Here is a 55,506-nt window from a genome sequence, read left to right on the forward strand (position 1 = left end):
CACCCGCCCCGATCTGATCTTGCAACCCGGACCAGCCGCTCAGATCGGGGCTGATCGCCTGCCGGATGCAGACCAAAGTGACATTTCTACTTTGCAAACATCCGGACATTTCAACTTCACCGCCACATTGCACTTTAAAATTGCATATATGACTTATGTTAGGTTGTGGCGCCTACCCTGCGCCGCGCTTCATGGCGATAGAGACCGCAGGCGCGCGCCGCGTCCGTGGTTTCCTATCGCACCTCGAATTCCGGATCGGGCGGAACCTGCATGGCGAGAGCCAGATGATTTGTCTGCGCGGCAAGCCCGATGACCGTCAGGAGTTCGCCATGCTGGGCATCGGTCATGCCGCGGGCGCGAGCGGCCGCGGTATGGGATTGAATGCAGTACTGGCAGGCATTGGCCGTCGACACGGCGATGTAGATCATCTCCCGCGTCAGCGGATCGATGGCGCCTTCGACCGTCATGACCGATTTGAGCGTCTCCCATACCCGCTTGAGATTGGCCGGATCGTTTGCAAGAGCACGCCAGAAATTGTTGATGAAATCGGTCTTGCGTGTCGCCCTGATGTCATCGAACACGGCTTGCACGGCTGGAGTGGCCGCGGCCTCTTGATCCGACAGAAGTTTGACAGTTGCCATCGAAGTTCCTTTCCGGGCGCCGATCCACGGCCTCAAATATGATTTGCTCGGCGGTCCCACGCCGCCGTCGGACGATACGAAGAAACGGCAATGGCCGCCAGCCTCCCCGTCGGCGAGGAAATCGAAGCGGCTGTTTTACGAAAACAGGCAAAATTAGAAATTATTGTCTACATTTTTTATAGATTATACGGTTCCATAGCCCTGTCGACTTCAGCGCTGAGAATTCGAACGCCCAATGGATGCGATCCTTGGGCGCATGCGACCTGCCGACTTCTTCCAAATCAACAGGAGATTTCCATGAGCAATCCGGTTCTCGTCCATCAGATCATTCCCGAGTCCGATGTCGTCCCGCTGACCGGCCGTGTCGGAGCCGAAATCAAAGGTATCCGCCTTGGCGGAGAGCTTTCGGATGCAACGGTAGCAGCCATCAACCAGCTTCTGCTGAAGCATAAGGTCATCTTCTTCCGCGATCAGGGACATCTCGACGATTCCGAACAGGAAGCTTTCGCGCGCCGCCTCGGCGATCTCGTGCCGCACCCGACCCAGGGACCGGTCTCCGGCACGGCTTCCATTCTCAATCTCGATTCCAGCCGCGGCGGCGGCAGGGCCGACCAATGGCACACCGACGTCACCTTCGTCGATGCCTATCCCAAATTCTCGGTGCTTCGCGGCGTCGTCATTCCGGCAGCCGGCGGCGACACGATCTGGTCCAACACCCATGCCGCCTATGAAAGTCTGCCGGCGCCGCTGAAACTGCTGGCGGACAATCTATGGGCTGTTCACAGCAATGCCTATGACTATGCCGCCGTGCGCCCCCGCGCCACCGCCGAAGAGAAGAAGCATTTCGAGGAGGTTTTCACCTCGACCATCTACGAGACCGAGCATCCGGTCGTGCGTGTCCATCCGGAAACCGGCGAAAGATCGCTGCTGCTCGGCAATTTCGTTCAGCGCCTTGTCGGCTTGTCGAAGAACGATTCTGCGAAACTCTACGAAGTGTTCCAGTCCTACGTCACCGCCCCGGAAAATACCGTGCGCTGGCGCTGGCGGGCCGGAGATGTCGCGATCTGGGATAATCGTGCGACACAGCATTATGCCGTTAACGATTATGGCGACCAGCACCGCGTCGTGCGCCGCGCCACCGTTGACGGCGATGTTCCCGTCAGCATCGACGGCCGCCGCAGCATAACCCATGTCAAGGCTGCCAAGCCGCAAGCCAAGGCGGCGTGACCGCCCACATATGAGTGTCGCCCGGAAACAAAATGCGCCGCATGCCTTACGAGAAGGACAGCTTCTCGCTCGGCCGGGTTAGCGTTTCCGGGCGCAGCACCGCATCGAGATGCTCCTTTTGCATCAGGCCCCGCTCGAGAAGGATTTCGTAGACCCCCCGTCCGGAATGATGCGCTTCCAGCGCAACCTCGGTGGCGTTGCGATAGCCGATATAGGGGTTGAGCGCTGTCACGATGCCGATCGATTGCTCGACCGTCTGGCGCAACCTCTCGCTATTGGCGGTGATGCCTTGAATGCAATTCGCCTCGAGCGTCAGGCAGGCATTGGTCAGGTGGCTGAGACTCCGATAGAGGCTGTAGAAGATCACCGGCTCGAAGGCATTCAACTGCAGCTGGCCGGCCTCGGCGGCCATGGTGATCGTCACGTCATTGCCGATCACTTCGAAAGCGACCTGGTTGACCACCTCGGGGATAACAGGGTTGACCTTGCCGGGCATGATCGAGGAGCCGGCCTGGCGCGCCGGCAGGTTGATCTCGTTCAAGCCGGCGCGCGGCCCCGAGGACAGCAGCCGCAGGTCGTTGCAGGTCTTGGAAAGCTTGACCGCCACGCGCTTGAGAACACCCGAAAGCTGCACGAAGGAGCCGCAATCCTGCGTCGCCTCCACCAGGTCAGGTGACGTCACCAGATCGACGCCGACGATTTCGGACAGGCGCTCGCGCACCAGCGCCGCATAACGGGGATGGGCGGTGATGCCGGTGCCGATCGCCGTTGCGCCGAGATTGATCTCGCGGATCAGCGAGACGGCTTCGGAAAGCCGTGCCTCGTCCTCCGCCAGCATCAGCGCATAGGTTCCAAACTCCTGGCCGAGCGTCATCGGCACGGCGTCCTGCAATTGCGTGCGGCCCATCTTCAGAACGTCGGCAAACTCGACCGCCTTGGCCTCGAATGCCCGGCGCAGGATCGCCATGGCGTCGACCAGGCGATGAACGCCGATCCACGCGGCGAGCTTCAACGCCGTCGGGTAGACGTCGTTGGTGGATTGCGAGAGATTGACGTGCTCGTTCGGATGCAGGTGCTGGTACTCGCCGCGGCGATGGCCCAGGATTTCAAGCGCCCGGTTGGCAATCACCTCATTGGCGTTCATGTTGGTCGAGGTTCCCGCACCGCCCTGGATCAGATCGACGACGAACTGGTCGTGCAATGCGCCGTCGCGGATTTCGACGCAGGCCGCGATGATCGCATCGGCCCGCTGCTGATCCAGAAGGCCGAGGCTAACATTGGCCTGAGCCGCCGCCTGCTTGATCGCCGCGAGCGACGCGATCAGATCCGCCGATTCCTTCAGCGTCTGACCGGTAATCGGAAAATTCTCGACCGCGCGCAGCGTGTGCACGCCGTAATAGGCCGAGGCCGGCACGTCGCGATCGCCGATCAGGTCGTGCTCAACGCGGATAGCAGTGATATCGGATGTCGTCATGGCAGGAACTTTCGAGTGGGGCGCTGCGGGCACGCATTGCGGCGGCAGGCTGAAGACGAGAATGGCTGGTGACGCGGCGGGATAGCCGCGTCCGCAGACGTCATCGGGCCAGGGCGGCAAGACGAGGATCCTCCCCGTCCACCTTCGATCCACGCAGCTTGAACGGAAAAGAGACGCCGCCTGTCGTGACACCCATCGTGTTCACGCGCTGGGGATGATGGAACGGTGCGAGCTGGCTGCGGATCTCAGGCGAACCGATGCCGACCCGCTCGAGAAGCTCCGTCACGACGGCGTAAAGGATTTCAAGATTGCCGTCCTCGATCTTGACCGAGATGCCGAGCGCACCGTCCGTCCCCAATCGCCGGGTTTCATCCGAGGCCCGCACGCCGATCGCGTAGCTGGCATCGGCGCCGAGCTTGCCGATGAGGGCGCCGTTATATGCGCGCATCAGCGCCGTGCAGTAGCGCCCCTCGCCCGCGACCATGTCAGGGTGGTGTGCCATTGCATGGAAGATGCGGGCCAGTGCCGCACCCCGCGCCGACAGCCTCTCGCCCGCCCCGCCGCCATCCGCTGCCGCGGCAAGCTTGGCATAGATACGGGCAAGGCGGTCCAGGGGAAAGGCCGGGGTCGGGAGATTGCATCCGTCGATCCCCCATTCGACATCCCGAACATCCAGATCGCAGAGTTCGGCGACGGTGCGTTTGACCCTCCCCTGCATCGGATGATCCGCCAGGTGGTAGCCTTCCATGTCTGCTCCGATCGCCCGGGCGCCGGCAAGCATGCCGACGTGCTTGCCCGAGCAATTGCTGCAGACGGCTGTCGGGACAAAGTCCTGCCTGATCCAGGCGCGGTTGACCGATTCGGACAGCGAAGGATGACCGCCGCAGCGAAGGTCAGCCTCCTCGGCCTTGATCTTCGACAGCATGGTTCGCGTGCGCGCGATATGCCGCTCTTCGCTGCTGTGGGACGCACACATCAGCGCAATATCCGCATCGTCGAAGCCGAAGCGCTCGACGCCCTCCGCCTCCAGGATGGCAAGCGCCTGGGCCGGCTTGGCGGCGGAGCGGGCAAGCGTCATACGCTCGGGATTTCCCAGCGCGTAAAGCAGCCCGCCCTTTGCATCGACGACAGCCGCGTGGACGCGATGACTGTTCTCGACGATGCCGCCACGATCGGTGACGACGAAATCCTCACTCGGGGTCATGTCTCTCTCCATTCATGCCGCACCCCGGCGGCAACATGCGCCGCCGGAGCAAGCTCGGGTTATCGGGCGCTATCAGGCCAGATCGAAACCGCCGCGGTCCTCGCCCTGTTCGGCGGCGAGCATGTAGATGCGCTCACGCATCAGCAACCAGCCGACCACCAGCGCCGGAATGATCAGCGCCAGAGAAGCGACCGTGTAGGTTCCGACCGGATAGTCGAGTGCCATCAGGATCACGACGACGGCGAGGAAGCCCAGCGTCAGCAGGCCGGTGTAAGGCGCGCCGAACATCCGGAATTCAGGCCGCGCCAGCTTGCCCTGCCGCGACAGCTGCCACAGCTTGAGCTGGCACAGCACGATCACGCCCCATGCGGCGATGATGCCGAGGGCGGCGACATTCAGGCCGATTTCGAAGGCCTCCGCCGGAACGACGGCGTTCAGCACGACGCCGAAGGCGGTCACGACAGCCGTCACCGCGATGCCGACATAGGGCACGCCGGATCGGTTCATCTTCGCCAGCGCCGCCGGCGCCGAGCCTGATATCGCCATGGAATGCAGGATGCGGCCTGTGGAATAGAGGCCGGCATTGAGCGACGACAGGACCGCGGTCAGCACGACCAGGTTCATGACGACGTCGGCGCCCTGGATGCCGATCTTGCCGAAGAAGGTCACGAACGGGCTCTCGCCGCCCTTATAGGCGGTATAGGGCAGCAGCAGCGACAGCAGCAGGACCGAGCCGACATAGAAGACCACCAGGCGCAGCACGACCGTCCGGATCGCCCGCGGCATGACCTTGCGGGCATTTTCGGTTTCACCGGCGGCGGTGCCGATCAGCTCGATCGAGGCATAGGCGAAGACCACGCCCTGTATCACGACCAGGGCCGGCAGGACGCTGTTCGGGAACATGCCGCCGAAATCGGTGATCGTATTCAGGCCCGGAACATGGCCGTCGATCGGCGTGCCGGTGACGACGAAGTAGACGCCGACGATCAGGAAGACGACGAGGGCGAGGACCTTGACGAGGCTGAACCAGAATTCCAGTTCGCCGAAGACTTTCACCGACAGAAGGTTCATCGAAAGGACGAGGACCAGCGCCGCGAGCGCAAAGACCCACTGATCGATCATCGCGATCCACGGGACATAGGCCTTGAAGAAATTCATGTAGAGGGCGACCGCGGTGACGTCGGCGACCGCCGTCATCGCCCAGGTCAGCCAATACATCCAGCCGACCGCGAAGGCGAGCTTTTCGCCGTAAAATTCCCGGGCATAGGAGACGAACGAGCCCGAGGTCGGGCGATGGACGATCAGTTCGCCGAGCGCCCTCAGAACGAGAAAGGCGAAAAAGCCGCACAGGGCATAGACCAGCACAAGTGCCGGACCGGCAGCGGCAAGCCGGCCGCCGGCGCCGAGAAACAGCCCCGTGCCGATGGCGCCGCCGATGGCGATCATCTGGATCTGCCGCGGCTTCAACGCCTTGTGGTAGCCGAGATCCTCCTCGGCAAAAACCTGGCCATCGGCCTCGCTTCTGTTGGATTGCATGACTGTCATTTCTCCTCCCTATCCCTGGGTTCGGCAACCTCCCGGCCGCCCCTCCGCGCAGATGCCATAAAGATGTTAATCTGCTATGCGGTCTGACAGGTTTGGCGAATAAAGGAAAAACCACCCTGCAGTCAAGGATTTTCCGCCTGCTATTTGTGGATGCGTCACCGGCGGCTTGGAGAAAGGCAGTCTTTGGCGGCTGAACAACGTCGCTTCCCTACGCTGCGCGACGGACTTTAGCGCGGCTCGGCGCCGATGATGCGGCTGACAGCCGCCGCGACCTTCCTGAGATGGATTTCCATCGCCGCCTGGGCCTCGGCCTCCGCCCCTATGCGGATGGCTTCGACGATGGCGCGATGCTCTTCATTCGATTCCTGACGCCTTGGCCCCAAGGCGGTCAGCAGCCCGGATTGCTGCGCCATCGCCTCGCGCACGTCATCGACGATGTCGCGAAAGACGGCATTCTTCGATGCCTCGGCGATCAGCCCGTGAAAATCCGAATCCAGCCGCACCCAGGCTTCGGTATTTTCTTCCTGCTCCATCTGGTCGCAAAGTCGAAGCAGCCGGGACAGCTCGTCATCGCTCCGGCGCAGCGCTGCCCAGCCGGCAGCGGATACTTCGACGAAGGGCCGCGCCTCCATCAGATCACGCGCCGAATAATCGCCGTAACGGATATCTCCGCCGCCGCCAGCCGCGAGCACATAGGTTCCGCTTCCCGTTCGCGTCTCCGTCAGCCCCAAAATCTGCAGCGAGCGCAGCGCTTCCCGCACGATCGGCCGGCTGACGCCATATTTTCCGGCGAGCTTGGCTTCCGACGGCAGCTTGGAACCGGCGGAAAACCGGCCGGAGACAATGAGATTGCGCAGCTCCTCGAACACCAGTTCCGAGGCACTTTTTCGACTGAGGATCGCAGAGTCGGATAGCCAGTTTTCTAAATCGTTCATCGCTTTGCATTCGATCGGCAGCGACCCGGATATCCGGGCGCGACATTGGAAATCATATCGCCAGCGGCGCTCTCTCTTCACCGGCAATGCCGATGATGGACCGCTTGACCTCCAGCAGGTGCTCCGCCATGGCGGCGCGCGCATCCGCCTCGCTGCCTGCGGCGATTGCCTCCAGAATGCTGCGGTGCTCGGCATTGGAGGCTTTGCGCCGTCCGCGAACATGCTCCACCAGTTCCGATTGCGTCGAAAGCGCGCCGCGGACATCGGCGACGACTTTCCTGAAGATCGTATTGCCGGAGGCTCTAGCGATCTCTCCATGAAACTCAGCGTCCATCCGCACCCATGTCTGGACGTCCTCCTCCTCGTCCATCCGGTCGCACAAGGATGAGAGCGAAGCCAGCTGCTCGTTCGAGCGCCGTAATGCCGCCCAGCCCGCAGCCGGTATCTCGATGCAGGGGCGCGCCTCCATCAGATCGCGGGCGGAATAGGCGCCGCCGCCGAGCTGCCGCGCCGGGCTTTCAGAAACGACGAAAGTGCCTCGGCCGGTCCTGGTTTGCGTGAACCCCAGCGTCTGCAGCGAGCGGAGCGCTTCACGCACGATCGCCCGGCTGATGCCGTAACGTTCGGCGAGTTGCACCTCCGCGGGAAGACGGGTTCCGAGCGCCAGTTTCCGACTGACAATCGCCGTCCGGATATCTTCGAAGACCGCTTCGGCAGCGTTTCTCCGGCCTATCTCTTTCTTCTCCGACAGCCATGAATCCATATCCTGCATCGAGGGACGATGCGGGCATTCGAAAGAGCTGTCAAGCAACTGGACAGGTGCGCGCAGACGCGCCGGCGGAATGCCGGCGCGGGGCCTACCAGAGCTTCATATGGCGGTTGACGTCCTTGTAGAGCAGGTAGCGGAACCGGCCGGGACCGCCGGCATAGCAGGCCTGTGGGCAGAAGGCGCGCAGCCACATGAAATCGCCGGCCTCGACCTCGACCCAATCCTGGTTGAGGCGATAGACCGCCTTACCCTCAAGCACATAGAGCCCGTGCTCCATCACATGGGTCTCCATGAAGGGGATCACCGCACCCGGCTCCAGGGTGACGATGTTGACGTGCATGTCGTAGCGCACGTCGGCGGGATCGATGAAGCGAGTCGTTCCCCAGCGTCCGTCGGTATCGGGCATGGCGCGGATCGGATGGTCGTCCTCATGCGTGACGATCGCCGGCGGCGGCTCCAACCCCTCGACCTCCTGAAACGCCTTTCGGACCCAATGGAAGTTCGCCGCGGCCGAACCGTCGTTTTTGAGGCGCCAGCTCGAACCGGCGGGAATATAGACGAAGGAGCCGGCGCGCAGGGCGTGGCTGACGCCTTCGAGTTCCACCGTCATGCCGCCTTCGACGACGAAGAGCACCGCTTCCGCCCGCTTGTCGGGCTCCGGCCGGTCGCTGCCGCCGCCCGGCTGAACCTCCATGACATATTGCGAGAAGGTCTCGGAGAAACCGGAAAGCGGCCGGGAAAGAACCCATGCCCGCGTTCCCGTCCAATGCGGCAGCAGGCTCGTGACGATATCGCTCATGACGCCGCGGGGGATGACCGCGTAAGCCGTGGTGAAAACGGCTCTGCCGGAAAGCAGCTGGGTCTGCGGCGGCAAACCGCCGAGCTTCGAAAAATACTCTGTCTTGTCCATTAATGCGGCTTTCCAGGCAGGTGTCTCTGCATCTGCTTTATGCGCCGCCGGCCCGTTAGGCAACTGCCAACGGCTTTCGCTACCGGTCGGCCATCACCAGATGGCCCGGCCCGACTTCACGATAGAAGGTGGCCGGAGGCTGGTAGTCGACTGATCGCATCGGGCTCTTGATCTCATCATTCGCCACCATCCGCTTCTCGTGGCGACGGTCCGGATCGGGCACCGGCACGGCGGCGATGAGCTTCTTCGTATAGGGGTGCTGCGGATTTTCGAAGACGGCAGCGCGCGGGCCGATCTCGACGATCTCGCCGAGATACATCACCGCCACCCGATGGCTGACACGCTCGACCACCGCCATATCGTGCGAGATGAACAGGAAGGCGAGGTTGAGGCTCTGCTGCAGGTCGAGCATCAGGTTGATCACCTGCGCCTTGATCGAGACGTCGAGCGCCGACACGCTTTCGTCGGCAACGATCACCTTCGGCTGCAGGGCGAGCGCCCGGGCGATGCAGATGCGCTGGCGCTGGCCGCCGGAAAATTCATGCGGGTAGCGCGAAGCCATATCGGGGGAGAGGCCGACCTTGACAAGCAAGTCCGCCACGACATCCCTCGCCTGTTTCGCATTGCCCATCCGGTGCTCGAGATAGGGCTCGGCGATCGCAGCGCCAACCGTCATGCGCGGATTGAGGCTTGCGAAGGGATCCTGGAAGATCATCTGCACGGATTTGCGCATCTCGCGCAGATCCTTCCTGTCGAGGCCGAGCACCTCCCTGCCCTCGACCAGAACGGAGCCGGCCTGCGGCTCGATGAGACGCATGATGGCGCGCCCGGTCGTCGACTTGCCGCAGCCGGATTCACCGACGAGCGACAGCGTCTCGCCGGCGTGCAGATCGAAGGAGACGTTTTCGACAGCATGCACGCGGCTGGTCAGCCGGCCGAACAGGCCGGAATGAATGTCGAAACGCTTGGTGAGGTTCCTCACCTGCAAGACCGGCGTTGCGGCGACGGTATCGGCAGCCTCGGCCGGTATGTTCGATTCGCCCGTCGCGGTATTGACCACCGGAAAACGCAGCGGCCGCCGCCGGCCCTGCATCGAGCCGAGTACCGGCACGGCCGAGAGCAGCGCCCTGGTATAGGGATGTTTGCCGCGATGGAAGATATCGGCGGTGGGCCCGCTCTCGACCTGTTCGCCGCGATACATCACCACCGTCCTGTCGGCGATCTCGGCGACGACGCCCATATCATGGGTGATGAAGAGCACCGAGGTCCCCTCCTCTTCCTGCAGCATCTTGATGAGATCGAGGATCTGGCCCTGGATCGTCACGTCGAGCGCCGTTGTCGGCTCGTCGGCGATCAGCAGTTTCGGCCGGCTGGCGAGCGCCATGGCGATCATCACCCGCTGGCGCATGCCGCCGGAGAAACGATGCGGATATTCGTCGAAGCGCGAGGCGGCAGAGGGAATGCGGACCTTTTCCAGGAGCCTGATCGTCTCGGCCCTGGCATCGGCCTTGCTCATCGCGGAGTGGCAGAGCAGCGCTTCGGAAATCTGGTCGCCGATGGTGAAGAGCGGATTGAGCGATGTCATCGGCTCCTGGAAGATCATCGCCACCTCATTGCCGCGCACCTGCCGCATGGCCTGTTCCGGCAAGGCCAGGAGATCGCGGCCGCCGAGGATCACATGGCCTTCGATGCGGCTCGTATCCACCTGCAACAGCCGCATGATCGACAGCGAAGTGACGCTCTTGCCTGAGCCGGATTCGCCGACGATCGCCACGGTTTCGCCGGGCGCGACGGTGAAGGAAACGTCGCGCACGACAGGCTTCCAGGCGCCGTCGGCCAGAAAGGACGTCGTCAGCCCCTCGACGGAAAGAACGGGGATGGCGGTCTCGATCGATTGTGCTTGGACGCTGCCCATGTCGGCTCCTCTTGCGGCGGATGAGAACGGCGGATCAGTCCGGCCAGCGCAGCAAGCCGTCGAAGCGGTGCCTGCTGCGGTTTTCGATCGGGGTTGCGATGATCTCGTTGGAGGCGCGCGCCTTATCGAGTTCCTCGGCGAGGCGGTTTGCGACGATGACCTCCTGGCCCGGATGCAGGTTGCACGGGTCGAGATAGAAGTAGCGATGCTCCACCTCATGGTCGCGCACGATGATCGGCGGGTTGCCCCTCGCCAGCGCATCGGCGAGATCCCAGGCGCTGATATGCGCCTGTTCGGCATCGACGATCAGGCGCAACCGGTCGAGCGGATTGTTGGTCGGGTCGGGTTCGATCAGCGCAGTGATGCCGGGGCGACCGTCGAGGGTGCGTTTCCACAGATTGAGATAGCCGGTCTCGCGCTCACGGATGCCGGCATGGTCGCGGCGTTCCCAGGCTTCGAGTGCGGCCATGACGCCGAAGATGCTTTCCTTGCCGACCTTCATGCCGCGGCCGATACCCATATTCTGCAGGAAGGCGTTGCGCACCAAGTCCTTCCGGCCGGCGACGATGCCCGAGGTCGGGCCGCCGAGGAACTTGTGGCCGGAGTACAGCGCAATATCGGCCCCCTGCTCCAGGAAAATCCTGAGATCATATTCCGAGGCCGCATCGACGATAACGGGCACGCCCCTGGCATGGGCGATCTCGACGAATTCCTTGAGGTTCAACAGACCGTAATCGACGACATGGTGGGAGACGACATAGACGGCAGCGGCCGTCTTGTCGGTGATCGCCTTCTCCATGTGGAAGCGATGCGTCGAGGTCGCCTGCCCCACGAGCACGACCTTGCCGCCGGTCAGCCGGATCGCCTGATCGACCGGCGCGCCGTAGCTTACCACATGGCCCATCTGCACCAGCACTTCGTTCTTCTCGGGCACGGCATCCGGCAGCTTCTCGATCGCCAGCAGATTGTCACCGGTAATGGCGCCGGCGACGGCGAGCGAAATGCCGGCCGAGCAGGAGGCGGTGACGAAGCCGGCCTCGCCGCCGGTCAGCCTGGCGATCACGCTGCTGGCCTTGCGCTGCAGGTCGTTGATCTCGACGAAGTGTGGCAGGATCGACGTCATCGCTTCGATCGCCTCCGGAACGACGATCGAGGCGCCGAGGCTGGTCATCGTGCCGGATACGTTGATGACGGGGCGAAGGCCGAGCGAGGGTCTGATATCATCGGGCATGAAGATCTCCGGAAGTCTGGGGCGAAAGGCAGAACATGGCGCGGTCATCCGGCAGTGTCGAGCAGCCGGAGCAAAAGCCTGGGTTAAAATAGAAAGAGCTCATCCGAAGACCACTCCAAACATGAAAGCGCGTCAGCCATGCAAGGCGACGATGGCCTCGATCTCGACGGTGATGTTGCCGGGCAGCGAGCCGAAGCCGACGGCCGAGCGGGCGTGTTCGCCGGCGGCGCCGAAGACCGCGATCAACAGATCCGAGCAGCCGTTGATGACACTCGGATGATCTTCGAACTCAGGCACGGCATTGACCATGCCGAGCAGCTTGACCACCCGCTTGACGCGGGAGAGATCGCCGAGCGCCTCCTGCATGACGGCAAGCAGGTTGATGCCCGTCAGCCGCGCATGCCGGTAGGCCTCCTCGACACCGACGCCGCCGCCGACCTTGCCCGCATGCAGGAAGCCGTCGGCCTCGCGCGGCCCCTGGCCGGAGAGGTAGAGCATATTGCCCTCCACCACATGCGTCACGAAATTGGCGATCGGCGGCGGCGGCGGCGGCAGCTTGATGCCGAGGGCGGCTAACCGTTGGTAAGGCGAGTTCTCGACCTTGCCGGCGGCGTTGGGAAATTGATTCACGCAAACTCCTGTCATGCGAATTTTCGATTGGCGAATTTGGTTTTGGATTGGCCGATTTAGGTCGGCGGATTAAAGGTCCTTGCGAAGTCTCGGGTCGAGCATGTCTCTCAGGCCGTCGCCGACCATCTGCAGCGACAGCACCGACAGCACGATCGCCACTCCGGGAAACAGCGTCATCCAGTCGGCCTGGCCGATATATTGCCGGCCGGCCGCAATCATCGTTCCCCAGGTCGGGATTTCGGGGCTGACGCCGAGGCCGAGGAAGGAGAGGCCGGCTTCGGCCAGCATGGCGCTGGCGAAAAGGAACGTGGCCTGCACCAGGATCGGCGACAGCAGGTTGCGCAGCACGTGCCGCGTCATGATGTGAAAGGTGGAAATGCCGAGCGCCCTTGCCGCCTCGACATAGGGCAGCTCGCGAATGACCAGCGTCGAGGCGCGGACGATGCGGGCAAGCCGCGGCGCATAGACGATCGACAGCGCGATGATGACAGTTGTTAAGGACGGGCCGAGGGCAGCGACGAGGGCGATGGCGAGCAGAATATCCGGGAATGCCATCATCGCGTCGATCAGCCGGGCGATCGGCGTGTCGAGCTTCTGGAAGAAGCCGGCCAGCAGGCCGAGCGTGACGCCGATCACCGCCGACAGGCTGACGACCGCAGCACCAACGAGCAGCGACAGGCGGCCGGCGAAGATCGTACGCGAGAAGACGTCGCGGCCGAACTCGTCGGTGCCGAAGAAGAAGGTACCGCCCGGCGGCTTCAACCGGTTGACGATCGAAAGCTTGGAGGGCGAATAGGGCGCGACCATAGGCGCGAAGACCGCCAGCAGCACGAAGATCGCCAGGATGACGAGGCCGAAGGCCACCGTCTTGCGTTTCAGCAGGCGGCGGACGAACTTGCTGCCCTCGCGTTCGGCGGGCTTGATTGCGATATCGGCCATCAGTAGCGCACCCTCGGATCGACCAGCAGGTAGAGCATGTCGATCGCAAAATTGATCAGCACATAGAGGGCGGCGATAACGAGCAACGCCCCTTGGATGACGGGATAGTCGCGGCGCAGCACCGCCGAGACGACGAGATTGCCGACGCCCGGCAGGCCGAAGACCGTCTCGGTGACGACAGCGCCCGATATCAGCACCGCCGCCGTCAGGCCGAGCACCGTCAGGATCGGAATCAGCGCATTCTTCAGCGCGTGCTTGAGGATCACCTTGCGCTCGATCAGCCCCTTGGCGCGCGCCGTGCGGATATAATCATCGCCGAGCACGTCGAGCATCGAGGCGCGGGTGAAACGCAGGATCAGCGCCGAGGAGACGATGCCGAGCGCAAAGGCCGGCAGCGTCAGATGATACATGCGGTCGGCGAAGGTCGAGCCCGGCCCGGCATAACCGGAGACCGGGAAGAGGTTGAGCCGGACGGCGAAGAACTGCATCAGGATGAGGCCGAGCCAGAAGCTCGGAATGCTGGCGGCGAACATGGCGAGCGTCGTTGCCGCCTGGTCGACGAAGGAACCGCGTCGATAGGCGGCATAGATGCCGATCGGCAAGGCAATGATGCTGGCGATGGCAAGCGAAAACAGCGTCAGGAAGAAGGTCGGCTCTGCCCGATCGATGAGCGCCGACGTCACCGGCATGTTGAGGAAGATCGACTGGCCGAGATCGCCCTTCAGCAGCTGGCCGATATAATAGACATATTGCAGGCCGAGCGACTGATCGAGGCCGAGCTTGGTTCTGAGATCGGCAATATCCTGCGGCGTCGCATCCGGCCCGAGCATGACGGCGGCCGGGTCTCCCGGCGTCACGCGCACGATGACGAAGACGATCGTGACGACGAGGAACATCACGACGATCATGCCGAACAGGCGCTGGAGGATGTAGCGGATCATGAATGCTGGCCTTCAAGCCTTTGCGGATACGGCAGAAAGGAAGACCGGCACCGGCCGCAAAGGGCCGGCGCCGGCGGTGATGTTACTTCTTGATCGAGGCATTCCAGAAATACGGCCACGGAGCCGGATCGACGCCCTCGAGCTTGACCGATTTCGCCGAGACGGCGTTGAAATCGCCGATCTTCATGAAGGGCGCGTCGGCATAGACGGCTTTCTGGACATTGGCCCAGAGTGCCACACGCTTCTTCGGATCGACCTCTGAGGTGAAGGCATCGACGGCGGCCTTGCGGGCCGGCGTATCCCACCAGCCGGGAGAGCTGGTCGAGAGCGAGCCGATCAGCGCCGGTTCCGGCAGGAAGGGGCTGTGGGTGATGTAGATATCCCAGAGCTTCGGATCGGTGCGGCGCTGCGTCAGCGTCGCCCAGTCCACCACCTGCATATCGACGGTGAAGCCGGCAAGCTTCAGATATTCGGCGGCGACCTGCGCCATCTTGTAGTGGAATTCATACTGGCGGCTGGTCAGGATGCGGATCGGCTCGCCATTATAACCGGCCTTCTTGGCGGCCGCCGCCGCCCCTTCCGGATCGGCGACATTATAGGCGCCTTCGGCGCCGGCATCGGTCGACCAGGAAAAGCTCTTCGGGTAGATGGCGCCGTCGAGCGCATAGAAATCCTTGCTGCCGAAGGCGGCGGCCAGCATGTCTTCCATGCTGAGCGCCTGGCGGATCGCCTTGCGAACCTCGACATTCCCGGCAACACCTTCCTTCGTGTTGAAGACGAAAACAGGATAGCCGAAGGGCTTCAGCATGACCGGCTGCGAGGCCGTCGAGCCCTTCAGCTTGTCGTAGGATTCGACCGGGATCGAATCGACGTAATCATACTGGCCGGAAACGGCGGCCTCGACGCGAGTGTTCGGATCCGGCACCGGCACGAAGCGGATTTCGTCGAGATATTGATGGCGGGCGCCGCCATAACCATTGCTGCCGCCTTCGCGCGACTTGTATCCGTCGAAGCGAACGAGCTGGATATATTGATCGGCCTTGCGCTCCTTCAGCATATAGGGGCCGGTGCCGATGAACTCCTTCATCGGTTCGTCCTGCTTTTCCGACGGGATGATGATCGCCGCCGAATTGTTGAAGGCGAGCAGCGAGGTCAGCGGCGCATAGGGTTGCTTCAGCGTGATGGTCACGGTCGCGGGATCGGCGGCAGCGATCTTGTCGATGAAGCCGGCCACCTGCTTGCCGCGCGAGGCGATCTTCATCCAGCGGTTCAGCGAGGCGACGACATCATCCGAGGTCATATCGCTATTGTCGTGGAACTTGATGCCGGTCCGGAGCTTGATCGTATAGGTTTTGCCGTCGGCGCTAATCTCGGGCAGGCTTTCGGCCAGAAGCGGCGTGACGTTCCAGCTCTTGTCGAAGGTGTAGAGCGTTTCGAAAATATGCTGGGTGACGATGCCGACGAGATCGGCCGTCGACGACATCGGATCGAGCGTCGGCGGCTCGCCGATCGTCGCGACATTGATGACGCCGCCCTTTTCCGCAGCAAGCAGGGTCGAAGGCAGGGCGACGAGCGCAGTGCCGAGCAGGAATGCGACAAGCGTTTTCATGTGAGGGCTCCCGAGTTAAGTTCCACAATTATGTAATTCATCTTTTTGTAAGAGAATAAGAGATGACGTGATCGTGTCAAGCGCAACCCGTGGATTATGTCGTGAGACGAGGGTCGCAGCGGCGGAAACGGCATCGAACCGCAAGTGCGGCTGGCCGCCTGCGTGAAGCTCGCGCATTATGCGGGCGCGAAGAATCGGCAGCGCCACGGCTTCAATAGAGTGAGGATGGGATGAACATCGATTTCAACGACGGAAAATGGCTGAACGAACCGGAAAGCTGGCAGGCCGACGCAACCGGCCTGACGCTGACGACTGGCGAAAAAACCGATTTCTGGCGGGAAACCTATTACGGCTTCACCCGCGACAGCGGCCACTTCCTCGCCTTCCCTACCGCCGAGAGCTTCACCGCCCAGATCCGCATCCGGGGCGAATTCCGCACCCTCTACGACCAGGCCGGCCTGATGGTGCGCTTCGACGAAAGCCGCTGGGTCAAAACCGGCGTCGAATTCACCGACGGCGAAGCCTTCCTCAGCACCGTCGTCACCGACGGGAAGTCCGACTGGTCGGTGTCGCAGCCGTTCAGGCAACTCGAGGACTTCCACATCCGCGTCACCGTCGCAGGCGGCGCCCTTCGTATCCAGGCCTCCCGCGACGGCAACCGCTGGCCACTGCTACGGCTAGCGTCCTTCCCGGTTGCCGACCGATACGAGGTCGGCCCGACCGCCTGTACACCGGAGAGGAGTGGATTGACGGTGCGGTTTTCGGAGTTTTCGATCGGGCCGGCGATTGCGACGGATCTGCATGATTTGAGTTGAGGAGCGCTGTGATGCGTTCAACCAGTTTGTCGGAGGGAACGCGGAATGTCATTTTCGGGATGACAGCCGCGCCCTTCTCTGCGAAAAAGGGCGTGATGAGAGACAGGGGCGTTCGTCGACAGACGGGCTGAGAAGAACCCTTCGAACCTGAACCGGATAATGCCGGCGGAGGGAGTCGCTCGGGGATCGCCGTAGACGCCGCCCCGCGCCTGCCCCGCCTGAAAGGGGCGCTATGCAGAGCAAGACCACTTCGGGAGCCATGCTGGAGGCGATGCGCGAAAAGCCGCCGCTCGTCCACTGCATCACCAATTATGTCGCCATGAACATCGCGGCCAATGTCCTGCTGGCATCCGGCGCTTCGCCCGCCATGGTACATGCGGCTGAGGAAGCCGGCGAATTCGCCGGCATCGCGAGCGCGCTGACCGTCAATATCGGCACGCTGTCGACGCAATGGCTCGACGGCATGCGGGCGGCGGCGAAGGCGGCTGCCTCATCAGGCAAACCCTGGGTGCTCGATCCGGTGGCGCATTATGCGACGGCCTTTCGCCGCCAAGCAGTTGCCGACCTGCTGGCGCTCAAGCCCACGATCATCCGCGGCAATGCCTCCGAGATCATCGCGCTTGCCGGCGGGGAGAGCCGCGGTCAGGGCGTCGACAGCCGCGATCCGGTCGAGCAGGCGGAGGATTCGGCCAGTCGGCTCGCGGAGCGGCAGCAGGCAATCGTCGCCGTCACCGGCGCCGTCGATTTCGTGACCGATGGTAACAGGGCGGTCCGGATCAAGGGCGGATCGGTGCTGATGCCGCAGGTCACCGCGCTCGGCTGCTCGCTCACCTGCCTTGTCGGCGCCTTTGCCGCCACAGCGCCGGAGGATCTGTTCGGCGCGACGGTCGCAGCGCTCGCAACCTTTGCCGTCGCGGGCGAGGATGCCGCGCTCGGGGCGGCCGGCCCCGGCTCCTTCGCCTGGCGCTTCCTCGATGCGCTGGCCGCGCTCGACGGCGAAGCTCTGGATGCGAGAGCCAGGGTATCGATCGCATGAAGGCTTTTGACCTTTCGCTCTACCTCGTCCTCGATCCGGATCTCTGCGCCCGGATCGGCATGGTCGAGACCGCCCGCCTCGCCGTTGCCGGCGGCGCGACGATGGTGCAGCTGCGCGACAAACAGGCGGGGACAGCACGCATGATCGAGACCGGCCGCGCCTTGAAACAGGCGCTTGGTGGCACCGGCGCCCGCCTCATCGTCAATGACGACGTCGAGGCGGCGATCGCCATCGGCGCCGATGGCTTGCATATCGGCCAGGAGGACATGGATGCGCGCACCGCGCGCGGGATGATCGGCCCCGACATGATCCTCGGCCTCTCGGTCGAGACCGAGGCGCTCGCCGCTGCCGTCGATCGCGATCTCGTCGATTATACCGGCGTCGGCCCGGTCTTTGAGACGCCGACCAAGGCCGACCACAAGCAGCCGATCGGCTTTGACGGTCTTGCCAGGCTGGTGCAGGTCTCGCCGGTGCCATCAGTCGCCATCGGCGGGTTGAAGGCGGAGCATGTGGCCGAAGTCTTTGCTGCCGGCGCCAAGGGGCTCGCCGTCGTCTCCGCCGTCTGCGGTACGCCGGATCCGGCGGCGGCCACCCGCCGCATCGCCGCAGAAATTCGAAAGGTCCCGGCATGATCCGCAACGTCCTCTCCATCGCCGGCTCCGATCCGTCCGGCGGCGCCGGCATCCAGGCCGACCTCAAGGCCTTTTCGGCCCGCGGCGTCTATGGCATGGCGGTGCTGACCGCGTTGACGGCGCAGAACACCCAAGGGGTCACCGGCGTGCATCTGGTGCCGCCGCAATTCGTTGCCGACCAGATCGATGCCGTCTTTGCCGATGTGCGCGTCGATGCCGTCAAGATCGGCATGATCGCCAATGCCGAGATCGCCGAGGCCGTCGCCGCCGCCCTTTCCGCAGCTCTGGCCGCAGCAACCGCCAACGGGCGCAGCATTCCCGTCGCCCTCGATCCCGTCATGATCGCCAAAGGCGGTGCTGCGCTGCTCGCGCCCGAAGCGGTCGACGTGCTGACGCTGCGGCTGCTGCCGCTTGCCACGCTTTTGACGCCGAATCTGCCGGAGGCCGCCGCACTGTTGCATCAGCCGGTCGCGACAAACCGGGCGGAGATGGCGGCGCAGGCCGAACGGCTGCGCGCTCTCGGCCCGGCCGCCGTGCTGGTCAAGGGCGGCCATCTCGACAGCGACGACAGCCCCGACGTGCTGGCCGCCGCCGACGGGCTGCACTGGTTCGAAGCCCAGCGGGTGCCGACGAAGAACACCCACGGCACCGGATGCACACTGTCGAGCGCGCTGGCGGCCGAGCTTGCCAAGGGCGCTTCCGCGCGAGAGGCGGTCGCCATCGCCAAGGATTATCTTGCCGGCGCGGTCGCGGCGGCCGGACGCCTCACCGTCGGCTCAGGCCATGGCCCGGTGCAGCATTTTCATGCGCTCTGGAAAGACGGCGCATAAGCGCTCACCGACGAACAGCGCCCATCGAACGGCCCGGTCTCCCCGGGCCGTTTTCGCCTGTGCCAGCCACCCTGCGTTAAGAGCGCAGCCAGAGCGGCTGAATCACCGGCGCTGATTGAAAAACCCTGTTGACAAGCCCGGCGAGATGGCCAAGTCTATGACATAAGAGGGGTATATATTCCGTAACAACGGAATAATAGGAGGAATGTCGGGTGCCGGACCTGCTTGTGAGCCTTTACTCCACGCAGCTCGCCGAGCTGAAACAGAGAGCCGACAGCGTCGGCGCCTCCATCCGCCCGGCCCTCCCCCCGGAACTGCATCTCGTCGTCAACTGGGTTCGCGAACGGTTCAGCGAGAATTGGGCAAGCGAGGTCTCGGTCGCCTTCTCCCGCCAGCCCGTCGCCTGCCTGATCGCCATCGAAGGCCGTGAGCTGCTCGGCTTTGCCTGCTACGACACGACGGCGCGCGGCTTCTTCGGCCCGACCGGCGTTGACCCGCAAGCGCGCGGCAAGGGCGTCGGCCTCGCTTTATTTTCCGCCTGCCTTCAGACCATGAAGACGCTTGGCCATGCCTATGCCTTTATCGGCGATGCCGGCCCCGTCGATTTCTACGCCCGAACCGCCGGAGCCGTCACCATCCCCGCCCCCGACAAGGGCATTTACGAAGGCATGCTGAGAAGTATGCCGAAATGACCATCTGATCCCGGAGTTATAGACTTGTCCTCGACCCCGCTCGCCCTTTTTGTCGGCCTTCCCAATCCCGTTCTTTCGGATGATGAATTTGCGCTGTTTCGCGAGACAAATCCGCTCGGCCTCTTCGTCGGCCGGCGCAACCAGCGCGAGCCGGAGCAGACGAAACGGCTGATCGAGCGCTTTCGCGAAGCCGTTGGCCGCAACGACGCCCCCGTCTTTACCGACCAGGAGGGCGGGCGCGTCCAGCACCTCGATGCCGGCCCCTGGCCGCTATTCCGCAGCTTCGGGCAGTTTGCCGAACTGGCGCGCCGCGATGTCGAGCTCGGCAAGAAAGCATTGCGCCTTTCCTCCCAGGCCATGGGCGCGATGATGACGGAACTGGGCCTTTCGAGCGGCTGCTCGCCCGTTCTCGACCTCGTCTTCGAGACGACGAGCGCGGTCATCGGCGCCCGCTCCTTCGGCCCCGATCCCGATGTCATCGCCGCCCTCGGCCGCGAGGTGGTCGACGGCCTGCTCGAGACCGGCAACATGCCCGTGATGAAGCATATTCCCGGGCATGGCCGGGCAACGCTCGATTCCCACAAGGAGCGGCCGGTGGTCGATGCCAGCCGCGAAACGCTCACCGCCACCGATTTCAAACCCTTCGTCGCGCTGAAGGATACGCCCTGGGCCATGGTCGCCCATGTCGTCTATTCGGCCTACGACAAGGAGCTGCCGGCCTCCGTCTCGCCGGTCATGCACGACGTGATCCGCAACGATCTCGGCTATGACGGCGTGCTGATCTCCGACTGCATCTTCATGGAATCGCTTTCCGGCACATTGCCGGAACGCGTCGAACAGGTGCTCGACGCCGGCTTCGACATCGCGCTCCACAGCCATGGCGATCTCAGACAAAGCGAAGCCGCCGCCAAGGCCGCCCGGCCACTGACGGACGCTGCGCTCAAACGCATTGCCGCCGGCAAGGCCCGCCTCGGCAGCCTCAAGGTCGATGTCCGCGCCGCCTACCGCCAAGTTGAAGACATGTTTGCCAGCGCCTTGGTCTCCTGACCGGCGCACCATCTCTCACCGCATAAGAAAAAGGGGAATAGAACATGAAAAAATATCTTCTAGCAGCCGCTGCCCTGACACTGCTTTCGGGCTCCGCCATGGCGCAAACGGTGTTGACGGCCAATATCGAACCGGCGACGACCTGGGTGCGCAACTTCAATCCGTTCAATCAGACATCGGCGCGCCAGTCGACGCTCGATTTCATCTATGAGCCGCTGGTTATTTTCAATCGCTTCGACAGCAACAAACCGGTCTACCGTCTGGCCGAAAGCTTCAAGCTTTCCGACGACCTGAAGAGCATCGATTTCAAGCTGCGCCCCGACCTGAAATGGTCCGATGGCAAGCCGCTGACCTCAGCCGACGTCACCTTCACCTATGCCTATCTGAAGAAATTCCCGGCGCTCGACTTCGTCAGCATCTGGAGCTTCGTCACGGACGTCAAAGCCGTCGATGCCCAGACCGTGCGCTTCACGCTCGCCAATCCGAGCTCTCTCGCCGCCGAGCAGATCTCGCAGCTGCCGATCGTTCCGGAACATGTCTGGAAGGATGTCGCAGATCCCGTCACCTTCGCCAACGAGAATCCGGTCGGCAGCGGACCGCTGACCGAGGTCCCGCGTTTCACCGGCCAGACCTACGACCAGTGCCGCAACCCGAACTATTGGGACAATGCGCATCTGAAGGTCGATTGCATGCGCTTCCCGCAGCTGGCCGACAACAACCAGATGCTGACGGCAACGGCCGACGGCACGCTCGACTGGGGCGTCTCCTTCATTCCCGACATCGACAATGTCTATGTTTCGAAGGACCCGGCGCATTTCCACTACTGGTATTCGCCGAGCAGCATGGTCGCCTTCCTGTTCAACCTGGAAACCGCGAACGAAAACAACAAGAAGGCCTTCAACGACGTAAAATTCCGCCGCGCCGCCTCGATGGCGCTCGACCGCAAGACGATGATCGACGTCGCCGGCTACGGCTATCCGACGCTGAACGAAGATCCCGGCCTGATGGGCGAGCTTTACAAGAGCTGGTCGGATCCGTCGGTCAAAGCCGACTTCGGCAAGTTCGCGACCTATGACGCCGACGCCGCCAAGGCGCTGCTCGACGAGGCCGGCTACAAGGACAAGGACGGCGACGGCTTCCGCGACAATCCGGACGGCAGCAAGATCTCCTTCTCGATCATCGTGCCGAATTCCTGGACGGACTGGATCGACACCGTCAACATCGCCGTCGAAGGCATGCAGGCGGTCGGCATCGACGCCAAGATCGAGACGCCTGAGGAGGCCGTCTGGACCGGCAACCTGATCAACGGCAGCTTCGATGCGGCGATCAACAGCCTGCCGGCCTCGGCCTCGCCCTACTATCCCTATAAGCGCGCCTTCAGCGCCTCGGACAAGGGCAAGACCCGTTTCACCGCGCAGCGCTGGTTCAACCCCGATGTCGAGAAACTCGTTACCGAGTTCACCCAGACCGCCGACCTTGCCACGCAGAAAGAGGTGATGAACAAGGCGCAGCGCATCGTCGCCGAAAACATGCCCGTGATTCCGGTGTTCAACAATCCGAACTGGTATCAGTACAACACCAAGCGCTTCACCGGCTGGTCGACCAAGGAAAATCCCTTCGTCAATCCGTCGATCTCGCGCACCAATCCGGCACGCCTCTTGAACCTGCTCGCGCTCGAGCCGGTCAAGTAAGCATCATCCTCCCGGGAGCGGCGTCAGACACTGATGCCGAAAAGCGTAAGCGGTTTCCGATGAGATCATCCTCATCCGGAAGCGCCGCTCCCGTCACGACGGAGTTTCCATGGCTTTCCTGCTTCGCCGCCTCGTCTTCTACATGGCAGCCTTCATCGCAGCAGCGACGATCAATTTCTTCCTGCCGCGGCTGATGCCGGGCGACCCCGTGCAGATCATGTTCTCGAGCGCCGGCACCGAATTGCCGCCGGAAAGCCTGCAGGCGCTGAAGCTGACCTTCGGCTTCGTCGACGGGCCGCTCTGGCAGCAATATCTCACCTATCTCGGCAGCATCTTCACCGGCGATCTCGGCCGTTCGATCAAATATTTCCCGCTGCCGGTCACCTCGGTGCTCGGCCATGCCCTCGTCTGGACCGTCGCCCTGATGGGAACGGCGACGATCGTCAGCTTTGCGCTCGGCACCCTCCTCGGCATCGTCGCTGCCTGGCGCCGCGGCAGCAGGTTCGACGTCGTCGTCTCCGTCGGCGCGATCTTCGCGACCTCCGTGCCGGCCGTCGTCACTTCGCTGATCGTGCTCTTCATCTTCGGCTTCACGCTCGGCTGGTTCCCGAACGGCTATGCCGCCGATCCCTCGCTCGATCCTGCCTTCAGCCTGCAATATATCGGCAGCGTCGCCTATCACGGCATCCTGCCGATGGTCACGCTCTGCACCGTGCTGATCGGCGGCTTCACCGTCACCATGCGCAACAACATGATCAACCTGCTCGGCGAGGACTATATCGTCATGGCTCGCGCCAAGGGCCTGTCCGACCGGCATGTGATGCTCTGGTATGCCGCGCGCAACGCCCTGCTGCCGACCGTCTCCAGCCTTGCCATCGCGATCGGCACCATTCTCGGCGGCTCGCTGGTGACGGAGGTCGTCTACAACTATCCCGGCCTCGGCAACATTCTCTACCAGGCGATCCTCGCCCGCGATTACCCCGTCATCCAAGGCCAGCTGCTCATCATGACCGCGACCATGCTGATCGCCAATTTCATCGTCGACGTCAGTTATATCCTGCTCGACCCGCGGCTGAAGGGAGCATGAGATGAAGACCCTGCTTCGAAACCGCAAGGCGCTCACCGGCCTCGTCATCATCGCCGTCATCGTCATCGTCGCGATCGCCGCGCCGCTGCTGACGCATTACGATCCCGCCGCCCGCACCGGCCGGCCGCATCAGCCGCCGTCGCTCGACCATATTCTCGGCACCACCCGCATCGGCCAGGATGTCTTCGCCCGGCTGATCTATGGCGCCCGCACCTCGCTCGCCGTCGGTTTCGGCGCCGGCCTGCTGATCACGCTCGCCGGCACCGCGCTCGGCATCATCGCCGGCTATCGCGGCGGCAAGACCGACGAGATCATCAGCTTCTTCACCAACATGGTGCTGGTCGTTCCCAACCTGCCTTTGCTGCTGGTGCTCGCCGCCTTCATCGGCCAGGCAAGCCCCGTCGTCATCGCGCTGATCCTCGGCGCGACCTCCTGGGCCTGGGGCGCCCGCGTCACCCGCGCCGAGACGCTTTCCGTCAAGCACAAGGACTTCGTCAAATCCGCCGAGATGATGGGCGAGCCGCAATGGCGCATCATGACATTCGAGATCTTCCCCAACGTGATATCGATCGTCGGCATCAATTTCATCGGCAGCGTCATCTTCGCCATCATCACCGAGGCGACGCTGGAATTTCTCGGCCTCGGGGATCCCCGCGCGATCTCCTGGGGCAGCATGCTCTACAACGCGCAGAAGGCCTCGGCCCTCTCGGTCGGCGCCTGGTGGGACATCCTCACCCCCTGCTCCGCGCTCGCCTTCCTCGGCATCGGCATGTCGCTCCTCAATTTCGCCGTCGACGAGATCGCCAATCCGCGGCTGCGCACCGGCAATCATCTGAAGCGCTGGTCGCTGCTCGTTCGTTCCGGGGAGGGACGCCTGTGACGCAGCCGCTGCTCTCGGTGAGGAATCTCACCATCGACTATATCGGCGAGGAGAAGGATTTCCGCGCCGTCGACGACGTCAGCTTCGATGTCGCGCCGGGCGAAGTCTTCGGTCTCGCCGGCGAATCCGGCTGCGGCAAGAGCACCATCGCCTTCGCCGTCAGCCGCCTGCACAGGCCGCCGGCGCTGATCCGCAAGGAGAGTCGCATCCTGCTCGACGGCCGCGACGTGCTCGGCCTCGACCAGCAGGCCCTTGCCGCCTTCCGCTGGCGCCAGGTCGCCATGGTCTTCCAGAGCGCCATGAATTCGCTGAACCCGGTGCTGCGCATCGAGGCGCAATTCTATGATCTGCTGCGCACTCATAAGGGCATGAGCCGAATGCAAGCCCGCGAGCGCACCGCCGAGATGCTGACGCTCGTCGATATCGCGCCGGACCGCATGCGCGACTATCCGCACCAGTTTTCCGGCGGCATGCGCCAGCGCATCGTCATCGCCATCTGCATGGCGCTCGACCCGAAACTCGTCATCATGGACGAGCCGACGACGGCGCTTGACGTCGTCGTTCAGCGCGAGATCCTGCAGCGCATCAACGAGCTGCGCCGCCGCTTCGGCTTCTCCGTGCTGTTCATCACCCATGATCTCGGCCTGATGGTGCAATTCTGCGACCGCATCGGCATCATGCTATCAGGCAGGCTGGTGGAGCAAAACACCGCCGAAGCGATCTACCGGACGCCGCAGCATGATTACACGAAGAAGCTCTGGGCCTCCTTCCCCTCGCTGCATGGAGGCGTGCTGCTGTGACTGATGCCATTCTCGCACTCGACACGGTGACGAAGACCTTCGGTCATGGCGCGTCCGCCGTTCATGCTGCCCGCTCGATCTCCTTTTCGCTGCGCGCTGGCCGGGCACTGGCGCTCGTCGGCGAATCCGGCAGCGGCAAGACTACCTGCGCCCGCATGGCGATGCGCGAATATCTGCCGACATCAGGCCGTATTCTCTACAAGGGCCGGCCGGTCGAGACGGCGAATTCCGCTGAAATCGCCCGCTACCGCCGCTCGGTGCAGATGATCTTTCAGGATCCCTTCGCCTCGCTGAACCCCGCCCATACCATCGCGCACCACCTCCGCCGGCCGCTGAAACTGCATCGCCCTGATATCAAGGGGACGGAGATCGATGTCACCATCCGCGAACTGCTGCAGCGCGTCAGGCTCGATCCCGATCTCGTTGCGCCGAAATATCCGCATGAGCTCTCCGGCGGCCAGCGCCAGCGCGTCAATATCGCCCGTGCGCTTGCCGTCAGACCGGAGGTGATCGTCGCCGACGAACCGACCTCGATGCTCGACGTCTCGGTGCGCCTCGGCGTCCTCAACCTGTTGAACGAGATGAAGCAGCAGATGAATCTCGGCCTGCTCTACATCACCCATGATATCGCCACCGCCCGTTATGTCGCCGAGGACATCGCTGTCATGTACGCCGGCCAGATCGTCGAATGGGGGAGCACCGCCCGGGTGATCGACAATCCGCTGCATTCCTATACCAGGCTGTTGCTCTCGGCTGTGCCGGATCCCGATGTCCGTTTCGACGATCCGAAGGCGCGGCTGAGGCCCGATGAGGTCAACGATATCCGCCGACGTTCGGCCGCGCCGCGGGACGATATCGTCGAAGTGGAGCCGGAGCATTTCATGCGGATGGTCTGACGCCGGTTTGCTGGTTTCGCTCCTCTGCCTGTGCTAGGGGACGCTTTCTTCAGATGAAGGCGAAACCATCATGCTGCCCTGGATTCAACTCGATTCCGCGACCATTCCCGGCGAAGGCGGCGAGTTGCGCCTGAAGCAGCGCGGCAGCGAGTTCTCGATCATGCTCGGCGCCAACGAGTTGATGAACAGCCGCCTCAGCGGCTCGGAAGAGGCGCTGGCGACCCTCTCCTGGGAGCGGATCAAGACGCAGCCGAAGCCGAGGATCCTGATCGGCGGGCTCGGCATGGGTTTCACCCTGCGCGCCGCTCTCGCCGGCCTTCCCGAGGATGCCGGCGTCACCGTCGCCGAACTGGTGCCGGCCGTCGTCGCCTGGGCGCGCGGGCCGATGGCCGAGGTGTTCAAGGGCTGTCTCGACGATCCCCGCGTCGGCATCCATCAGGGCGATGTCGGGGAAGCGATCCGTGCCGGCAAGAACGCCTATGATGCGATCCTGCTCGATGTCGACAATGGACCGGATGGGCTGACCCGCAAATCCAACGACCGGCTCTACGATTTCGCCGGCTTGCGCGCCGCCCGCGAGGCGCTTCGCCCCGGCGGCGTGCTCGCCGTCTGGTCGTCCGGCCCCGATCCGGATTTCACACGGCGCCTCAAGGACAGCGGCTTTTCCGTCGATGTCGTCAATGCCCGCGCCGGCCGCAAACGCGGCGCCCGCCACGTGATCTGGCTTGCCGTCAAATCGGCCGGCTGACGAAGATCAGCTGCCGGAAGCGATCCTGCGGGCGGCATTGATGGCGCGGCGGGCGCCGGCACGCAGCTGTATGGTCTCGGCGCCGGCGATGACCAGATCAAAGCCGAACTTCAGCAGTTCGCCGGCCCGCTCGCCATCGCCGGCATAGGCGCAGGCGAATTTGCCGTGGGCGCGGCAGCGCGCAACCGCGTGCTGCATGGCGCTGTCGATCTCGGCTGCATTCGGCGCCACCTGATCGCCATTCGACAGCGCGATCGAAAGGTCGGCGGGACCGACGAAAATGCCGTCGATGCCGGTCACGCCAAGAATGCCGTCGATCGCATCGAGCGCCGCGCGGGTCTCGATCATGGCGATGGCGACGGTGAGGTCGTTGGCAGTCTTCAGATAGGCGTCGGCCGACAGGCCGCTATGGTTCAGCGCCAGGGACGGTCCCCAGCTGCGCTCGCCGAGGGGCGGATATTTCGTGGTCCGGACCAGGGCTCGCGCATCCTCGGCCGAATTGATCATCGGCGCGATGATGCCGGAGGCCCCGGCATCGAGCAGCCGCGAGGCGGAGGCGAAATCGCCGACCGGAATGCGCGCGATGGCCGGCTTGCCGGCAAGACGCGCCTGAGCAACGGCATTTGCCGCCGACTGCATGTCCCACATGCCATGCTGCATATCCAGCACGACGGCATCGAAAGCTTCCTGCGCCAGATGGTTGACGAGCATCGCGTCGGGGATGCCGACCCAGGCCGAGATCATGCCGCCCTGGTGTTTCCTGATACGGTCGGCAAAACCGTCGATTTCAGCTGCGCTCATGCCATTCTCCTCATTTCGACAGGCCGCCAGCGGCCGGATTGCCGCCAAACGGCAGCAGCCATTCATCCTCTGCGGCGAAGCCGCGAGATGATGACCATCATGACGATGCCCGCGACCGCCAGAATGGCGCCCCAGAGCACCCAGATCTTTTGGGCAATCATGAAACTCGACGCCGGATAGGGAAAATAGCCACTTCCCTGGCCGATCCAGATCAGTCCGAAGATGATCATAAACACTCCGAGAACATATCCGATCGTTCGCCACATGCTTCAGCCGCCTTCGCTATCGATTCGCCCCACAATGTCGATCACCATCGCCGATGACAAGGCTTCTCCTGGGCACAAACGTCGGCGTTGAGGCGTGGTGAGCCGCAAGGCTGCTGCTAGCCACCAGATCGGCGGGCATCCATGTGGCGCTTTTGAAATCCCGATATAGACCAGGAGAAGGAAAGACACCCGCTGACTTACCGAATTCCCTCTCTATGACTCATGTTGCATAGATCGCTAGCAAGCCACGATCCAGTACGGGAGGAAGAACTCCATCGAATCTCGCAAATCCGAAGGAATCACAACTCGCTGAAATCGCTCAATTCTTTTTGAGGCAGCCTCTCATGTGCTTCAGCAACCCAGCCATGGTCATAGTGATTATTGCTGTACGCCCAATGACTGACTTTAGATTTGGGAAAATATCAATCACTATGAGCCGCGTACAATCCCAACGAACGAGTCCAAGGCCGAGCCATATTGCTTGGCGTTTCTTTGGTCTCTGATGATGTTGCGCGCGAATTCTGCTGGGTAGAGCACGCCGGACATTGCCGTGCTGGAGTTTCGATGAAAAAGGTGGCGCCATGACCCATATTGCACTTCGCTCCCTCGCCAAGGGAGTGGGTTCCTTTGTCCTTCCGCAACTGCGAAATACGCACGTAGAAGGGGGCACTGCTTCTGCGCGCCACTGTTATGACCTTTTCTTTCGCCACTACGGTCACTTAGCGCCTTGGCTGAACGGCAAAAGACCTGAAGTATTGGTCGAGGTCGGTCCCGGAAGTTCGCTTGGCGTTGGGCTTGCCGCACTGCTTGCGGGCGTTGACACGTACATCGGGCTGGATTTGCAAGACCATCGGAGCATCGAGCACGATCTTGAAGTCCTGGACGGTTTGATTGAACTCTTCGGCGAGCGGGCCGCATTTTGGGATAACACCGTATCGGGCGACATCTTTTTTCCACCGTCCCCGACGAACTTCGCCTGGGATCGGATAGATGGGATCGTGCAACAGCGCCTCAGTGCGGAGGCAATCGACGCGCTGAAAGCGGACCTCGTGAATGGCAGCGAACGATTAAAGTTCGTCGCACCATGGACCGATTTCAACGTACTGCAGGCGGGTGTGGCGGACTGGCTGATGACGCATTCAGTCATGGAGCACGTGGACAACCTCGTTGATACCTATATCGCTATTGCCCGGTGGCTGAAGCCGGGAGGGTTTGCGACGCACCTGATCGACTTCCAATCTCACGGTCTGTCAAGCGACTGGAATGGGCACTGGGTTTTGAGCGCGCCCACATGGACGATGATGCGTGGACGACGACCCTACCTGATAAATCGGAAGTGGCGCAGCCATCACATCAATCTGATGCAGGAGAGCGGCTTCGAAATCCTTGCGGAACTCCAGTACATCCGTACGGACGGACTAGGACGGAAGGAATTTCGAGCGCCGTTCACGTCAATGCCAAATGGTGATGAAAAAGTTGCGATGAGTTTCTTTGTGACGAGAAAAATCGGCTAAGAGTCGGACTCGAAACGGCTTCAACTATATCCATGCCTTGCGGGGGCGTCTGGCGAGCATGCGGATGTGGCGATGGTTATCCGGGATAACCGCCGTCATAGCCTTTCCGCCATGCGGCGCGGCTCTAGCCGACCTTCCCCGCCTCATCCGACAGCCAGGTACTGAGCCTCTCGCTGTGGACGTTTGGAGATCGCGGCGGCACCAGCCAGTAACCCCGGTCTTGCGCCTCCAGTGGCGGGCCGGCTTCCAGCAGCATGCCTGCCGAAAGCAGTGTATCGACGAGCCCCATCCAGCCGAGCGCCACGCCCTGCTCGCTCAGCGCGGACTGAACGACCAATGAATAGGTGTTGAAACTAATATCACCGCGGCCGGCATGGGCGTCGCGCAGCATGGAGAATTCGGCAAAATAGGTGCGCCAGTCGAACCAGGGCGATGGCAGCGGCGCATCGAGATGGATCAGCCTCGCTCCGGCCAATTGCCTTGGATCGTCGAAGGGTCCGTTGCGATCGAGGAATCCCTGCGTGCAGACGGGCACGACCTTCTCCGGCAACAGAAGGGTGCCGACAGCGCCGAACTCCGCCCGCGTACCGAAAGCGACCGCGACATCGGCGTCGTCGCGAAATCCGGCTGCAAGCCTCTGCGTCGCGACGATCTGTATGTCGGTTTCCGGATGCAGACGTCGAAAACCATCCATGCGGGGGATCAGCCAAAGTGCCGAGAACGCATAGTCGGTTCTCAGCCTGACGACCGGCCTCTGGGCCTCGGCACGGAAACTGCGGGCGAGCGCATCGATGTCGCCGACCGCCTTGGCTGCGACCTCCAGAAGCCGCTCGCCTTCCGCGGTCAATACGACGCCGCGATGCTGACGGCGCACCAGGCTGACACCGAACTGTTCCTCCAGCCGGCGGATCTGATAGCTGACGGCCGGCTGGGTCAGCCCGAGAAGCGTTGCAGCCGCCGAAAAACTCCCGAGCCGCGCAACCTCGACGAACAGGCGCATCCATCCGAGCTCAGGTGGGTGATCTGACATAAAAATACCTTTGAGCAGCTATCGAAAAAAGCTGTCTTTACAGCTCTCATAATAGGCGTTTCAATAAAATCCTCAAATAGCAAAAGGCAATTGACATGGCGCGCCCGAACATCCTCATCCTGATGGTGGACCAGTTGAACGGAACCTTCTTTCCCGATGGTCCCGCCGATTTTCTTCACGCGCCGCACCTGAAATCACTGGCCGGCCGCTCCGTGCGTTTCGCCAATACCTATACGGCAAGCCCGCTCTGCGCGCCGGCGCGAGCCTCCTTCATGTCCGGGCAATTGCCGAGCCGGACGCGCGTCTACGACAATGCGGCGGAATTTGCCTCCGATATCCCGACCTATGCGCATCATCTGCGCGCGGCCGGATATCAGACGGCGCTGTCCGGCAAGATGCATTTCGTCGGTCCCGACCAGCTTCACGGCTTCGAGGAACGCCTGACGACGGATATTTACCCCGCCGATTTCGGCTGGACGCCCGATTATACCAAGCCCGGCGAGCGCATCGACTGGTGGTACCACAATCTCGGTTCGGTGACCGGCGCCGGCATTGCCGAGATCACCAATCAGATGGAATATGACGACGAGGTCGCCTATCACGCCACCCGCAAGCTCTTCGATCTCTCGCGCGGCCATGATGAGCGTCCCTGGTGCCTGACCGTCAGCTTCACCCATCCGCACGATCCCTATGTCGCACGCCGCAAATTTTGGGATCTCTATGAGGACTGTCCGGCCCTCGACCCGGCCGTAGCGCCGATCCCTTTCGAGCAGCAGGACCCTCATTCTCAGCGCTTGATGAAAGCCTGCGAGCACGATGCTTTCGACATCAGCAGCGATCAGATCAGGCGGGCAAGACGCGGCTATTTCGCCAATATCTCCTATGTCGACGAGAAGATCGGCGAGCTTCTCGACGTCCTGGAACGCAGCCGCATGGCCGAGAACACCGTCATCCTCTTCGTGTCCGACCATGGCGACATGCTTGGCGATCGCGGTCTCTGGTTCAAGATGAACTTCTTCGAAGGATCGTCCCGGGTGCCGCTGATGATCGCAGCCCCCGGCTGGACGCCGAAGCGCATCGATCAACCCGTCTCGACCCTTGATGTGACGCCGACGCTCGCCGGTCTTGCCGGCATCGATATCGCGTCGTTGAAGCCGTGGACCGAAGGCCAGGATCTCGCAGCCCTTGTGAAGGGCATCGGCAGCCGCGGCCCGGTACCGATGGAATATGCCGCGGAAGGCTCCGAGGCGCCGCTCGTCTGCTTGAGGGACGGGCGCTACAAGCTCTCGCTCTGCGAAAAGGACCCGCCGATGCTGTTCGATCTCGAGGCCGATCCGCAGGAGCGCGCAAATCTGGCAGCCGACCCGGCGCATGCCGACATTCTGGCACGGCTTGCCGAGCAGGCCAGCCGGCGCTGGAACCTTGCCGCTTTCGACGCGGCCGTGCGCGAAAGCCAGGCCCGCCGCTGGGTGGTCTACGCAGCGCTGCGCAACGGCGCCTACTATCCATGGGACTATCAGCCGCTGCAGAAAGCATCGGAGCGTTATATGCGCAACCACATGGATCTGAACGTCCTAGAGGAAAACCAGCGGTTCCCGCGCCAGGAATAACGGCAGCGCTTCGGTTCAAGCCGTCCGGCGCGCCGGCGCCCCACGCAGAAAATCCTCGATGAAGGTCTTTTGCAGCAGGATGCCGTCCCATTCTTCGGCGAAGAAGGGCGAATCATAGATCAGCGTGAAGGGACCGCCGTAACCGGCCCTTTCGCACATCTCCAGGCACTTGTAGTAATCGTCTGCATCAAGGCCGCCGGCATTGTAATCGGCCTTGGCGTGGCAGATTTCCGCCCGGCCCATGATGTCGGCCAGGCCCGCATATTTCGCGGGCGCCGACCAGTTGCCGAGGTCACCGTTGAGCCCGACCTTGCCATCCAGCCGGTCGAGCAGCCAGTTCATCTCGACCGGCGACGGAAGCAAGTCGAACCAGTTCTCGACGACGACGCGCACGCCGCTGCCTTCCGCCCTGTCGGCCAGCCAACTCAGGTGACGGGTGGCCCGGCCAAGATTCTCCTCGGTCGGCTTCTGTTTGCCGGCGACGACGCGCATTCTCTGCGCTCCAAGGGCCGCGGCAATGCCGATCCACTCCGCCATCCAACCGATGTCGCGCTCGGCCGTCCCGGCATGACTGGGATCGCCATCCTCGACGAGCAGCGTCTGGAACAGCACGTTCGACGCCGTCATCCCATCCCTGAGTTCACTGAGATAGGCGGCATCGAGGCTCGGCAGATGGAAGGAACAGATTTCCAGCCGGTTGATGCCGCGCGCCGCCAGCATCGCCGGCACGTCGATCAGCGTCGCGCCGCCGGGGCCGTAGGGCTCCTTCGGCGCCGCGCTTTTGTCGGGATCGGGGCTATAGGCGTGGACCGCACCGAGCAAGCGATGCAACGACCATGTCGAAACCGCGAAGCGTCCGTTTTGCAAAAGCTGCATCTGCCGTCCTCCTGGATCTCCTGATGCCATCAATGGCAATAAACGCCCGACGGTTCAATTGTCGATCAGGCGAAATCGCCTCGGATGACCGACTCGGCGGCGAGTGCTGCCCCGAGCAGCGCCCCGTCGCGGCGCGCCGTTGCCGACAACAGCAGGCCGACCGGCATGCCGGCCTCGCCGGTGCCGCAAGGGACGGAGACGCCGCACCAGTCGAGGAAATTGCCGAACATGGTGTTGCGCAGCGTCTTGTTGTTCGTGGCGAAGAAGAGCTCGTCATCCTGTTCCAGCGGCGCGATCGGCGGCGCCACATGGGCGACGGTCGGAAAGGCGATCAGGCGATCGCCGACGAAGCGGTCGACATCGGCGATCAGCCGGCTGCGCGCTTCGAGGAGCGCCATGTAGTGTGGCGCCGTCGTCCTCGCTCCCAAGCGGGTGCGCATGACGACGCGATGATCCATACGATCCGCTTCCGGCCCTGCCAGCCGTTCCTGATGAAGGGCATAGGCTTGCGCCGTCACCAACGGGCCGTACTTCGTCAAGAGATCAATGATCCCGTCGAAAGCCGGGATGGTGATGCGTGAAATCCGGACACCCGCCCTTTGAAGGCGCTCCAGGGCCGCTTCGAACGCCGCGACAACACCCGGCTCGGCCCCATCGAAGACGATGTTTTCAGGCACGAGCAATTCCTGCGCCTGCAAGGACTGCTCAGCGACCTCGGGCGCCGTCAGGCCGCGCATCGCCGCATCGATCCAGGCCGCATCCTTGACGGTGCGGCAGAGCGGCCCCAACGAATCCAGGCTTTTTGCCAGCGGATAGACACCGTCCATCGCATAGCGGCCCCGGGTCGCCTTGTAGCCGACGATGCCGTTGAAGGCAGCGGGAATGCGCACCGACCCACCGGTATCCGTGCCCATCGCGACCGGTACGAGTCCAGCGGCGACCGCAACGCCGGCGCCGGATGAGGAGCCGCCGGGGATGCGCGGGCGATCGGAGCTTCGCGGATTGACCGGCGTGCCGTAGTGCGGATTGATGCCGAGGCCGGAGAAGGCGAACTCGCTCATATTGGTGCGGCCGCCGGCGATCATGCCGGCACTCTTCAGCAAAGCGACGACGGCCGCATCCCGCTCGGCCGGCGCATCTCCTGCCAGGACGCGCGACCCCGCCGTGGTCGTCACACCTTCGATATCGAAAAGATCTTTCCAGGCGATCGGAATACCGTCCAGCAGTCCGAGCGAGCGCCCTTGCCGCAGCCGTTCGGAAGACGCGCGCGCTTCTTCCATCGCCCGGTCTTCAAGCAGCGTGGTGAAAACGGCCTTATCGGCGTAATTCACAATGCCGTCGAAGACGGCCTCGGCCACATCGACCGGATCGGCTGCGCCGCTCTGAATGAGGACGGAAAGCTGGGCGACCGACATGGCGCCGAAGGATTTGCTCATGGGACCATCCAGACGAACTATCTCTCCGGATTACCGCGGATCATTTCGATGAGCCAGAGCTTCACAATATTTTGCATTCATTAGTTCGATTTTTTGAACACTGCGTTTGCGGATCGCCCCTTCAATTGCCGCGATTGAAGACACACATGATGCTCGCATTTGGAGTGGGATTCGGCGCGAGGGTGAGGGTTTGCTCCCGGGACGCTGCTTCGCATGTGTTGCAGGAGTAATTAGAATGACAGATTGTGAAACTCTAAACCGTCGCCTGGACATGGTGACCGTCCATGTGAAAGAGGACGAAATCGCCGGCGCCGGCGAGCGCGATTATGCCGAACATGTCAGCGCCCAGAAACTGTCGGGCTTTGAGCGCATTGTCGTTGTCGGCGCATTGCTTGTCTTGAGCTTTGCGGGTTTTGCCGCATATTCTTCCGGCAATACCGATCCGATGACGACATCGGCGATTGCCGCCCCCGCCGGCGACAACACGCCGCATCATCAGCCTTACGGCCATTGCCGCGAGAGCAGCCCTTACGCTGAAAGGGTCTGCTGACGGCAAGCGAGTTTGCCGGGCAGAAAAGTTTCGCCGGGCATGGAACCCCTTGGCCCAGGCTGCAAAGACAGCAGGAAAAGGGAGAAGGACCATGGCCGGTGATATCGACTTTAACCTCGACCGCTTCGTCGAAGCCCAGAACGGCATCTATCAACAGGCGCTCTCCGAGCTGCAAGCCGGGCGCAAGACATCCCACTGGATGTGGTTCATCTTCCCGCAGATATCAGGTCTCGGCACGTCGGCGATGGCGCAAAAATATGCGATCCGTTCGGCCGAGGAAGCCGCCGCCTATCTCGCCCACCCCATTCTTTCAGGCCGGCTTCTACGCTGCGTCGAGGCGATTTTATCGGTCGACGGTCGATCGGCGCACGACATCCTCGGCTCGCCGGACGATCTCAAACTGCGCTCATCGATGACCTTATTTGCCGCAATCAGCGATCACGGTTCGCCTTTCCATCGGGCGATCGAGCGCTTTTATCAGGGAAAATTCGACGAACGGACGATGGAAATCCTCAGCGCCAGCGACTAGCCGGCCTGTTCTCCAGCGCGGCGATCTCGTCGGAGACCTCGCTCAATCGCTGACGGAGATCGCTGTTGGTGCCGTCATCGACCTCTTCCTCGCCGAAACAATAGCGCGCATCGTGAAGCTCCAGCTTGGCTTCGAGCTCGGCGCGTTTGGCATATAGGCGCTTGAGATAGACGTTCATCTCTGCCTCCACATCGCCCCTCCGGTGATGGAAAAACGGCAGGGAGGCGGTAAGGTTCCCCGGAGGTCAGGTGAAAGAGGCGATCGCCGCTCTGCAGGCCTTGGCGAAATGACCGCAACAGCTGGCCGCACCCATCGCCTGGCGACTGACGCGCGCGCCCTCCAGCAGCAGCGTCAGCGTATCGGCAAGAAGTTGCGGTTCGCGCGCACCGGCCGCCGAACAGAGCGCCGCCAGACGATCCCGCTGTTCGGCCTTGTGCCGCTCGATCATCTCGTGGGCAGGATGGCCCTCGCCCTTGAGTTCGATGGCGGCATTGGCGAGATCGCAGCCTGCGGGCTCGCCGTTCAGACACTGGGCCCGCATCTCGACCCAGGCATCCAGCTGGGCGCCGGGATTGCCGGGATGGGCCGCCTCCAGATCCCGCCAGATGGCATCCGCCTTTTCGGAGGCGCGGCGCAGCGTCTCGCAGACGAGCTCGTCCTTCGAGCCGAAATGCCGGTAAAGCGTCATCTTGTTGGTCGACGCGGCATCGGCGATGGCATCGACGCCGATGCCGCGAATGCCGTGCTCGCGGAAAAGCTCCGAGGCGGTCGAGACGATACGCTCCCGCGGCGGGATGCGATCTTCTGGGGCTGCGGAGATTTCATTCGAAGTTTCTGATTTTTTTGCGGACGAAGTCCTTGACATCAATGTGACCGATCGGTAACAACTGTATTGTTACTTACCGGTAACACCACACACCGCCAAAGTCAATGCCGAGAGCTTGGCGGCGCAAAGTGGAACACGGGCGACCGCCCACGAAAGGAGGACAAGCCATGAGAAAGACCAGAGACGACCTGACCATATCCGAAGCCCTTCGCGACCCCCTGATCGCCATGGTATTGCGCGCCGACGGCGTGAAGCTTGAAGATTTCAAGCAACTCCTGGAGACGGCTGCCGGCAAACGCGAACCGCGTCCGACGCCGGTCGGCAAAATGATCGGAGCGCTCGCCGGCCGCGCCAACCTGCCGGCGATGCCCTGCTTCGGCTGAAACAACCGTCTGAATACCGGGGGATCTCTCCCTGCCCCCAACAAGGGCTGCCGTCATAAAGAGGCGGCGGCCCTTGCTGCTTGATCGTAATGGCCGGAAAGCGCCCTGAGCGTCGCCGCCACCGCCGATGCCGCTAACCGATCGAGCGCAAGCCCCCTGAACGGATCCACCAGCAGCGCTTCGCGCACCGCGCGATATTTCAGGCAGGTTTGAGGCCCCTTGCCGGTGGCGGCGATCAGCTTCTCCTTGCCTGCCCGCGTGCTTTTCACGAGACCGCGCTGATCGAACAATCCGGCCTTGCGGCTTTTTCGGCGGGGAAGACGGGCAGTTGGGGAAAACCGAGATCCGTCGCGCGGACGGCAAAGTCGAAAGGCTGGAGGCTGCGACCAGGCAATGCTCACCGCCGGCGACGCCGTGACCGTCACGACGCCGACCGGCGGTGGCTACGGCAAGCCGTACTGAAGCGCATCCAATCAGTTGATCGATCCGCTTCAGTTCCTTGTCTCATGCGTGTCTTTGACCCGGAACCGCCAATCCCGGGCGACCTGCATCAGAGGATCGGCTTGCCGCCGGTGACCGCAATTGTCGTGCCGGAGACATAGCTCGACAAAGGATCGGCCAGCATCACATAGGCTGTTGCAAGCTCGGCCGGCTGGCCCGGCCGTTTCATCGGCACCTGCTTGCCGAAATTGCTGACGCTGTCCTCGGGAAGCGTCGAAGGGATGAGCGGCGTCCAGATCGGACCTGGCGCCACGGCGTTGGCGCGAATGCCTTTCTCGGCCAGAAGCTGGGCAAGGCCGGCGGTGAAATTCTGGATCGCACCCTTGGTCGTTGCATAGGCGAGCAGCGTCGGGTTCGGACTGTCGGAGTTGATCGAGGCCGTATTGATGATGGCGCTGCCGGGCTTCATATGAGGAACAGCCGCCTTGGTCAGGTAGAACATCGCATGGATATTGACCTTGAAGGTCAATTCCCACTCCTCGTCGCTGATCTCGTCGATGCTCTTGAAGCTTGCCTGATGCGCGGCATTGTTGACGAGAATATCGATACCGCCGAGCTCCTTGACGGCCGTCTCGACGATCTGCCGGCAGAGCGCTGGATCCTGGATATCGCCGCTGACGAGCACGGCCTTGCGGCCGGCCTGCTCGACGAGCCGCTTCGTCTCATCGGCATCCTCATCCTCGTCGAGATAGGAAATCACAATATCGGCGCCTTCCCGGGCATAAGCGATCGCCACCGCCCGGCCGATGCCGCTGTCGCCGCCGGTGATGATCGCCCGCTTGCCTTTCAAGCGGTCGGAGCCGCGATAGCTCTCTTCGCCGTGATCGGGCACGGGATCCATCTGCGCGGTAAATCCGGGCATCGGCTGTTTCTGGGACGGGAAAGGCGGTGTCGGATAATTCGTCATCGTGTCCTCCTGGGTTCAGGGTCAAAACTCAGGCTGAAGCATGTTGTTCCAGCCTTCTGACACGATGTCCTCTCAAGCAATTATTCGCGTCTCCCGCAGCTGACCGCGGACGACTGACCGTGAAAAAGCGCTTCTCCTCGCCTGATCTGCCGACGGGCATAAACGCCGGCGCTGCAATCGCCCAAACTATCAAGCTATAAAATGTTGCGATTTGCCACAGGGACGACTATCCCATAGTAATGTAACATACTGGCAATTGTTCATGAGGTGCATGGAATTGGACGGAAAGACATCACCCGCAGTTTATTCCGAAGATGAGGGCCATGCCGACGAAGCCGCCGGCAAGGGTGCGCGCCGCGCGCGCGTCAGCGGCATCGACCGGGCGCTTCAGGTGATCGATCACCTCTATGAGACGGGATCGCCTGCCGGCGTCTATGCCATCGCCAAGGCGGTCAAGGCGCCGCTTTCGACCGTTTACGTCATCGTCGACGATCTGGTCGAGAAGAACATGCTGACCCGCCAGGCGGACGGCTCGATCTGGCTCGGCGCCCGGCTTTATCACTACGGGCTCGCCTATGCCCGGTCGCTGGATTTCATGAGCATCGCCACTCACGAGATGCACGACCTCTGCCGCCAGGCCGGCGAAACCGTGCAGGTCTGCGGCCGCGACGGCGATTATATGCTGGTGCTCGCCATGGCCGATGGCCCGAGCCACTTCCAGGTGGCGTCGCGCGTCGGCACTAGGGTGCCGCTGAACTGGACGGCGTCGGGCCGCCTGCTCGTCGGCCATCTGCCGGAAGAGGAGCGCATCGAGCTGTTCAAGCGCTGCGCCCGCTCGTCCCCGACCGGCCGCGCCGTGATCGATCCAAGCACGCTATCGGAAGCCGCCGCCAAGGCCTTTGAGGCGCGCCTGTCGATCCAGGCAGGCGAATCGGATTATGCGGTCGCCTGCATCGCCTCGCCGATCTGCGACCGCGACGGCCACTGCGTCGCCACCATTTCCATCGTGCTGCCAGAGCAGAAAGCCTTCTCCGACGAGAACCATTACACTGCGCATGTACGCAGTTCGGCGGAGCAGATCGAAAAGTTGATGGGCTGGCGCAACCGCTGACCTGCCGGTCGGTAGACCTATCTGTAGGAATAGCCATGGCTATGCCGCACGAGCTTGCGCGCTCGCGGCACATAGCGGCTGGCGCTAACCGCATCAGCGCCCATCACCGCATAGCGCGGCTCGAACAGCTTGTTCAAGACCGAGACATCGCCATTGGAATCCGTCGCTTCGAGGTCCGAATCGACCAGGTCGAAAATGGTGAACTCGGCCTGGGCGCCGACCGAAAGCCGGTTCTCCATCGACAGTTTGATGACGGATGCCGGCGCATGGGTGACGGCCTCGACCACCTTGTCGAAGGGCATGCCGACGCTGAGCAGCTTCGACATCGTCGTCGCCAGGTCCCAGACCGGAAAATTCATCGAATGGCCGTGCAAGTCGGTCGAGATCGAGAAAGGCAGCAGACCGCGGGCGATCGCCGCTTCGGCGACCTTGAAGGAGAAGGAGGCACCGCCATGGCCGATGTCGAGGCGGATGCCGTCGGAGGCGCAGCGCTCGGCGAGATTGAAAAGATCCTCATCCTCCATGATGCTCGAACCGGCCTTGCCGTTGAAGCAGTGGGTGACGACGTCGCCCGGGCCAAGAATTTCGAGCACTTCATCATAGAGCGCCGGCGGCTCGCCGACATGCACCATCATCGGCACTTTGAGGATCTTGGCAATCTTCTTGCCGAGCTTGACCGGCGTGACGCCCCAGGAACCGGTGATGACGTGGCTGGCGCGCACCTTGATGCCGACGATGTGCTCGCTGTTTTCGGCATAGACTTCGAGGATGCGGTCAAGGTCGATATCTCTGATATCCCTGAGTTCGGCGACACGGTTGCAGGCCACAAGTCCGATCGAGCCGAGGTTCAGAAAGGCCTTGATGCGCTCGCGCGAGGGTTCGATGATATATTCGCGGAAACCGTGGAAATTCGCCTCGCCGGCCGACCCGGCATCGACGAGTTACGCCGCGCTCGAGACCGCATTCGGAGGGGCGGATCGAAATGTCGGTGCCGCCATGCCAGATATGCACATGCAGGTCGACCCAGCCGGGCGAGACGAAGGCACCCTTGCCGTCGATGCGCGTGACATCTTGAGAGACCGCGAGCGACGGACCAATCTCGGTGATCCTGCCTTCGGCATCGACGAGAATGTCGATCACCCCCTTGCCCGTGCCGGCCCCGAAAGCCACCGGTTTGACGTTGGTAAGGAGAAGCGGCTTCTTCGCCTGATCGCCGGACATGATATGCTTTCCTTTCGAGGTCTCGAAAACCTGTCTGCAGGTTACGCTTAGAGGCAATGGGAGGTGGGGGACGGCGCCGCTGCATCACCTGCGATAATTCCATAATTATGATACATCAGGCCTTATAACAGAATAAGGCGGAGGGCTTCGCTGTCAAGAAAAATGACGCCCGCTTGCGGCCCGACGATCGGACGCGGCGCACCTCCTGCGAAGCACGCGGGTTTCAAAGAACGGCATTTGTTCAATCCCGCAGGATCGAAAAGTCGAGCCGCTCCAACTGATCCGAGTCGGCGACGGCGTCGATCGCGACGATCCTCCCCTCGTCGATCGTCAGCGTCACCGCGACGCGGATCTGGCCCCCAATGTGCACGACAAAGCCGAGCTCACCATCGACAATGGCCAATTCCGCCGCCTGGGCCCTGCCCTTGAAGGCCGCAGCGACGTCGGTCGCGCCGCGCATGGCGCCGATGCCGTAGCGGGCGGCCGTCGCATCCGGCCGGAAGACGACGTCGGGGGCGAGCACCGCGATCAGCGCCTCCAGATCGCCATTGCGCGACGCCGTCAGAAAGGCCGCGGCGATCGTCCGCTTGCGGCCAAGATCGACATCAGGCGTTTCGTCCGTGCCCTGCACGCGGCGGCGGGCGCGGCTTGCGAGCTGCCTGGCGGCGGCGGATGAGCGGCCGATGATCGGCGCGATCTCATCGAACGGCAGATCGAACATGTCGTGCAGCACGAAGGCGACACGTTCGGCCGGCGCCAGCGTCTGCAACACCACGAGCAGCGCCAGACCGACGGAATCGGCGAAGGCTGCTTCGCGTTCGGGGTCGCCGGCCGGATCGGCGACCGCTGCATGCATAGGCATCTCCAGCGGCTCTTCGCGCCGGCTCTTGCGGGCGCGCAGCATGTCGAAGCAGATGCGCGCCACGACCGTCGTCAGCCAACCGCCGAGATTGCCGATGCCGGTCGCATCGGTGCGGTTGAGCCGCAGCCAGGCTTCCTGAACGGCATCCTCCGCCTCGCTGCGCGAGCCGAGCATGCGAAAGGCCGCGGCCCTGAGATGCGCCCGGTTCGCCTCGAATTCATCGGCCAGCCATTTTTTCTCGTCCATGCGTCACATTCCTCCGCTGCGTTGCGTCAAGGCCATGACGAATGAAGCCCGGCCGGTGTGACAGCGCCGGCGCATCGTCGAAGAGCAAACACATCAAGGAGACATATCATGCAGGAGAGAATGGGAAATCCCGCCCTCGTCCTTCCCGCGGCCATGCAGGCGCTGACGGCGCTCGGCAAGGTGCCGGCAGAGGCCGGCCTTTCGCCGAAGCTGCTCGAACTCGTCAATCTGCGCGCCAGCCAGATCAACGGCTGCAGCGTCTGTATCGACGGGCATCCGCGCATCGCAAAGAAGCTCGGCGAGACCGATGAGAGGCTTTTTGCCGTCAGCGCCTGGCGCGACACGCCCTATTTCAGCGATGCCGAACGGGCGGCCTTGGCGCTGACCGAGGCGGTGACGCGCACCAGCGACCGCGCCGACCCGGTGCCCGACGAAATCTGGGACGAAGCGACCCGGCATTACGACGGCAGAAGCCTTGCGGCCCTCGTCGTCGCCATCGCCAATATCAATGTCTGGAACCGGCTGAACATCGCAACCCGCCAGATCGCCGGCGCCTGGAAGCCGTAAACGATGATTGCCGGCAGCGCATCACCCATCCGCTGCCGGCAACTCAAACTCAGATGATACCGCCGCCGCCGGCAACGGAAGCCGGGCGCTCGGCGGCCACCTTTTTGCGGTAGCCGCTGGCGCGATAGGCGGCAACAGGATCGATCGCACCGCCGGCTCTGCGCCGGGCCTCGGCAAGGATTGGCTCGACATCGGCGCGATAGGCGCGCTTCAACGTTTCCGACGCCATCAGCGCGTCATTGTCGTTCTGATAGCCCTCGAGCGCCTTGCGGTCGACGATCAGCGCCTGCGCATAGGCGCGGCGGATTTCGTTGGCGCTGTTGATCAGGCTCTCGATCGGATCGGTGACATTGTGCGACTGGTCGATCATATGGGCCGGGTTGAAGTCGTTGACGCCGCGCTGTTCGGCATCGACCAGTTCGTTGAAGACGAGGAACAGCCGGTAAGGATCGATCGATCCGGCGTCGAGATCATCATCGCCATATTTCGAATCATTGAAGTGAAAACCGCCGAGTTTGCCGAACTGAATCAGGCGGGCGACGATCATCTCGATATTGGTGTTCGGCGCATGGTGACCGAGATCGACCAGGCAATAGGCCTTCGGACCGAGTGTCTGGGCGATTAGGTAGTTGGTGCCCCAGTCCTGCACGATCGTCGAATAGAAGGCCGGCTCGTACATCTTGTGCTCGGAGAACAGCTTCCAATCGTCGGGCAGCGCCTTGTAGATATCGGCCATCGAGGCGAGATAACGTTCGAATGCCCTGGTGAAATTGCTCTGGCCGGGGAAGTTCGAGCCATCGCCGATCCAGACGGTGAGCGCCTTGGAGCCGATCGCCTTGCCGATCTCGATGCATTCGAGATTGTGCTCGACCGCCTGCGCCCGCGTTGCCGCATCGGTATGGCTGAGCGAACCGTATTTATAGGAATGGACCTGCCCCGGCGCATCGGAGAAGGTGTTCGAATTCATCGCGTCGAAGCCGAGACCGAGCGCATCGCCCTTGGCTTTCAATTCCTTGGCATCCGCCTTGTCCCAGGGAATATGCAGCGACACGTTCGGCGTCGCCTGCGTCAGCTGGTTGATGACGGCGCAATCGTCGAGCTTGTCGAAGATGCCGCGCGGCTCACCGGCGCCCGGAAAACGGGCAAAGCGCGTGCCGCCGGTGCCGACACCCCAGGAGGGAACGGCGACGAAAAATTCGGAGACCTTACGGGTGATTGCTTCGATATCGACGCCGCGGCGGTCAAGGTTCGCCCCCAGCGCCTCGTAATCGGTTCTTAAGGCCGCAGCCCGCTTGTCGTTTTCTGTCGCGACGAGATCCTGCGCAATCCTGAACTCGGCCATTCTTTCCTCCCACTGATGCAATTTCTACATTGGGACCGCCGTGGGGCCGCCCCTCATCCGCCTGCCGGCACCTTCTCCCCGCTCAGACGGGGAGAAGGGATATGCAGCGCCGTCTCCGTCCCACTCCAACTTTTCGCTGGGCAAGTCCCCTCTCCCCGTCATGACGGGGAGAGGGTTAGGGTGAGGGACAGACGCATCCGCCGCCGATCAGATATTACCGCGTAAAACTCTGCACGTTGCCGGCATCGACGTTGATGATGTTGCCGGTCGATTTTGCCGAAAGGTCCGAGGCGAGGAAATAGATCGCCTCGGCGATATCCTCCGGAAACACGTTGAGTTTCAGCATCGACCGCTTGCGGTAATGTTCCTCGAGATCATCCACTTCGATCTTCGAGGAGGCGGCGCGCTGTTCGCGCCATTCCCCGCTCCAGATCTTCGAACCGCGCAGCACGGCATCCGGATTGACCGTGTTGACGCGAATGCCGGCATCCGCACCTTCGAGCGCCAGGCAGCGGGCAAGATGGATTTCGGCGGCCTTTGCCGTGCAATAGGCCGACGCATTCGGCGAAGCCGCAAGGCCGTTCTTCGAGGCGACGAAGACGATGTTGCCGCCGAGCGCCTGGCGGCGGAACAGACGGAATGCTTCGCGCGACACCAGGAAATAACCGGTCGCCAGAATATCGATATTGCGGTTCCAGGTCGCAAGCTCGGTTGCTTCGATCGGCGCGGACGAGGCAATGCCGGCATTCGAAACGAGGATGTCGACGCCGCCGAATTCGACTGAGGCTTCCGCGAAGGAGGCGATCACCGCATCTTCCTTGGTGACGTCGAGCCGGAGGCTGCGCACCGCATCGGCGCCATATTTCTTGACGAAATCGGCTTCAGTCGATTCGAGCGCCGCCTGGTCGATATCGGCAAGCACGACGCAGGCGCCCTCGCCGACGAGGCGCGCGGCCGTCGCCCGGCCGATGCCACCGGCGCCGCCGGTGACGAAGGCCACCCGGCCGGCGAGGCTCTTCGGCCTCGGCATACGCTGGAGCTTCGCCTCTTCGAGCAGCCAGTATTCGATATCGAAGGCTTCCTGCTCGGGAAGGCCCTGATATTCCGAGACGGTCGAAGCGCCACGCATGACGTTGATGGCGTTGACGTAGAATTCGCTGGCGATGCGTGATGTCGCCTTGTCGCGGGCAAAGGACAGCATGCCGACGCCGGGAACGAGGAAGATGACGGGGTTGGCGTCGCGCATGGCGGGCGAATTGTCATGCTTGCAATCGTTGTAATAGCGGGCGTAGTCGGCGCGGTAATCTTCCAGCGCCTTGTCGAGGCCGGCGACGATCGCATCGACATCCGGCTTGGCGGGATCGAAATCGACGATCAGCGGCCGGATCTTGGTGCGCAGGAAATGGTCCGGGCAGCTGGTGCCGAGCGCGCCGAGCGGGCGCAAATCCCTGGAATTGACGAATTCGAGCACGGCCTCCTGATCGTCGAAATGCCCGAGCTTGCGCTCCTCTCTGCCGATGCGGCCGCGAATCTCCGGCATCAGCCGGGCGGCGATGGCGCGGCGCTCGGCAACCGGCAGGCTCTGCGTGACCGCGCCGCCGAAAATCGTCTTGCCTTCGGTCTTTTCGGCGAACCAGACGATCGCCTTGTTGATGATTTCGAGCGTCAGTTCGTAGCAGGCCTTCGCATCATTCGCCCAGGTGAAGAGGCCATGGCTTTCGAGCACGACACCCTTGGCATTCGGGTTCGCCTTGACGAAAGCTTCGAGATCGAGGCCGAGCTGGAAGCCCGGGCGGCGCCACGGAAGCCAGCCGATCTCCTCGCCGAAGATCTGCCGAGTGAACTCTTTGGAATTCTTCGACGCGGCAATGGCGATGATGGCGTCGGGATGCATATGATCGACATGGGTGAAAGGCACGAACCCATGCAGCGGCGTGTCGATCGAGGCGGCGCGGCCGTTGAGATTGAAGGTGCAGTGCGGCAGGAAGCCGACCATGCGGTCTTCGTCTTCGACACCTTTATAGATGGATTTCAGCGATTCCAGCTTGTCCTGGTAGAGTGTGGCGAAACCGTCGAGCCTGATGGTGCCGACGTCGCCGCCGGAACCCTTGACCCAGAGGACTTTGACCTTGCCGCCATCAAGCGGATCGGTTTCCATCACCTTCGCCGAGGTGTTGCCGCCGCCGTAGTTGGTGATGCGCTTGTCGGCGCCGAGCAGATTGGAGCGATAGAGCAGCTTGCCGGGCTCGTCGAGGCCCGCCGCGTAACCATCATCCCACCGGTTTTCCAGAAGCCGGACGTTCGCCGCCATATCATCCTCCCATATAAGGCTTGTCGGGCGCCGCGATCAGCGCGCCCTTTCGCTCACGGTATCGCGCATCAAAAGTGCGCTTGTCAATCGAAAACGATCAAAATCGATTATGCTGCATCGCAATATGAAAATTTATGATCGTTTGTGATTGACAGCGTTTAACGGATACGAAATAAATATGACAAGAGGAGGAGCCCAATGCACGAACGCGAACGCCATCGCATCATTTTAAGCGCCGTTCAGGAAAAGTCCGTCGTCACGATCCAGGACATTTCCGAGCTGACGGAAGCTTCCGAAGCGACAATCCGGCGCGATATTGCGGCTCTACACGTGCAGGGCAAGATCCGCCGTGTCCGCGGCGGCGCGGAGGCAGTGCATCCGCCGCAGCTCGGCAATCTTGCCGGCCGGCCTTTCCGGGTTTCAGAATCAGTCAACATCGATAAAAAGCGCGCAATTGCACGCGCCGCCGTCGATCTCTGCGAAGCCGGCGACGCCATCATCATCAATGGCGGCACGACGACCTTCCAGATGGTTCACTATATGGCCGGCCACCGCATGCAGGTCATGACCAACTCTTTTGCCATCGCCGAACATCTGGTGAAGCATTCCAAAAACACGGTGACGGTGCCGGGCGGCGCGATCTATCGCGAGCAGAGCCTGATCCTGTCGCCTTTCGACAATGACGCGATCCGCAATTTTTACGCGCGGCGCATGTTCATCGGCGCGCAGGGCGTCGGCCCGCTCGGCATCATGGAGGCGGATGCCCTCATCATCCAGAGCGAGCAGAAGCTGATGCACCAGGCTGACGAGCTCGTCGTCATGGTTGATTCAAGCAAATTCAATCGCCGGTCGAGCCTCATTCTCTGCCCGCTCGACCGCGTTTCTGTGGTCATCACCGATGACGGAATTTCGGAAGAGGCGGCCCGCATGGTCGAGAATGCCGGCATCCGGCTCGTTGTCGCAAGCCCGGTCGCCCAGCTTGTGAAGGAGGATTCCTCGTCGGTCGCATGAGGCGCCGCCGAGGTGTGGAAGTCTAATCTTTAAGGGAGGAAAGTACATGAAACTCGCAAAGACACTTGCGCTCGGCGTCGCACTCGCCGTCGCGATGATGGCCGGCACCGCCAGCGCCAAGGACATCAAGATCGGCCTCGTCGTCAAGTCGCTCGGCAACGGCTTCTTCGACGCCGCCAACAAGGGTGCCCAGGAAGCCGCCAAGGAACTCGGCGGCGTCGAGGTCATCTACACCGGTCCGACGTCGACGACGGCCGAAGGCCAGATCGAAGTCATCAACTCGCTGATCGCCCAGGGCGTCGACGCCATTGCCGTTTCGGCCAACGATCCGGACGCGCTCGTCCCGGCGCTGAAGAAGGCAACTCAGCGCGGCATCAAGGTGATCTCCTGGGATTCCGGCGTCGCACCGGAAGGTCGTATCCTGCAGCTCAACCCGTCGTCCAACGAGCTGATCGGCAAAATGTGCCTGACGCTCGCCAAGGATCATCTCGAAGGCGGCAAGGGCGACTTCGCCATCCTGTCGGCAACGACCACCTCGACCAACCAGAACATCTGGATCGACCAGATGAAGAAGCAGCTCAAGGATTTCCCGGGCCTCAACCTCGTTACCACGGTTTACGGCGACGACCTCTCGGACAAGTCCTATCGTGAAGCCGAAGGCCTCTTGAAGTCGAACCCGAACGTCAAGGTCATCGTCGCTCCGACGACCGTCGGCGTTCTCGCCGCCTCCAAGGTCGTCGAAGACAAGGGCCTTGTCGGCAAGGTCTACGTCACCGGCCTCGGCCTGCCGTCCGAAATGGCCGGCGCGATCAAGTCGGGCGCGACGAAGGAATTCGCCATCTGGAACCCGATCGACCTCGGCTACTCCGCCACCCAGATCGCCTATCGCCTCGTCAAGGGCGAGACCGATGGCAAGCCGGGCAGCGAGATCAATGCCGGCCGCATGGGCAAGATCAAGGTCGGCGACAACGGCGAAGCCGCCATGGCCGATCCCTTCGTCTACAATGCTTCGAACATCGACCAGTTCTCCAAGGTCTTCTGATCCGGAGCGACGTTTAAAAGCCCGGCGGCCGACGGTCGCCGGGATTTCCCATTCGACACTGGTAGAAATCTGATGAACGCCGCCTTTCAACAACCCGTCACGGACAGCAAAACCGGCGACGCGCCCGCCATTCTGGAAATGCGCGGCATCTCCCAGATCTTTCCTGGTGTGAAGGCGCTCGACAATGTCAGCATCGCGCTTCATCCCGGCACGGTGACGGCGCTGATCGGCGAAAACGGCGCCGGCAAATCGACGCTCGTCAAGATCCTGACCGGCATCTATAGGCCGAACGAAGGCGAGATCCTGGTCGACGGCCACCCGGTGATATTTGCCAGCGCCCAAGCCGCGATCGATGCCGGCGTTACCGCCATCCATCAGGAAACCGTGCTTTTCGACGAGCTGACGGTGGCAGAAAACATCTTCCTCGGCCACGCGCCGCGCACGCGCCTACGCACCATCGACTGGCAGACGATGAACAGCCGGTCGAAGACGCTCTTGACGGCGCTCGAAAGCAATATCGACCCGACCATCCGGCTCAAAGACCTCTCGATCGCGCAGCGTCACCTGGTGGCGATCGCGCGCGCTTTGTCGATCGAGGCCCGCATCGTCATCATGGACGAGCCGACCGCCGCCCTTTCCCGCAAGGAAATCGACGATCTCTTCCGCATCGTCCGGGGCCTGAAGGAACAGGGCAAGGCGATCCTCTTCATCAGCCACAAGTTCGACGAACTCTACGAAATCGCCGACGATTTTGTCGTCTTCCGCGACGGCCGCGCCGTCGGCCAGGGGAGCCTCAAGGAAACGCCGCAGGACGAGATCGTCCGGATGATGGTCGGCCGTGACGTCGAGAACGTCTTTCCGAAGATCGATGTCGCCATCGGCGGCCCCGTGCTCGAGGTCGAAAAATACTGCCATCGCACCGAATTTCGTGATGTTTCCCTGACCCTGCGCCGGGGCGAAATTCTCGGTATCTACGGCCTGATCGGTGCCGGCCGATCGGAACTTGCTCAATCGCTCTTCGGCATCACCAAGCCGCTGTCGGGCAGGCTGACGCTTGAAGGCCGGGAAATTTCGATCACTTCACCGCATGACGCCATCAAGGCCGGGATCGTCTACGTGCCGGAGGAGCGCGGCCGCCACGGCCTGGCGCTGCCGATGCCGATCTATCAGAACATGACGCTGCCGTCGCTGGCGCGCACCTCGCGCAAGGGCTTTCTCAAGGCGGCGGAAGAATTCGCACTTGCCCGCAAATATGCCGAGCGGCTGGATTTGCGCGCCGCAGCCCTCTCCGTGCCGGTCGGCACCCTGTCGGGCGGCAACCAGCAGAAGGTCGTCATCGGCAAGTGGCTCGCCACCATGCCCAAGGTCATCATACTCGACGAGCCGACGAAGGGCATCGACATCGGCTCGAAGGCCGCCGTGCATGGCTTCATCAGCGAACTCGCCGCGGAAGGCCTTTCGATCATCATGATCTCTTCCGAACTGCCCGAAATCATCGGCATGTCGGACCGCGTGCTTGTCATGAAGGAAGGCCTGTCGGCCGGGCTATTCGAGCGCGATCAGCTTTCGCCGGAAGCGCTGGTGCGCGCGGCAACCGGAAATGCATGAGGTGACGGCATGGCCAAACTGATCAAAAAACGCGAAACTCTGCTCTTTGCCATCATCGTCGTGATGATCGTCGTCTTCTCGACGCGGGCCGCCGATTTCGCCACACCGGATAATCTCGCCGGCATCTTCAACGACACCGCGATCCTGATCATCCTGGCGCTTGCCCAGATGACTGTTATTCTGACGAAATCGATCGATCTTTCGGTTGCCGCCAACCTTGCCTTTACCGGCATGGTAATCGCGATGATGAACGCCGCCTTTCCCGGCCTGCCGTTGATCGTGCTGATTCTTGCCGCGGTCGCGATCGGCGCAGCCCTCGGCACCATCAACGGCTTCCTCGTCTGGCGCCTGGAAATCCCGCCGATCGTCGTCACCCTCGGCACCCTCACCATCTATCGCGGCATGGCTTTCGTGCTTTCGGGCGGCGCCTGGGTCAACGCACACCAGATGACGCCGACCTTCCTCGCCGTTCCCCGCACGCCGATCCTCGGCCTGCCGGTGCTGAGTTGGGTTGCGATCATCATCGTCGCGCTGATGTACATGCTGCTGCGCTATAGCCAGTTTGGTCGCTCGGCCTATGCAACCGGCGGCAATCCGACCGCCGCCGTCTATGCCGGCATCGATACCGGCCGGACGAAGTTCCTTGCTTTCGTGCTGTCGGGCGCTCTCGCCGGTCTTTCCAGCTATCTCTGGGTGTCGCGTTATGCCGTCGCCTATGTCGATATTGCCAACGGTTTCGAGCTCGACAGCGTCGCGGCCTGCGTCATCGGCGGCATTTCGATTGCCGGCGGCGTCGGCTCGGTCGCCGGCACCGTGCTCGGCGCACTGTTCCTCGGCGTCATCAAGAATGCGCTGCCGGTCATCGGCATCTCGCCCTTCACGCAGATGGCGATCTCCGGAACCGTCATCATTCTCGCCGTCGCCTTCAATGCCCGGCGCGAGCGCAACCGCGGCCGCATCATCCTGCGTGACCGCGCCGCAGCCGAGATCAAAGCGGAGGCCGCAGCATGAGCACCGTGTCCACACCCGAAAAGCGGGTCATCCCCGATCGTCTTGGCACGCCGCTGCGCCGCATCGTCGCGAGCTGGGAAGTGCTGCTCTTTGGTGTCGCCGTCCTGATCTTCATCTTCAATTCCCTGGCATCGCCCTATTTCCTCGATGCCTGGAACCTCTCGGACGCCACTTTCAACTTCACCGAAAAGGCGATGATCGCCTTTGCCATGGCGCTGCTCGTCATTTCGGGTGAGATCGACCTCTCGGTCGCCGCGATCATCGCGCTCGCTTCGACAGCAATGGGAGCGGCAGCCCAAGCCGGCATCGGCACGCCGGGTCTGGTGCTGATCGGCATCGGCACCGGGCTTGCCTGCGGCGTCTTCAACGGCGTGCTCGTCTCGGTGCTGAAACTGCCGTCGATTGTCGTCACCATCGGCACGATGAGCCTGTTCCGCGGCATTTCCTATATCGTGCTCGGCGACCAGGCCTATGGTAAATATCCCGCCGATTTCGCCTATTTCGGCCAGGGGTATGTCGTCTGGGTGTTCTCCTTCGAATTCGTGCTGTTCATCGTGCTGGCGATCGCCTTCGCCGTGCTGCTGCATGCGACGAATTTCGGCCGGCAGGTCTATGCAATCGGCAATAACGATTTTGCCGCTCGTTTCTCCGGCATACCGGTCGAGCGCGTCAAATTCATTCTCTTCCTGCTGACCGGCATCATGAGCGGCATTGCGGCCGTCTGCCTGACCTCGCGCCTCGGCTCGACCCGGCCGTCGATCGCCCAGGGATGGGAACTCGAGGTCGTCACCATGGTCGTGCTCGGCGGCATCTCGATCCTCGGCGGCTCCGGCACGATTGGCGGCGTTGTCATCGCCGCCTTCGTCATGGGCCTCGTCACCTTCGGCCTCGGCCTGTTGAACGTGCCCGGCATCGTCATGTCGATCTTCATCGGCCTTCTCCTCATCATCACCATCGCCATCCCGATCATCGCCCGCCGCATCAAGATCATGAGCTCCCGATGACATCAGAAAAACACGCCTTCAAGATGCAGCTCAATCCCGGCATGGAAGCCGAATACCGCAAGCGGCACGACGAAATCTGGCCTGAGCTGGTCGATCTCCTGCACCAGTCCGGCGCCAGCGACTATTCCATCCATCTCGACCGCGAGACCAACACGCTGTTCGGCGTGCTGACGCGGCCGAAGGACCACACGATGGCAAGCCTGCCGGGACATCCCGTCATGAAGAAATGGTGGGCGCACATGGCCGATATCATGGCAACGAACCCGGACAATTCGCCCGTCCAGAGCGACCTCGTCACTCTCTTTCATATGCCATGACCGCTCCCTATCGTCGCATCGCCGTTCTCGACATCGGCAAGACCAATGCCAAGGTCGTCGTGCTCGACGCTGGGACAGGCGCCGAAATCGCCGTTCTGAAACGGCCGAATATTACGATCAAGACCGGCCCCTACCCGCATTACGACATAGAGGCGCTCTGGTCCTTCGCGCTCGATGCGCTGAAACGCCTTGCGCAGGCGCCTGGTTTCGACGCCATTTCGATCACCACCCACGGCGCCGCAGCCGCACTGCTCGATCGGGACGGCACGCTTGCCATGCCCGTGATCGACTACGAACACGAATATCCGCAAGAAATCCGCGATGCCTATACGGACTTGCGCCCCTCCTTCGACGAAACCTTCTCGCCGCGCCTCGCAATGGGCCTCAATGTCGGCGCGCAGCTGCATTACCAAAAGAGCGCCTTTCCCGCGGCATTCGCCGAGGTGGCGACCATCCTCACCTATGCGCAATATTGGACAGCGCGGCTCACGGGTGTTGCCGCCAACGAGTTGACCTCGCTCGGCTGCCATACCGACCTCTGGAACCCCCGGGCGGGCGGCTATTCCTCGCTGGTTGACAGACTCGGCATCCGGGCGCTGATGGCGCCGATCCGCTCCGCCTTCGATGCGCTCGGGCCTGTTCTGCCTGATATCACCGCGGAGCTCGGCCTTGCCGCGCCCGTCCCGGTCTATTGCGGCATTCACGATTCCAATGCCTCGCTGCTGCCGCATCTCGTCCATCGCGAGGCCCCCTTCGCCGTCGTCTCCACCGGCACTTGGGTGATCAATTTCGGCGTCGGCGGCGATCTCGATCATCTCGATGCCCAACGCGACGCGCTCGCCAATGTCGACGCCTACGGCCGGGCCGTCCCTTCCTCGCGTTTCATGGGCGGGCGGGAATTCGAGATCCTTTCGGCCGAGATCGGCCCTGTCAATGAAAAAGCTGCCCAGGCGGCGATCGGGCCGGTCATCGACAAAGGTATGATGCTGCTGCCCAATATCGCCCCCGGTTCCGGCCCTTTCCCGGGAAAGACCAGCCGCTGGATCGGTGCCGAAGAGGCAAGCCGCGGGGAACGCCATGCCGCTGCCTGCCTCTATCTCGCTTTGATGACCCATGCCTGCCTCGGACTGATCGGCGCCAAAGGTCCCATCATCGTCGAAGGACCTTTCGCCCTGAACGAAACCTATCTGAAGCTGCTTGCCGCCGTTGCCGGCCGCGAGGTCACGGCCCTTCCCGGCACGACCGGCACAAGCCAGGGGGCGGCCCTTCTGACCGGCATCCGGCCGGTATCAGGCGCCGAGACGCACGTTCCCCCGGCCGAGATCGCGGGGCTCGGCGCTTATCGCGATCGCTGGCACGCGGCGATAGAATAAGAGCTTTCCCCCAAGAACGGCCGAAGACCCACTTGTTCATTGCTGCTCTGCCGTTAGTGTGCCACCTCGAAAATCAGCTCGAGGAGACAGCATGACAGAGGCATTCGATCCGCGCGCGCTCGCAGCCCGGCTTCACAATTTGCGCCAGGCCGGAAGACAGGAGGAAACCGGCACTTTCCCGCTGCCGGCCGATCTGCATCAGGCGATGGAGGCGCAGAATTTCCTGACTGCGGCCGACGGCATTTCCAGCAATGCCTGGAAGGTGACGGTTTCGCCGCAGGGTCAGGCGGTCACCGGTCCGCTGCATCCCTATGCCGAGGCCGTCTCGGGTGCTGATATTCCCTGGCATCCGGGCATGAAATTCGAGACCGAGATCGCCGTGCGTCTCGGCAAGGATCTGCCGGTCCGCACCGGCACTCCCTATAACCGCGCCGACGTGGTCGAGGCGATCTCCGCTGCCTATCTTGGCGCCGAGCTGCTGGTCAGTGCGGTCAGGGAAAGCGGCAGCGTCTCCTTCCTGCTGTTTACGTCAGACCGCCTCGGCAATAGCGGCTATGTGCTCGGCCCAGAGCTCGACAAAAGCGTGGTCGATACCGCCGGCGGCACGCCGCTCAAGGCCACCCATGCCGGCCGCACGATCTATGATGCTCCGGCCCAGCATCCGAAGGGCGACGTTCTCACCTGGCTTGTCGATTATGCCAATGACGGCTTGCGGCCCGAGACATCGCTGAAGGCCGGCGCGCTCATCACCACAGGCACGTTGAGCGGCGCGGTCGTCCTGACCGAACCCGGCGAGATCGACATCCTGTTCGGCGATGCCAGACTGAGCTTCTCGGTGTCAAAGGATGATTGAACGCTGGCCTACGCCGGCCGATTTCAACCCTATGCCGAAGCGTAAGTTGACAATTCCGGTTTAGTTTTGCAGGGAAAGGGAGGGCTCACCCTCCCGAGCCCGTTCGCAGCGCCGAACCTGGAGCAGACCATGTCTTCGCCTTTCCTTGCCCTGTCGGCAATCGAATACGCCCTGGGGCCAAAATCCATCCTGCATGGTATCGACCTGACGCTGGAGCAGGGCCGCATCTACGGTCTGGTGGGGCCGAACGGCTCAGGCAAGAGCACGCTCTTGAAGATCATCGCTCGCCAGGCCGCGCCGAAATCCGGCGCCATCGCCTTCGACGGCCGGGCGGCCGGTGATTGGGGTGCCCGCGAATTTGCCCGGCACGTCGCTTACATGCCGCAATTCACGCCGGCGACCGACGGGATGACCGTGCGCGAACTCGTGTCGCTCGGTCGTTTTCCCTGGCACGGCACGCTCGGCCGCTTCAAAGCAACCGATCGCAACATGGTCGAGGAAGCGATCGCCCGCACCGAGCTCGAGGATTTTGCCGATCGTCTCGTCGCCAACATGTCCGGCGGCGAGCGTCAGCGCGCCTGGATCGCCATGATGCTCGCCCAGAACGCCCGCTGCCTGCTGCTCGACGAACCGACATCAGCACTCGACCTCGCCCATCAGGCAAGTGTCCTCTCGCTGGTCAAGGAACTCAGCCACGAACGCGGGCTGACCGTCGTCATCGTGCTGCACGATATCAACCTCGCCGCGCGCTACTGCGACGCAATCATCGCGCTCAACCGCGGCCGGATCACGGCCGAAGGCACGCCCGCTGAGATCATGCAGGCCGACAAGCTGCAGTCGATTTTCGGCGTCGGCATGGGCGTCTTTCCCCATCCGGTGCGAAACGAGCCGGTCAGCTATCTCTTATAGGTTCTCGGCGTTTACGTCTTTTCCCGGAACATCTCGATAATGGCGGAGAAATCCCTGCCGCCATTGCCCTGTTTCTCGAACAGCGCGTAGAGCTGCGCCGCCTCGGCACCCATCGGCGTGGAGGCGCCGCTGGCCAGAGCCGCCTCCTGCGAGAGCTTCAGATCCTTCAGCATCAGCGCTGCGGCGAAACCCGGTTTGTAGCCGTTATTGGCGGGTGAGGTCGGCACCGGGCCCGGTACCGGGCAATAGGTATTGATCGACCAGCACTGGCCCGATGAGGTCGAGGCGACGTCGAACAGCGCCTGATGCGAAAGGCCGAGCTTTTCGGCAAGCACGAAGGCTTCGCAGACGCCGACCATCGAGAT

55 protein-coding genes, 2 pseudogenes and 1 riboswitch (1 of these 58 only partly in view) are annotated in these 55,506 nt (G+C 62.6%); of the genes and pseudogenes, 30 read left to right on the forward strand and 27 right to left on the reverse strand.

Going from position 1 to position 55,506, the window contains the following annotated elements; translation table 11 throughout:
* Positions 1-233: 233 nt before the first annotated feature.
* Positions 234-641: a carboxymuconolactone decarboxylase family protein gene (locus EFD56_RS07890; protein WP_012490655.1), complete on the reverse strand. Its 408-nt coding sequence runs from the start codon at positions 639-641 to the stop codon at positions 234-236.
* A 297-nt stretch (positions 642-938) separates the two neighbouring features.
* Here EFD56_RS07890 and EFD56_RS07895 point away from each other — a divergent pair, with 297 nt between their 5' ends.
* Positions 939-1,868, forward strand: a complete 930-nt coding sequence (locus tag EFD56_RS07895; protein WP_126905036.1) for a TauD/TfdA dioxygenase family protein — start codon at positions 939-941, stop codon at positions 1,866-1,868.
* A 46-nt stretch (positions 1,869-1,914) separates the two neighbouring features.
* Here EFD56_RS07895 and aspA read toward each other — a convergent pair whose 3' ends face one another.
* From aspA to EFD56_RS07955, 12 genes are all read right to left on the reverse strand, one after another.
* Positions 1,915-3,342 carry an aspartate ammonia-lyase gene (gene aspA, locus EFD56_RS07900; protein ID WP_126905177.1) on the reverse strand — a complete coding sequence of 476 codons (1,428 nt, stop codon included), beginning with the start codon at positions 3,340-3,342 and terminating at the stop codon, positions 1,915-1,917.
* A gap of 100 nt (positions 3,343-3,442) precedes the next feature.
* Positions 3,443-4,546 carry an asparaginase gene (locus tag EFD56_RS07905; RefSeq protein WP_126905037.1) on the reverse strand — a complete coding sequence of 368 codons (1,104 nt, stop codon included), beginning with the start codon at positions 4,544-4,546 and terminating at the stop codon, positions 3,443-3,445.
* Positions 4,547-4,618: 72 nt separating this feature from the next.
* Positions 4,619-6,091 (reverse strand): amino acid permease, encoded by a 1,473-nt coding sequence (locus EFD56_RS07910; RefSeq protein ID WP_064826225.1) that lies wholly within the window; start codon positions 6,089-6,091, stop codon positions 4,619-4,621.
* A 227-nt stretch (positions 6,092-6,318) separates the two neighbouring features.
* Positions 6,319-7,026, reverse strand: coding sequence for a FadR/GntR family transcriptional regulator (locus tag EFD56_RS07915; protein WP_085744112.1), 708 nt, complete (start codon positions 7,024-7,026; stop codon positions 6,319-6,321).
* A 52-nt stretch (positions 7,027-7,078) separates the two neighbouring features.
* Positions 7,079-7,798 carry a FadR/GntR family transcriptional regulator gene (locus tag EFD56_RS07920; RefSeq protein ID WP_085744111.1) on the reverse strand — a complete coding sequence of 240 codons (720 nt, stop codon included), beginning with the start codon at positions 7,796-7,798 and terminating at the stop codon, positions 7,079-7,081.
* Between the two features lie 85 nt (positions 7,799-7,883).
* Positions 7,884-8,705, reverse strand: a complete 822-nt coding sequence (locus tag EFD56_RS07925; RefSeq protein ID WP_085744110.1) for a bifunctional allantoicase/(S)-ureidoglycine aminohydrolase — start codon at positions 8,703-8,705, stop codon at positions 7,884-7,886.
* A gap of 79 nt (positions 8,706-8,784) precedes the next feature.
* On the reverse strand, positions 8,785-10,620 hold the full coding sequence (locus EFD56_RS07930; RefSeq protein ID WP_126905038.1) for an ABC transporter ATP-binding protein: 1,836 nt from the start codon (positions 10,618-10,620) through the stop codon (positions 8,785-8,787).
* A gap of 34 nt (positions 10,621-10,654) precedes the next feature.
* Positions 10,655-11,851, reverse strand: a complete 1,197-nt coding sequence (locus EFD56_RS07935; RefSeq protein WP_126905039.1) for an aminotransferase class V-fold PLP-dependent enzyme — start codon at positions 11,849-11,851, stop codon at positions 10,655-10,657.
* A gap of 132 nt (positions 11,852-11,983) precedes the next feature.
* Positions 11,984-12,496, reverse strand: coding sequence for a RidA family protein (locus EFD56_RS07940; protein WP_004672416.1), 513 nt, complete (start codon positions 12,494-12,496; stop codon positions 11,984-11,986).
* Positions 12,497-12,550: 54 nt separating this feature from the next.
* Positions 12,551-13,420 (reverse strand): ABC transporter permease, encoded by an 870-nt coding sequence (locus EFD56_RS07945; RefSeq protein WP_126905040.1) that lies wholly within the window; start codon positions 13,418-13,420, stop codon positions 12,551-12,553.
* Complete coding sequence (locus tag EFD56_RS07950; protein ID WP_164736818.1) at positions 13,420-14,361, reverse strand: ABC transporter permease; 942 nt, start codon at positions 14,359-14,361, stop codon at positions 13,420-13,422. Before EFD56_RS07950 ends, EFD56_RS07945 begins: the two co-directional genes overlap by 1 nt.
* An 82-nt stretch (positions 14,362-14,443) precedes the next feature.
* Positions 14,444-15,970, reverse strand: a complete 1,527-nt coding sequence (locus EFD56_RS07955) for an ABC transporter substrate-binding protein (RefSeq protein WP_126905041.1) — start codon at positions 15,968-15,970, stop codon at positions 14,444-14,446.
* Between the two features lie 230 nt (positions 15,971-16,200).
* Here EFD56_RS07955 and EFD56_RS07960 point away from each other — a divergent pair, with 230 nt between their 5' ends.
* The 12 genes from EFD56_RS07960 to EFD56_RS08015 all read left to right on the forward strand — a co-directional run bounded on the left by EFD56_RS07960 (position 16,201) and on the right by EFD56_RS08015 (position 27,124).
* Positions 16,201-16,785 (forward strand): DUF1349 domain-containing protein, encoded by a 585-nt coding sequence (locus tag EFD56_RS07960; protein WP_010006208.1) that lies wholly within the window; start codon positions 16,201-16,203, stop codon positions 16,783-16,785.
* Positions 16,786-16,879: 94 nt separating this feature from the next.
* A riboswitch (TPP riboswitch) is annotated at positions 16,880-16,976 on the forward strand.
* A 41-nt stretch (positions 16,977-17,017) separates the two neighbouring features.
* Entirely contained in the window at positions 17,018-17,821 is an 804-nt protein-coding gene (gene thiM, locus EFD56_RS07965; RefSeq protein ID WP_037144646.1) for a hydroxyethylthiazole kinase, read from the forward strand.
* Positions 17,818-18,453 carry a thiamine phosphate synthase gene (thiE, locus tag EFD56_RS07970; RefSeq protein WP_085744104.1) on the forward strand — a complete coding sequence of 212 codons (636 nt, stop codon included), beginning with the start codon at positions 17,818-17,820 and terminating at the stop codon, positions 18,451-18,453. Before thiM ends, thiE begins: the two co-directional genes overlap by 4 nt.
* Positions 18,450-19,283, forward strand: coding sequence for a bifunctional hydroxymethylpyrimidine kinase/phosphomethylpyrimidine kinase (thiD, locus tag EFD56_RS07975; protein WP_010008120.1), 834 nt, complete (start codon positions 18,450-18,452; stop codon positions 19,281-19,283). The genes thiE and thiD overlap by 4 nt, the downstream gene beginning before the upstream one ends.
* A gap of 212 nt (positions 19,284-19,495) precedes the next feature.
* Positions 19,496-19,975, forward strand: coding sequence for a GNAT family N-acetyltransferase (locus tag EFD56_RS07980; RefSeq protein ID WP_010008118.1), 480 nt, complete (start codon positions 19,496-19,498; stop codon positions 19,973-19,975).
* Between the two features lie 24 nt (positions 19,976-19,999).
* Positions 20,000-21,022 (forward strand): glycoside hydrolase family 3 N-terminal domain-containing protein, encoded by a 1,023-nt coding sequence (locus EFD56_RS07985; RefSeq protein WP_085744103.1) that lies wholly within the window; start codon positions 20,000-20,002, stop codon positions 21,020-21,022.
* 44 nt (positions 21,023-21,066) lie between these two features.
* A complete protein-coding gene (locus EFD56_RS07990; RefSeq protein WP_085744102.1) occupies positions 21,067-22,713 on the forward strand; it encodes an ABC transporter substrate-binding protein in 1,647 nt (548 codons plus the stop codon).
* Positions 22,714-22,822: 109 nt separating this feature from the next.
* Positions 22,823-23,800 carry an ABC transporter permease gene (locus tag EFD56_RS07995; RefSeq protein WP_085744101.1) on the forward strand — a complete coding sequence of 326 codons (978 nt, stop codon included), beginning with the start codon at positions 22,823-22,825 and terminating at the stop codon, positions 23,798-23,800.
* 1 nt (position 23,801) lies between these two features.
* Complete coding sequence (locus EFD56_RS08000) at positions 23,802-24,680, forward strand: ABC transporter permease (protein WP_126905042.1); 879 nt, start codon at positions 23,802-23,804, stop codon at positions 24,678-24,680.
* Complete coding sequence (locus EFD56_RS08005) at positions 24,677-25,480, forward strand: ABC transporter ATP-binding protein (protein WP_085744099.1); 804 nt, start codon at positions 24,677-24,679, stop codon at positions 25,478-25,480. Before EFD56_RS08000 ends, EFD56_RS08005 begins: the two co-directional genes overlap by 4 nt.
* Positions 25,477-26,376 carry an ABC transporter ATP-binding protein gene (locus tag EFD56_RS08010; protein WP_126905043.1) on the forward strand — a complete coding sequence of 300 codons (900 nt, stop codon included), beginning with the start codon at positions 25,477-25,479 and terminating at the stop codon, positions 26,374-26,376. Before EFD56_RS08005 ends, EFD56_RS08010 begins: the two co-directional genes overlap by 4 nt.
* A gap of 70 nt (positions 26,377-26,446) precedes the next feature.
* Positions 26,447-27,124: a spermidine synthase gene (locus tag EFD56_RS08015; protein WP_085744097.1), complete on the forward strand. Its 678-nt coding sequence runs from the start codon at positions 26,447-26,449 to the stop codon at positions 27,122-27,124.
* A gap of 6 nt (positions 27,125-27,130) precedes the next feature.
* Here the strand turns inward: EFD56_RS08015 and EFD56_RS08020 are convergent, their stop codons facing one another.
* Together EFD56_RS08020 and EFD56_RS08025 are read right to left on the reverse strand one after the other, a co-directional pair.
* On the reverse strand, positions 27,131-27,925 hold the full coding sequence (locus EFD56_RS08020; protein WP_085744096.1) for an HpcH/HpaI aldolase family protein: 795 nt from the start codon (positions 27,923-27,925) through the stop codon (positions 27,131-27,133).
* Positions 27,926-27,987: 62 nt separating this feature from the next.
* On the reverse strand, positions 27,988-28,191 hold the full coding sequence (locus EFD56_RS08025) for a hypothetical protein (protein WP_010004539.1): 204 nt from the start codon (positions 28,189-28,191) through the stop codon (positions 27,988-27,990).
* A gap of 581 nt (positions 28,192-28,772) precedes the next feature.
* Here EFD56_RS08025 and EFD56_RS08030 point away from each other — a divergent pair.
* Positions 28,773-29,705, forward strand: coding sequence for a hypothetical protein (locus tag EFD56_RS08030; protein WP_085744095.1), 933 nt, complete (start codon positions 28,773-28,775; stop codon positions 29,703-29,705).
* Positions 29,706-29,829: 124 nt separating this feature from the next.
* Here EFD56_RS08030 and EFD56_RS08035 read toward each other — a convergent pair whose 3' ends face one another.
* Complete coding sequence (locus EFD56_RS08035; protein ID WP_085744094.1) at positions 29,830-30,735, reverse strand: choline sulfate utilization transcriptional regulator; 906 nt, start codon at positions 30,733-30,735, stop codon at positions 29,830-29,832.
* 95 nt (positions 30,736-30,830) lie between these two features.
* On the opposite strand from EFD56_RS08035, the gene betC reads away from it, so the two are divergent.
* Entirely contained in the window at positions 30,831-32,345 is a 1,515-nt protein-coding gene (gene betC / locus EFD56_RS08040; RefSeq protein WP_085744093.1) for a choline-sulfatase, read from the forward strand.
* Between the two features lie 15 nt (positions 32,346-32,360).
* Here betC and EFD56_RS08045 read toward each other — a convergent pair whose 3' ends face one another.
* On the reverse strand, positions 32,361-33,221 hold the full coding sequence (locus EFD56_RS08045) for a sugar phosphate isomerase/epimerase family protein (protein WP_126905044.1): 861 nt from the start codon (positions 33,219-33,221) through the stop codon (positions 32,361-32,363).
* Between the two features lie 65 nt (positions 33,222-33,286).
* A complete protein-coding gene (locus tag EFD56_RS08050; RefSeq protein WP_085744091.1) occupies positions 33,287-34,657 on the reverse strand; it encodes an amidase in 1,371 nt (456 codons plus the stop codon).
* Between the two features lie 271 nt (positions 34,658-34,928).
* On the opposite strand from EFD56_RS08050, the gene EFD56_RS08055 reads away from it, so the two are divergent.
* Both EFD56_RS08055 and EFD56_RS08060 read left to right on the forward strand, forming a co-directional pair.
* Positions 34,929-35,207: a hypothetical protein gene (locus tag EFD56_RS08055; RefSeq protein WP_010004948.1), complete on the forward strand. Its 279-nt coding sequence runs from the start codon at positions 34,929-34,931 to the stop codon at positions 35,205-35,207.
* A 91-nt stretch (positions 35,208-35,298) separates the two neighbouring features.
* Positions 35,299-35,736, forward strand: a complete 438-nt coding sequence (locus EFD56_RS08060; RefSeq protein WP_085744089.1) for a DUF1810 domain-containing protein — start codon at positions 35,299-35,301, stop codon at positions 35,734-35,736.
* Here the strand turns inward: EFD56_RS08060 and EFD56_RS08065 are convergent.
* Positions 35,720-35,914, reverse strand: coding sequence for a hypothetical protein (locus EFD56_RS08065; RefSeq protein ID WP_085744088.1), 195 nt, complete (start codon positions 35,912-35,914; stop codon positions 35,720-35,722). The genes EFD56_RS08060 and EFD56_RS08065 overlap by 17 nt on opposite strands.
* A 66-nt stretch (positions 35,915-35,980) precedes the next feature.
* Complete coding sequence (locus EFD56_RS08070; protein WP_004675829.1) at positions 35,981-36,601, reverse strand: TetR/AcrR family transcriptional regulator; 621 nt, start codon at positions 36,599-36,601, stop codon at positions 35,981-35,983.
* A 128-nt stretch (positions 36,602-36,729) separates the two neighbouring features.
* Between EFD56_RS08070 and EFD56_RS08075 the strand changes: the two genes are divergently transcribed.
* Positions 36,730-36,945 (forward strand): hypothetical protein, encoded by a 216-nt coding sequence (locus EFD56_RS08075; protein ID WP_004675830.1) that lies wholly within the window; start codon positions 36,730-36,732, stop codon positions 36,943-36,945.
* A gap of 53 nt (positions 36,946-36,998) precedes the next feature.
* On the opposite strand, the gene EFD56_RS08080 is transcribed toward EFD56_RS08075, so the two are convergent.
* Entirely contained in the window at positions 36,999-37,235 is a 237-nt protein-coding gene (locus tag EFD56_RS08080; RefSeq protein ID WP_010004997.1) for a hypothetical protein, read from the reverse strand.
* Between EFD56_RS08080 and EFD56_RS33685 the strand changes: the two are divergent.
* A pseudogene (locus EFD56_RS33685) lies at positions 37,229-37,407 on the forward strand (hydantoinase B/oxoprolinase family protein); the annotation flags it as partial. The gene EFD56_RS08080 and the pseudogene EFD56_RS33685 sit on opposite strands and share 7 nt — an antisense overlap.
* Before the next feature lie 88 nt (positions 37,408-37,495).
* Here EFD56_RS33685 and EFD56_RS08085 read toward each other — a convergent pair.
* Positions 37,496-38,353: an SDR family oxidoreductase gene (locus tag EFD56_RS08085; protein ID WP_004675831.1), complete on the reverse strand. Its 858-nt coding sequence runs from the start codon at positions 38,351-38,353 to the stop codon at positions 37,496-37,498.
* 271 nt (positions 38,354-38,624) lie between these two features.
* Here EFD56_RS08085 and EFD56_RS08090 point away from each other — a divergent pair, with 271 nt between their 5' ends.
* Positions 38,625-39,464 carry an IclR family transcriptional regulator gene (locus EFD56_RS08090; protein WP_085744087.1) on the forward strand — a complete coding sequence of 280 codons (840 nt, stop codon included), beginning with the start codon at positions 38,625-38,627 and terminating at the stop codon, positions 39,462-39,464.
* A 17-nt stretch (positions 39,465-39,481) separates the two neighbouring features.
* Here the strand turns inward: EFD56_RS08090 and EFD56_RS08095 are convergent.
* Both EFD56_RS08095 and EFD56_RS08100 read right to left on the reverse strand, forming a co-directional pair.
* Positions 39,482-40,685 (reverse strand): annotated as a pseudogene (locus tag EFD56_RS08095) (amidohydrolase/deacetylase family metallohydrolase).
* Between the two features lie 241 nt (positions 40,686-40,926).
* Positions 40,927-41,793, reverse strand: coding sequence for a sigma-70 family RNA polymerase sigma factor (locus tag EFD56_RS08100; protein WP_085744085.1), 867 nt, complete (start codon positions 41,791-41,793; stop codon positions 40,927-40,929).
* Between the two features lie 108 nt (positions 41,794-41,901).
* Here EFD56_RS08100 and EFD56_RS08105 point away from each other — a divergent pair, with 108 nt between their 5' ends.
* Positions 41,902-42,360 (forward strand): carboxymuconolactone decarboxylase family protein, encoded by a 459-nt coding sequence (locus EFD56_RS08105; protein WP_004675835.1) that lies wholly within the window; start codon positions 41,902-41,904, stop codon positions 42,358-42,360.
* Positions 42,361-42,409: 49 nt separating this feature from the next.
* Here EFD56_RS08105 and rhaI read toward each other — a convergent pair whose 3' ends face one another.
* Together rhaI and EFD56_RS08115 are read right to left on the reverse strand one after the other, a co-directional pair.
* The gene (gene rhaI, locus EFD56_RS08110; protein WP_126905045.1) at positions 42,410-43,702 is read right to left on the reverse strand and encodes an L-rhamnose catabolism isomerase; all 1,293 of its coding nucleotides are present in this window, start codon (positions 43,700-43,702) and stop codon (positions 42,410-42,412) included.
* Positions 43,703-43,916: 214 nt separating this feature from the next.
* Complete coding sequence (locus tag EFD56_RS08115) at positions 43,917-46,013, reverse strand: bifunctional rhamnulose-1-phosphate aldolase/short-chain dehydrogenase (protein WP_126905046.1); 2,097 nt, start codon at positions 46,011-46,013, stop codon at positions 43,917-43,919.
* Between the two features lie 198 nt (positions 46,014-46,211).
* Here EFD56_RS08115 and EFD56_RS08120 point away from each other — a divergent pair, with 198 nt between their 5' ends.
* From EFD56_RS08120 to EFD56_RS08160, 9 genes are all read left to right on the forward strand, one after another.
* A complete protein-coding gene (locus EFD56_RS08120; protein ID WP_004678031.1) occupies positions 46,212-47,024 on the forward strand; it encodes a DeoR/GlpR family DNA-binding transcription regulator in 813 nt (270 codons plus the stop codon).
* A 46-nt stretch (positions 47,025-47,070) separates the two neighbouring features.
* Positions 47,071-48,066: a rhamnose ABC transporter substrate-binding protein gene (rhaS, locus tag EFD56_RS08125; protein ID WP_011428143.1), complete on the forward strand. Its 996-nt coding sequence runs from the start codon at positions 47,071-47,073 to the stop codon at positions 48,064-48,066.
* A gap of 72 nt (positions 48,067-48,138) precedes the next feature.
* Positions 48,139-49,674, forward strand: coding sequence for a sugar ABC transporter ATP-binding protein (locus EFD56_RS08130; protein ID WP_085744082.1), 1,536 nt, complete (start codon positions 48,139-48,141; stop codon positions 49,672-49,674).
* Between the two features lie 9 nt (positions 49,675-49,683).
* The gene (locus EFD56_RS08135; protein WP_126905047.1) at positions 49,684-50,685 is read left to right on the forward strand and encodes an ABC transporter permease; all 1,002 of its coding nucleotides are present in this window, start codon (positions 49,684-49,686) and stop codon (positions 50,683-50,685) included.
* On the forward strand, positions 50,682-51,689 hold the full coding sequence (locus EFD56_RS08140; RefSeq protein WP_037144578.1) for an ABC transporter permease: 1,008 nt from the start codon (positions 50,682-50,684) through the stop codon (positions 51,687-51,689). The genes EFD56_RS08135 and EFD56_RS08140 overlap by 4 nt, the downstream gene beginning before the upstream one ends.
* Complete coding sequence (rhaM, locus tag EFD56_RS08145) at positions 51,686-52,006, forward strand: L-rhamnose mutarotase (RefSeq protein WP_010005179.1); 321 nt, start codon at positions 51,686-51,688, stop codon at positions 52,004-52,006. Before EFD56_RS08140 ends, rhaM begins: the two co-directional genes overlap by 4 nt.
* On the forward strand, positions 52,003-53,379 hold the full coding sequence (locus EFD56_RS08150) for an FGGY-family carbohydrate kinase (protein WP_085744079.1): 1,377 nt from the start codon (positions 52,003-52,005) through the stop codon (positions 53,377-53,379). The genes rhaM and EFD56_RS08150 overlap by 4 nt, the downstream gene beginning before the upstream one ends.
* Before the next feature lie 91 nt (positions 53,380-53,470).
* Positions 53,471-54,232: a fumarylacetoacetate hydrolase family protein gene (locus EFD56_RS08155; protein ID WP_004678046.1), complete on the forward strand. Its 762-nt coding sequence runs from the start codon at positions 53,471-53,473 to the stop codon at positions 54,230-54,232.
* A 129-nt stretch (positions 54,233-54,361) separates the two neighbouring features.
* The gene (locus EFD56_RS08160) at positions 54,362-55,141 is read left to right on the forward strand and encodes an ABC transporter ATP-binding protein (protein ID WP_064819888.1); all 780 of its coding nucleotides are present in this window, start codon (positions 54,362-54,364) and stop codon (positions 55,139-55,141) included.
* A gap of 11 nt (positions 55,142-55,152) precedes the next feature.
* Here the strand turns inward: EFD56_RS08160 and mmsB are convergent, their stop codons facing one another.
* Positions 55,153-55,506, reverse strand: the 3' end of a protein-coding gene (mmsB, locus tag EFD56_RS08165) for a 3-hydroxyisobutyrate dehydrogenase (RefSeq protein WP_064836968.1). 528 nt of this gene lie beyond the right edge of the window; only the last 354 of its 882 coding nucleotides appear in the window; its start codon lies beyond the right edge, outside the window; the stop codon is at positions 55,153-55,155.

The organism is Rhizobium phaseoli (genome assembly GCF_003985125.1).
Lineage (GTDB): Bacteria > Pseudomonadota > Alphaproteobacteria > Rhizobiales > Rhizobiaceae > Rhizobium > Rhizobium phaseoli.

What these genes read in the sequence shown, in the direction of transcription:
- EFD56_RS07995 (WP_085744101.1), top strand. Translation starts at nt 22,823, where the DNA reads ATGGCTTTCCTGCTTCGCCGCCTCGTCTTCTACATGGCAGCCTTCATC.
- EFD56_RS08120 (WP_004678031.1), top strand. Translation starts at nt 46,212, where the DNA reads ATGCACGAACGCGAACGCCATCGCATCATTTTAAGCGCCGTTCAGGAA.
- EFD56_RS08000 (WP_126905042.1), top strand. Translation starts at nt 23,802, where the DNA reads ATGAAGACCCTGCTTCGAAACCGCAAGGCGCTCACCGGCCTCGTCATC.
- EFD56_RS07925 (WP_085744110.1), bottom strand. Translation starts at nt 8,705, where the DNA reads ATGGACAAGACAGAGTATTTTTCGAAGCTCGGCGGTTTGCCGCCGCAG.
- EFD56_RS08075 (WP_004675830.1), top strand. Translation starts at nt 36,730, where the DNA reads ATGAGAAAGACCAGAGACGACCTGACCATATCCGAAGCCCTTCGCGAC.
- rhaI (WP_126905045.1), bottom strand. Translation starts at nt 43,702, where the DNA reads ATGGCCGAGTTCAGGATTGCGCAGGATCTCGTCGCGACAGAAAACGAC.
- rhaS (WP_011428143.1), top strand. Translation starts at nt 47,071, where the DNA reads ATGAAACTCGCAAAGACACTTGCGCTCGGCGTCGCACTCGCCGTCGCG.
- thiM (WP_037144646.1), top strand. Translation starts at nt 17,018, where the DNA reads ATGCAGAGCAAGACCACTTCGGGAGCCATGCTGGAGGCGATGCGCGAA.
- betC (WP_085744093.1), top strand. Translation starts at nt 30,831, where the DNA reads ATGGCGCGCCCGAACATCCTCATCCTGATGGTGGACCAGTTGAACGGA.
- EFD56_RS07890 (WP_012490655.1), bottom strand. Translation starts at nt 641, where the DNA reads ATGGCAACTGTCAAACTTCTGTCGGATCAAGAGGCCGCGGCCACTCCA.
- thiE (WP_085744104.1), top strand. Translation starts at nt 17,818, where the DNA reads ATGAAGGCTTTTGACCTTTCGCTCTACCTCGTCCTCGATCCGGATCTC.
- EFD56_RS08030 (WP_085744095.1), top strand. Translation starts at nt 28,773, where the DNA reads ATGACCCATATTGCACTTCGCTCCCTCGCCAAGGGAGTGGGTTCCTTT.
- EFD56_RS07895 (WP_126905036.1), top strand. Translation starts at nt 939, where the DNA reads ATGAGCAATCCGGTTCTCGTCCATCAGATCATTCCCGAGTCCGATGTC.
- EFD56_RS07905 (WP_126905037.1), bottom strand. Translation starts at nt 4,546, where the DNA reads ATGACCCCGAGTGAGGATTTCGTCGTCACCGATCGTGGCGGCATCGTC.
- EFD56_RS08085 (WP_004675831.1), bottom strand. Translation starts at nt 38,353, where the DNA reads ATGACGAATTATCCGACACCGCCTTTCCCGTCCCAGAAACAGCCGATG.
- EFD56_RS07910 (WP_064826225.1), bottom strand. Translation starts at nt 6,091, where the DNA reads ATGACAGTCATGCAATCCAACAGAAGCGAGGCCGATGGCCAGGTTTTT.
- EFD56_RS07990 (WP_085744102.1), top strand. Translation starts at nt 21,067, where the DNA reads ATGAAAAAATATCTTCTAGCAGCCGCTGCCCTGACACTGCTTTCGGGC.
- aspA (WP_126905177.1), bottom strand. Translation starts at nt 3,342, where the DNA reads ATGACGACATCCGATATCACTGCTATCCGCGTTGAGCACGACCTGATC.
- EFD56_RS07945 (WP_126905040.1), bottom strand. Translation starts at nt 13,420, where the DNA reads ATGGCCGATATCGCAATCAAGCCCGCCGAACGCGAGGGCAGCAAGTTC.
- EFD56_RS08070 (WP_004675829.1), bottom strand. Translation starts at nt 36,601, where the DNA reads ATGTCAAGGACTTCGTCCGCAAAAAAATCAGAAACTTCGAATGAAATC.
- EFD56_RS07950 (WP_164736818.1), bottom strand. Translation starts at nt 14,361, where the DNA reads ATGATCCGCTACATCCTCCAGCGCCTGTTCGGCATGATCGTCGTGATG.
- EFD56_RS08025 (WP_010004539.1), bottom strand. Translation starts at nt 28,191, where the DNA reads ATGTGGCGAACGATCGGATATGTTCTCGGAGTGTTTATGATCATCTTC.
- EFD56_RS08130 (WP_085744082.1), top strand. Translation starts at nt 48,139, where the DNA reads ATGAACGCCGCCTTTCAACAACCCGTCACGGACAGCAAAACCGGCGAC.
- EFD56_RS08015 (WP_085744097.1), top strand. Translation starts at nt 26,447, where the DNA reads ATGCTGCCCTGGATTCAACTCGATTCCGCGACCATTCCCGGCGAAGGC.
- EFD56_RS08020 (WP_085744096.1), bottom strand. Translation starts at nt 27,925, where the DNA reads ATGAGCGCAGCTGAAATCGACGGTTTTGCCGACCGTATCAGGAAACAC.
- EFD56_RS08065 (WP_085744088.1), bottom strand. Translation starts at nt 35,914, where the DNA reads ATGAACGTCTATCTCAAGCGCCTATATGCCAAACGCGCCGAGCTCGAA.
- EFD56_RS08090 (WP_085744087.1), top strand. Translation starts at nt 38,625, where the DNA reads ATGGAATTGGACGGAAAGACATCACCCGCAGTTTATTCCGAAGATGAG.
- EFD56_RS08115 (WP_126905046.1), bottom strand. Translation starts at nt 46,013, where the DNA reads ATGGCGGCGAACGTCCGGCTTCTGGAAAACCGGTGGGATGATGGTTAC.
- rhaM (WP_010005179.1), top strand. Translation starts at nt 51,686, where the DNA reads ATGACATCAGAAAAACACGCCTTCAAGATGCAGCTCAATCCCGGCATG.
- EFD56_RS08050 (WP_085744091.1), bottom strand. Translation starts at nt 34,657, where the DNA reads ATGAGCAAATCCTTCGGCGCCATGTCGGTCGCCCAGCTTTCCGTCCTC.
- EFD56_RS08150 (WP_085744079.1), top strand. Translation starts at nt 52,003, where the DNA reads ATGACCGCTCCCTATCGTCGCATCGCCGTTCTCGACATCGGCAAGACC.
- EFD56_RS08155 (WP_004678046.1), top strand. Translation starts at nt 53,471, where the DNA reads ATGACAGAGGCATTCGATCCGCGCGCGCTCGCAGCCCGGCTTCACAAT.
- EFD56_RS08045 (WP_126905044.1), bottom strand. Translation starts at nt 33,221, where the DNA reads ATGCAGCTTTTGCAAAACGGACGCTTCGCGGTTTCGACATGGTCGTTG.
- EFD56_RS08100 (WP_085744085.1), bottom strand. Translation starts at nt 41,793, where the DNA reads ATGGACGAGAAAAAATGGCTGGCCGATGAATTCGAGGCGAACCGGGCG.
- EFD56_RS07915 (WP_085744112.1), bottom strand. Translation starts at nt 7,026, where the DNA reads ATGAACGATTTAGAAAACTGGCTATCCGACTCTGCGATCCTCAGTCGA.
- EFD56_RS07935 (WP_126905039.1), bottom strand. Translation starts at nt 11,851, where the DNA reads ATGCCCGATGATATCAGACCCTCGCTCGGCCTTCGCCCCGTCATCAAC.
- EFD56_RS08060 (WP_085744089.1), top strand. Translation starts at nt 35,299, where the DNA reads ATGGCCGGTGATATCGACTTTAACCTCGACCGCTTCGTCGAAGCCCAG.
- EFD56_RS08140 (WP_037144578.1), top strand. Translation starts at nt 50,682, where the DNA reads ATGAGCACCGTGTCCACACCCGAAAAGCGGGTCATCCCCGATCGTCTT.
- EFD56_RS08105 (WP_004675835.1), top strand. Translation starts at nt 41,902, where the DNA reads ATGCAGGAGAGAATGGGAAATCCCGCCCTCGTCCTTCCCGCGGCCATG.
- thiD (WP_010008120.1), top strand. Translation starts at nt 18,450, where the DNA reads ATGATCCGCAACGTCCTCTCCATCGCCGGCTCCGATCCGTCCGGCGGC.
- EFD56_RS07930 (WP_126905038.1), bottom strand. Translation starts at nt 10,620, where the DNA reads ATGGGCAGCGTCCAAGCACAATCGATCGAGACCGCCATCCCCGTTCTT.
- EFD56_RS08055 (WP_010004948.1), top strand. Translation starts at nt 34,929, where the DNA reads ATGGTGACCGTCCATGTGAAAGAGGACGAAATCGCCGGCGCCGGCGAG.
- EFD56_RS08160 (WP_064819888.1), top strand. Translation starts at nt 54,362, where the DNA reads ATGTCTTCGCCTTTCCTTGCCCTGTCGGCAATCGAATACGCCCTGGGG.
- EFD56_RS07960 (WP_010006208.1), top strand. Translation starts at nt 16,201, where the DNA reads ATGAACATCGATTTCAACGACGGAAAATGGCTGAACGAACCGGAAAGC.
- EFD56_RS08035 (WP_085744094.1), bottom strand. Translation starts at nt 30,735, where the DNA reads ATGTCAGATCACCCACCTGAGCTCGGATGGATGCGCCTGTTCGTCGAG.
- EFD56_RS07955 (WP_126905041.1), bottom strand. Translation starts at nt 15,970, where the DNA reads ATGAAAACGCTTGTCGCATTCCTGCTCGGCACTGCGCTCGTCGCCCTG.
- EFD56_RS07920 (WP_085744111.1), bottom strand. Translation starts at nt 7,798, where the DNA reads ATGCAGGATATGGATTCATGGCTGTCGGAGAAGAAAGAGATAGGCCGG.
- EFD56_RS08135 (WP_126905047.1), top strand. Translation starts at nt 49,684, where the DNA reads ATGGCCAAACTGATCAAAAAACGCGAAACTCTGCTCTTTGCCATCATC.
- EFD56_RS07940 (WP_004672416.1), bottom strand. Translation starts at nt 12,496, where the DNA reads ATGACAGGAGTTTGCGTGAATCAATTTCCCAACGCCGCCGGCAAGGTC.